The sequence below is a fragment of the Caulobacter sp. GW821-FHT10E02 genome (assembly GCF_059415225.1).
In genome coordinates this window covers 941,380-995,712 of the sequence record NZ_JBWKMV010000002.1, presented here as the reverse complement: position 1 = coordinate 995,712, position 54,333 = coordinate 941,380, and the positions used below count along the sequence as shown (strand labels likewise).

Below are 54,333 nucleotides of genomic sequence, written 5' to 3'. Positions count from 1 at the left end.
GGGCAGGCCCATCAGGCGCGCGCCCTCGCGCGGGCTGACCAGGCGCGAGCGGACCTCGCCGTTCTCGATGACCAGCAGGGTCTGGCGGGAAGAGCCCCCGCGCGGGGTGCGAAGGCAACCCGCGAGACCGTCGAACCGCACCTCGGCCCGCTGCTCGCCGCCGCGCATCCGGCGGAACACCGCGCCGACCGAACGACCGCCGGCCTGGCGCCGCGTCTCGACCGCCTGGCGGTGGCTGTCGGCCATCAGGGCCAGCAGGGCCTCGGTGCGCTCGGGAGGATTCCAGGCCACGGCCGTGTCGGGCTCGAGCATGACGGCCAGATCGGTGTTGCGGGCTGGCGGCGACGGGACGCCCCACCAGATCCAGCTCGCTTGCAGGTCCTCGGGCAGCCGCGCGGCGGCCTCGCGCACGGCGCGGGTGTGGAAGGCGCTGGAGCCCTCCAGCTCGCCAGTCGGCAGGCGGGTGGCGACCACGAAAACGCGGGGCCGTGACTGCGGGACAAAGGCGCCGGCGTCGATCTCCAGCGCTCCGAAACGGTAGCCCTCTTCAGACAGCACGCCGCACAGGGCGGTGAAGTCGTCGCCGTGGTGCGAGGTCAGCAGGCCCACGACGTTCTCGATGACGATCACCGGCGGGGCGCGGCCTTGCGCCGACAGCGCCTTCATCAGGGTCCAGAAGCCGAAGAAGGCCGACGACTTGCCGCCCGCCAGGCCCGCGCGGGCCCCGGCCAGGCTGAAGTCCTGGCAGGGGCTGGACGCCCAGGCCAGGTCCGCGCTCGGCAGGGCGTCGGCGGCCAGCTCGAAGACATCGCCCGTGTGGAAGTGATCCTCGGCGTCGCCCGGGAAGTTGGCGCGATAGGTCGCCGCCTTCACCGCGTCGAAGTCGTTGGCGAATGCGCAGGACCAGCCTTCGCCCAGGCCGAGGCGCGCCATGCCGCCGCCGGCGAAGAATTCAAGGAAGGCGTGTTGGCCGGTGCGATTCATCGAAGCGGAGTCTAGCCTCACCGGGCCTAGCCGGGATAGCCAGAGACATGCGCACCGCCGTCCTGATCGCCGCTCTTTCCACAGTCCTGTTGGCCGCCTGCGACGCGCCGCTGGGCTCGAACGAGAGCGCCCCGCCGCCGGCCGACGCGCCGGTGACCGTGGGGCCCGACTACAGCGGCGACTTCGACGCGGTCGGGACCGAGCCGTTCTGGACCCTCAAGATCCGCGCCGCCAGCATGACCCTGGCCCGTCCAGACCACGCCGAGGTCGCCACCGCCAATCCCGGCGTGCGGGCCGACGGAGACCAGGGCGTATGGGACGGCACGGTGGACAAGCAGCGGCTCGTGCTGCGCCTGACGCCCGGCGACTGCTCGGACGGCATGTCCGACCGCCGTTACGGCTATTCGGCCGAGGTCTGGATCGACGGCGAAACCCTGCGGGGCTGCGCCTCGAAGACCCAGGACCTGGCCGCTCAGCCCAAGCCCTAGTCGCCCTTCGGACCCAGATAGTTCGGTCCATAGACCGCCGCGCGGAAGTCGCGATGCAGCGTGCCTTCGAACGGGAAGGTCTGGACGAAGAACACCGCCGTCAGCTTGTTGGCCGGATCGACCCAGAACAGCGTGGTCTCGCGGCCGTCCCAGAAGAACTCGCCGGTGGCGCCGCGGTTTTCCTCGGCCGTCTTGGGCTGGCTCTTGCGGACCGCGAAGTCGAAGCCGAAGCCGACCGAGCCCTTGCTGGGCAGCCACCACTTCTCGGTGACCCGGGCGTCGAGATGATCCGTGCTCATCAGCCGAATGGTCGAGGGCTTGAGGATCCGCACGCCGTCCAGCTCGCCGCCGTTCAGCAGCATCCGCGAGAAGCGGGCGTAGTCGTCGATCGGCGCGACCAGGCCCGCCCCGCCCATGGTCAGGCGACGGCTGGGGTCGAAGTTCAGCTTGCGGGTCTCGGCGTCGTCCTGGCGGGCCAGCTTGCCGTCCGCGCCCTTGTTGTAGGTGGCGGCCAGGCGCGCGAAGGCGGCTTCGGGCTGGGTCCAGCCGGTCTGCTTCATGCCCAGCGGATCGAGGATGTGGGCCTTGGCGTAGGCCTCATACGGCTGGCCGCTCAACACCTCGACCAGGCGGGCCTGGACGTCGACGGCGGCGCTGTAGCTCCACTGCTCGCCGGGCTGGTAGAGCAACGGCACGGTGGCCAGGCGGCGGCTGAATTCGGCGAGATCGTTCTTCAGGTTCAGCGGGTCGACGGTGGCGAACACCTTGTCGGCCGGCAGGCCGCGCCCGCCGTACGAGAAGCCGGCCGTGTGGCGCAGGACGTCGCGGATCAGGATCGGACGGTTGGCCGGCACGACTTTGCCTTGCGCGTCCATCACCTTCATCTCGGCGAATTCGGGCAGGTAGCGCGACAGTGGGTCGTCCAGACCGAACTTGCCCTGTTCCCACAGCTGCATCAGCGCCACGCCGGTGACCGGCTTGGTCATCGAGAAGATCTGCACCAGCGTGTCGCGGCGCATCGGCTTGCCGGCCTCGCGGTCGGCCATGCCGGCGGTCCCGAAATAGCGCTCCTGGCCGTCCTGCCAGACCAGGGCCGAGACGCCGACGGCGCGGCCGCTGTCGACCATGGCCTTCAGGGCCGCGTCGATCCGGGCCTTGTCGATCTTGACGGGAGCAACGGTTTCAGCCGTCGGAGCGGGACGCGCCAAGGCCGGCGCGGCCGGAACGGCCAGCAGCGTCGCCGCGATCGCGGCGAGGATGATCTTCTTGGACACGTGGCCTTCCCCGAACGCTTCTTATGACTGCGCGGGACTGTCGCTGACGTTGGGGCGGTTTTCCAGCGTGTCGTAGTCGTAGATCAGCCTGGGATCAGGTGAGATCGCGTTCCTGGGTGGCGACCAGCTTCAGATAGGCGCCGTAGGGCGACTTGGCCAAGTCGTGGGCCAGGCCCATCAGCTGCTCGGTCGAGATCCAGCCGTTCTGGTAGGCCACTTCCTCGACGCAGCCGATCTTCAGGCCCTGGCGGTGCTCCAGGGTGCGCACGAACTCCGAGGCCTCCAGCAGGCTGTCGTGGGTGCCGGTGTCCAGCCAGGCGAAGCCGCGGCCCATGCGCTCGACCGACAGGTCCCCGGCCTCGAGATAGAGGCGGTTGATGTCGGTGATCTCCAGCTCGCCCCGCGCCGACGGCTTCAGGTCGCGGGCGAAATCGACGACGCGATGGTCGTACATATAGAGGCCGGTCACCGCCCAGTTCGAGCGCGGCTTTTCCGGCTTCTCCTCGATCGACACCGCCTTGCCGGCGGTGTCGAACTCGACGACGCCATAGCGCTGCGGGTCGTTGACGAAATAGGCGAAGACGCTGGCCCCGGTCTTGGAGCGCTCCTTGGCGCCCTGCAGGATGCGGCCCAGGCCCGCGCCGTAGAACAGGTTGTCACCGAGAACGAGCACGGACGGCTCGTTGCCGACGAAGTCCGCGCCGATGCGATAGGCCTCGGCCAGGCCGTTCGGGCTCGCCTGCTCGGCATAGGTGATGTTGATCCCCCACTTGGCGCCGTCGCCCAGCAGGCCCTCGAACAGCGGCAGGTCGCGCGGGGTCGAGATGATCAGGACATCGCGCACGCCGGCCATCATCAGCACCGACAGCGGATAGTAGATCATGGGTTTGTCGAAGACCGGCAGCAGCTGCTTGCTGATCGCCATGGTCACGGGATGGAGGCGCGTGCCCGACCCGCCCGCGAGGATGATACCCTTCATTACGTCTTCTTCTTCAATCCTGACGGTCGAAACCTAGAGCGGAATTCACGGCGACGTGAGCCCTTAGTTTCAGGGGTTGTGTCTTCAACGCGATGATTCTGGAGATTTCTGGGCCGATTGGGGCTCAAACATGCCCCTTGGTCCCGAGATAGCGGTCGAGCGCCGTCGACCAGTCCGGCATCGGACGACCGATCGCGGCGACCAACTTGGCGTTCGACAGAACGCTGTAGGGCGGCCGGCGGGCGGGGGTCGGGAACTGGCGGGTCGGGATCGGGACGACCTCGGCGGCGACGCCGGCCTTGGCGATGATCGCTTCCGCGAATTCGCACCAGCTGGCCACGCCCGAATTGACGACGTGATAGTCGCCCGCCGGGGCCTTGGCGGCGATCAGGTCGAGGATGGCCTCGCCGGCGTCCAGGCTGGCGGTCGGCGACATCACCTGGTCGGCGACGACGGTCAGGCGGCCGCGCTCCTTGCCGAACTTCAGCATGGTCTCGACGAAGTTGCCGCCCTTACCGCTGGCCCCGGCCACGCCGAACAGCGAGGCGACGCGAGCGACGATGACGTCGTCATGCTCAAGCTTCGCCAGGTCCTCGCCCAGGGCCTTGGTCGCGCCATAGACATTGACCGGCGCGCGGCCGACGGCCTCGGTCAGGGGCTCACGCTGGGCCTGGCCGCCATAGACATAGTCGGTCGAGACCTGCACCAACCGCGCGCCCTTGGCGGCGCAGGCCCTGGCCAGGCGGCCGGCGAAGTGGGCGTTGATGGCCACGGCGGGCGCCGGATCGGTCTCGCAGGCGTCGACCTTGGTGACGGCCACGCAGTTGATGGCGACGTCGAAGTCCAGGCTTTCGAAGCCCGCCGCCGGATCGGCCGCGTCCACCTGGGCGCGGGTCACGGCTGTCAGGTCCAGGCCGCGCTGGGCGGCGAGCACGACGAGGTCCGACCCCAGCTGGCCGTTGGCGCCGAAGAGGGCGATACGCATCAGGCGGTCTTCAGTCCCAGACGCTGGCCGGCATAGCGCTCGCGCAGCGGGGCCCACCAGGCCTCGTTGTCGAGGTACCACTGGATGGTCTTGCGCAGGCCGGTGTCGAAGGTTTCTTGCGCCTGCCAGCCCAGCTCGGTCTCCAGCTTGGTGGCGTCGATGGCGTAGCGGGCGTCGTGACCCGGGCGGTCGGCGACGAAGGTGATCAGGTCGCGGCGGCGCTGGCCGGCGATCGGGCGCAGTTCGTCCAGCACGTCGCAGATCGTCTCGACGACCTGGAGATTGGTCCGCTCGTTGCGGCCGCCCACATTGTAGCTCTCGCCGGGGACGCCCTTGGTGGCGATCAGGTGCAGGGCGCGGGCATGGTCCTCGACGTGCAGCCAGTCGCGGACATTGTCGCCCTTGCCGTAGACCGGCAGCGGCTTGCCTTCGAGGGCGTTCAGCGTGACCAGCGGGATCAGCTTCTCGGGGAAGTGATAGGGCCCGTAGTTGTTCGAGCAGTTGGAGACCACCACCGGCAGGCCGTAGGTGTGATGCCAGGCGCGGGCCAGGTGATCGGACGAGGCCTTCGAGGCCGAATAGGGCGAGCGCGGATCGTAGGGCGTGGTCTCGCTGAACAGCCCTTCGGCGCCCAGGCTGCCGAACACCTCGTCGGTCGAGATGTGGTGGAAGCGGAAAGCCTCCTTCTCGGCGCCTTCGAAGCCCTGCCAGTGCTCCAGCGCGGCTTGCAGCATCACATACGTGCCGACGATGTTGGTCTGGACGAAGTCGCCGGGGCCGGTGATCGAACGGTCGACGTGGCTCTCGGCGGCCAGGTGCATGACCACGTTGGGGCGGAACGCCTTGATTGTGGCCGAGACCGCCGCGGCATCGGCCACGTCGCCCTGCACGAACTGGTAGTCGGCCTTGCCCTCCAGCATGGCCAGGCTGGCCGGCGAGGCGGCGTAGGTCAGCTTGTCATAGTTGAGGATCGCGACGTCGTTCTGGCCGGCCAGATGGCGGCACACGGCCGAGCCGATGAAGCCCGACCCGCCGGTCACCATCACGCGAAGATTCTGCTGCGACATACGCTGAAAAGCTCTCGGACGTCGGGGAAGAGCCCCCTACTCCAGTTTTTAGTGTACGCGCAACAGCCAGGGTCGAAACCTGGGTACGTGACCCTTAATCCGTGAAGACCACGGTCTTGCGACCATTGAGCAGCACCCGGTCCTCCAGGCGGTAGCGCAGGGCGCGCGCCAGGACGCGGCGCTCGATGTCGCGGCCCTTGCGGACCAGGTCTTCCGGCGTGTCGCGGTGGCTGATGCGCTCGACGTCCTGCTCGATGATCGGACCTTCGTCGAGGTCGCCGGTCACATAGTGGGCCGAGGCGCCGATCAGCTTCACGCCGCGCGCATGGGCCTGGTGGTAGGGCTTGGCGCCCTTGAAGCCCGGCAGGAACGAGTGGTGGATGTTGATGCAGCGGCCTTGCAGCTTGGCCGACAGGCCGTCCGACAGCACCTGCATGTAGCGGGCGAGGACGACGATGTCGGTCTTGCTCTCCTGGATCAGCTTCCAGAGCTCGGCTTCCTGCTCGAACTTGGTCTCCTTGGTCACCGGCATGTGGTGGAAGGCCAGGCCCGACAGGTCGATATGCTCGTAGGTTTGCGCCGGGTGATTGGAGACCACCCCGACGATGTCCATCGGCAGCTCGCCGATCCTCCAGCGATAGACGAGGTCGGCCAGGCAGTGGTCGAACTTGCTGGCCAGCAGCAGCACGCGATAGCGCTCGGCGCGGTCGCGTAGCGTCCACTTCATCTTGAAGGCGTTGGCCAAGGTCGCGAACGCCTCGCGCAGCTCGGCGCGATCCGCGCCATCGGCGTCGAACACCACGCGCATGAAGAACTGACCGGTCTCCTGGTCGTCGAACTGCTGGGCGTCGAGGATGTTGCAGCCGCGCTCGAAGAGGAAGGCGGACACCTTGGCGACGATGCCGCGCTGGTCGGGGCAGGAGAGGGTCAGGATCATGGTCAGCTCCCTCTAGAGAACTGTATCGCCGAAGAAAAGCGGCTGAACGCGTCAGGCGAGGCTGATTTTCCTCGGGCGACGGGAGTTTTCCTAAACCTGCGGCACGGCCATGCCCCGCTGGACGGCCGGACGGTCGCCCACCGCCTTCAGCCAGGCCTCGACCGCCGGGACGCCCGGTTCGCGGTCCGGCTCGGCCTTGGCCATCCCCTCCAGGATCGACTTGGTCCAGGCGTAGCTGGCGATGTCGGCGATCGAGAAGTGCTCGCCGGCTAGCCAAGGGTGGTCGTTCAGCCGCCGGTCCATCACGCCCAGCAGGCGCGTGACCTCGTCGCCGAAGCGGTCGATGGCGGCCGGTACCTTCTCCTTGGCCCGCAAGGCGAAATAGCCGTACTGGCCGCCCATGGGACCCAGCCCACCGACCTGCCAGAAGGTCCATTCCAGCGCCGCCCAGCGCTCGGGACCGCTCGGGACCAGCAACTTGCCGGTCTTCTCGGCCAGATACATCAGGATCGCGCCGCTCTCGAACACCGTCTGCGGGCCACCCGGCGCGTCGTGATCGACGATGGCCGGGATCTTGTTGTTGGGCGAGATGGCCAGGAACTTCGGGTCGAACTGCTCGTCCTTGCCGATGTTCACCGGGTGGACCCGGTACGGCAGGCCGATCTCCTCCAGCATGATCGAGGCCTTGCGGCCGTTGGGCGTGGTCCAGGTGTAGAGGTCGATCATGGTGGCGTTCCCTGCTCGCTTTTGGGATCAACAACGCGCGGCCTGGCGATCTTGCTGCGCGCGGGTAGGCGGCGACCGGAGAAGCGGTCTAGGCTCTGATCATGGTTTCCTCATCCGAAGTCTTGTCTGAACTCGCCGTCGACATCCTGGCCAAGCTGGTGGCGTTCGACACCACCTCGCGCCGCTCGAACCTGGAGCTGATCCAGTGGGTCGAGGCCTATCTGGCCGACCTCCAGGTGCCGACCCGCCGGGTGCCCAACGCCGACGGGACCAAGTCGAACCTGATGGCCACCATCGGCCCGGCGGTCGAGGGCGGGGTCGTGCTGTCGGGCCATACCGACGTGGTGCCGGTCGACGGCCAGCCTTGGTCCAGCGATCCGTGGGTGCTGACCGAGCGGGATGGCCGGCTCTACGGTCGCGGGACCTGCGACATGAAGGGCTTCCTGGCGTTGGCCCTGGCCGCCGCGCCTGACCTGGCCAAGGCGACGCTGAACAAGCCGGTGCACCTGGCCTTCTCCTATGACGAGGAGGTCGGCTGCCTGGGCGCGCCCGACATGATCGCGGTCATCGCCACCGAGCTGCCCCGCCCGGCCCTCGTGGTGGTCGGTGAGCCCACCGACATGGTCGCCGTGCGCGGCCACAAGGGCATCGCCACCTTCACGGTCACGGTCACCGGCCGCGAGGCCCATTCCAGCCTCACCCACCTGGGCGTCTCGGCCAATACGGTCGCGATCAAGCTGATGGCGATGCTGGTCGCGCTGTCGGAAAAGCTGGAGCGCGAGGCCGACCCCGCCTCACCGTTCACGCCCAAGGGCGCGACCCTGACGGTCGGCATGGTCCATGGCGGCACGGCCGGCAACATCCTGGCTCGCGAGTGCAAGTTCCTGTTCGATCTGCGCACGCCGGCCGGCCAGGATCCGATGACGATCTTGGCCGAGTTCTTCGCCGCCGCCGAGGCGATGGACGCCGAGATCAAGGCCAAGGCCCCCGAAGGCGGCGTCAAGGTCGAGCGCCGCTCGCTGACCCCTGCCTTCGCGCCGGAAGAGGACGGCGTCGCCGAGACCTTCGCCCGCAAGTTGGCCGGCGACAACGGTCCCGCGCGGGTGGTGCCCTATGCGGCCGAGGCCGGACAGTTCCAGGGCGCGGGCTTCTCGACCGTGATCTGCGGCCCAGGCTCGATCGACCAGGCGCACCAGCCAGATGAGTATGTCGAGGTCAGCCAGATGCAGCGCGGGGCCGCGTTCATGCGCCGGCTGATCGAGGACCTTTCCAGCGCCGGATAACGAACCGGCGGCCGACGAACGCCGCCGGGTCGATGGACATCACCCGCAGGATCGCGGCCGGCGAGGCCTTGCGCTTGGCCTGGATCGCACGGCGGTCGGCGAACACCTGGTCCAGGTCCTCGCGCTTCAACGCCGCCTTGATGCCTCGGATCGCCGGCGCGACGTCGCCACGTCGCCAATGCAGCAGCAAAAGCCCAGCCGTCACCGCCACATGCAACGGCAGGGTCACCGGGAACAGCCAGCCCGGCGTGTTCTTGACGAAGGTCCAGATGCGGTTGCGCGAGCCATGGAAGATCGAGAAGTCCGACCGCACGCCGGTGCTGGCCGAGCCGACGTGAGCGACCTTGGCCTTGGGCAACAGCAGGGTCGGATAGTCGTAGAGCCGCAGGCGGTAGCCCAGATCGACGTCCTCGCAGTAGCAGAAGTACCGCTCGTCGAAGCCGCCGACCTCCAGGAACAGCTCCCGGTCGACCAGCATGGCCGCGCCGCAGGCCGAGAACACCTCGCCCTCGGGTAGGACCGCCGGTTCGCGGCGGCCATACCCGCCTCGGAATGGTATGCCGGCGCTGGTGACGTTGTCGCCGGCCCCGTCCAGCAGGCCCGGCCGGTCGGCCGACAGCTGCAAGGACGCGAAGCTCTTCACCGTCGAGTGGCGAAGGGCGCCGGCCATCAGTTCGGCCAGCCACTCGGGCTCGGCATAGGCGTCGGGATTGAGCAAAACCAGCCAGCGGCCCTTGGCCCGCCGGGCCGCGAAGTTGTTGCCGGCCGCGAAGCCCAGATTGGCGCCCGCCTCGACGAAATCGACCCACGGATGGGCCTTGGCCGCCGCCTGCGGCGCGCCGTCTGTCGAGGCGTTGTCGATCAGGATCGTCTCGAAGTCGCGGAAGGTCTGGGCCGCCAGCCTTTCCAGGCAGGGCTCCAGGGTCGGACCGCTCTGATACGAGACGATGATTACCGTGACAGCCGGCGCGGGGTTGTTTTCGGAGGCTTCAGGCGGCATCGGTGGCCGGTTCGTTTCTCAAGGCAAATCACGCGTCATGAAGATCACGCCGCTGGCGATCCCCGAAGTGCTGCTTATCACGCCCGCGCGCCATGGCGATGAGCGTGGCTGGTTTTCCGAGACCTTCCGCCAGTCGGCGCTGGAGGAAGCTGGATTTAAGGCCGCGTTCGTCCAGGACAACCATGTCCGCTCCACGACGCGCGGCATCCAGCGCGGCCTACACTACCAGAAGCCGCCCCACGCCCAGGACAAGCTGCTGCGCTGCGTGGTCGGGGCGATCTTCGACGTCGCGGTCGATATCCGCAAAGGCTCGCCGACCTACGGCCAGTGGGTCGGGGCCGAGCTGTCGGCCGAGAACCGCCAGCAACTGCTAGTGCCCAAGGGCTTCGCCCACGGCTACGTCACCCTGACCGACGCCTGCGAAGTGCTCTACAAGGTCACCGGCTACTACGCCCCGGCCGCCGAGGGCGCGGTGCGCTGGAGCGACCCGGCCATCGGCATCGACTGGCCGGTGCCGGTCTCGGAGATCACCGCCAACGACCGCGACAACGCAGCCCCGCTACTGAGCGAGATCGAGTCGCCCTTCACGTACGAGGCCTGACCCAATGAGCTTCACCGACTTCTTCTGGACCTCGCACGAAGGCTTGCCGCTGCACGCCCGCGACTACGCCCCCGTCGGTGAAGCCACGAAGCTGCCGGTGATCTGCATCCACGGCCTGACCCGCAACGCCCGTGACTTCGAGGACTTGGCCCCGAAGATCGCCGCAACAGGCCGCCGCGTGCTGGCGGTCGACGTGCGCGGCCGAGGTCTGTCGGCGCGCGATCCGAACCCGATGAACTACCATCCGGGGACCTACGCCGCCGATGTCGTCTCGCTGCTCCAGGCCGCCCGGATCGACAAGGCGGTGTTCGTCGGCACCAGCATGGGCGGGCTGATCACCCTGGTGCTGACCTCGATCATGCCCCAGGCGATCGCGGCGGCGGTGTTGAACGATGTCGGCCCCGAGCTGTCGCCCGTCGGCCTGGCCCGCATAGCCGGCTATACCGGTATGGCCAGCCGGTTCGAGACCTGGGACGCCGCCGTCGCCTACGCCAAGGCGATCAACGAGGCCGCCTTCCCAAGCTACGGCCCCGAGGACTGGGACGCCTTCGCCCGCCGCCTGTTCGATGGGGCCGACGGCGCGTTCGTCCTGGCCTACGACCCCGACATCGCCGCCCCGATCAAGGCCGCCGCCGAAGCCGCCGCTAAATCCCAGGCCGAAGGCGGCGCCGCGCTGGCCCCGCCCGACATGTACCCGCTGTTCCGGGCCCTGGCGAAGGACCGCCCGCTGCTGCTGGTGCGCGGTGGGATCTCCGACCTGATCGACCCCGCCATCGCCGAGCGCATGCAGGCCGCCGCGCCTCACATGGCCTATGCCGAGGTCCCCGGCGTCGGCCACGCCCCGATGCTGACCGAACCGGAAGCCTGGGCGGCGATAGAAAACCTGCTGGAGGTCGCGCCCTAAAGGGGTGTGCCCGGACGGTGCGGCCGTGTTAGAGCCCCGGCGAGTTCTCGTGCTGGAGCACCTATGACCCTCGACCTCGCCGCCATCCAAGCCGCCGCCGGCCGCCTGAAGGGTCAGATCGAGCGCACGCCGTGCCGCCACTCCAAGACGCTGTCGAAGATTACCGGCGCCGAGGTGTGGGTGAAGTTCGAGAACCTGCAGTTCACCGCCGCCTACAAGGAGCGCGGCGCGCTCAACAAGCTGATGCTGCTCTCGGACGCCGAGAAGGCCAAGGGCGTCATCGCCGCCAGCGCCGGCAACCACGCCCAGGGCCTCGCCTACCACGCCGCCCGCCTGGGCGTGCCGGTCACCATCGTCATGCCCAAGACCACGCCCTTCGTGAAGGTGCAGCACACTCGCGACTTCGGCGCGACCGTGGTCATCGAGGGTGAGACCTATGACGACGCCAACGCCCACGCCCGCAAGCTGCGCGAAGAGCAGGGCCTGACCTTCGTCCATCCGTTCGACGACTACGACATCATGGCCGGCCAGGGCACGATCGCCCTGGAAATGCTGGAAGACGTGCCGGACCTGGAAGTGCTGCCCGTGCCGATCGGCGGCGGCGGCCTGATCAGCGGCGTGGCCACCGCGGCCAAGGCGATCAAACCCGACATTCACATCATCGGCTGCGAGCCGGCGATGTATCCGTCGTTCACCGCCAAGATGCGCGGCATCACCGCCCATTGCGGCGGCCAGACGATCGCCGAAGGCGTGGCGGTCAAGACAGTCGGCGAGCTGACCTATGGCGTCGCCCGCCCGCTGATCGACGATGTGCTGCTGCTGGAAGAGCCGCACATCGAACAGGCCGTGGCGCTGTACTGCAATGTCGAGAAGACCATTGCCGAGGGCGCGGGCGCGGCCTCGCTGGCGGCGCTGCTGGCCTATCCGGAACGCTTCCGGGGCAAGAAGTGCGGCCTGATCCTGTGCGGCGGCAATATCGACACCCGCCTGCTGGCCTCGGTGCTGACCCGCGAACTGGTCCGCGCCCAGCGCCTGATCAGCCTGCGGATCATCGGCGACGACCGTCCGGGCCTGCTGTCGACCGTGGCCCACGAGATCGGCGCGATGGGCGCCAACATCATCGAGGTCAACCACAACCGCCTGGCCCTGGACGTCCCCGCCAAGGGCGCGGAGTTCGACATCACCATCGAGACCCGCGACGCCCAGCACACGCAAGACGTCATGAACGCCCTGCGCGATAAGGGTTACCCGCCGCGGGTCGTCTAAAGCGGGTTATTCCTTAGGCTTGCCCGGGCCCAGGCGGTTCACGCCCAGGAGTTCGATGCGGAAGATCATCACGCTGTTGGCCGGGATCGGGCCCTTGTCCTGCGCGCCATAGCCCAGGGCCGGCGGCACGTAGAGCATCCACTCGTCGCCGGCCTTCATGCGCTGCAGGGCGATGACCCAGGCCGGCACCAGGCCGTCCAGCGGGAACACCGCCGGCACGCCGCGCTCGTAGCTCGAGTCGAACACCGTGCCGTCCAGCAGCTTGCCTTCGTAGTGGACCTTGACCTCGTCGGCCTTGGTCGGATGCATGCCGCCGTTCGCCCCCTCGCGCACCACCTTGTACTGCAGGCCTTCCGGCAGGGTGACGACGCCGGGCTCCTTGGCGTTCTTGGCCATGAAGTCGTCGGCGACGGTCAGGTTCTCCTGCGCCTTCTTGCTGGGTCCACAGGCGGCCAGGACGAGACCGGCGGCGGCGAGGGTGGCGAAGACAGCGCGGCGATGCATGGGAAGAACCTCGAACGATCAGGTCACCCAGCTAACACGGACCGCCCGGAAATCCATCTCCGTACCCGCATCATCAAGACTTGGCCGAGATTTCACGGAACAGTGGTGGCTTTCGCCCGCTGCCCCTCCTAGAAACAGCCTCCCAAACACCAGACGAGTTGCTCATGAAACCCGTTCGTAAAGCCGTCCTTCCCGTCGCCGGCTTTGGCACCCGCGTGCTGCCCGGCACCAAGACCACCCCGAAGGAACTGCTGAACGTCGTCGACCGGCCGATCCTGTCCTACATCATCGCCGAAGGCCGCGCGGCGGGCATCGAGCACTTCGTCTTCGTGACCGGCCGCAACAAGGGCGCGATCGAGGACTATTTCGACCACCAGGTCGAGCTGGAAGCCGCCTTGGCCGCCAAGGGCAAGACCGCCCTGCTCGACGAGCTGCTGGCCGAACTGCCCAAGCCGGGCGAGATGAGCTTCGTGCGCCAGATGGCCCCCCTGGGCCTGGGTCACGCGGTGTGGTGCGCCCGCGACATCATCGGCGACGAGCCCTTCGCCGTCATGCTGCCCGACATGGTCATGCACGCCCAGAAGTCCGCCCTTGCCCAGGCTATCGAGGCCTATGACCAGGTCGGCGGCAACATCGTCGTGGTCGAGCCCTGCCCCGAGGGCCAGGCCCACCAGTACGGCATCGTCGCCTTGGACGGCCAGGACGGCCGCCTGAACCGCATGACCGGCATGGTCGAGAAGCCGCCGAAGGGCACCGAGCCGTCGAACCTGTTCATCAGCGGCCGCTACATCCTGCAGCCCGAGATCTTCGACCTGCTGGCCAGCCAGGAAAAGGGCGCCGGCAACGAGATCCAGCTGACGGACTCGATGCTGAAGCTGCTGACCAGCCAGGACTTCCACGCCCTGGAATACGAAGGCGTCACCTACGACTGCGGCGACAAGATCGGCCTGCTGCGGGCCAATGTCGCCCTGGCCCTGGCCAATCCGGAGCTGGGCGTCGCCGCCCGCGCCGCCATCGAAGACCTGCTGAAGTAGGCCTCTAGGCCCACTCGGCCAGCACCTCGGGATCGTCCTCGGCGCGCTTCAGCGCCGAGGCGCCCTCCCCCAGCAGACGTCGCGCGGCCCATGCGGCCGCGCCGCGCACGACGGGCGCGGGGTCGGCCAGTAGCGGCTCGACCACCGCCATCAGCGCCGCATCGCCGCTGTTGCCGATCGCGTAGAGCACGTTGCGCACGAAGCGATCGCGGCCGATCCGCTTGATCGGGTTCTTCGAGAACAAAGCCCGGAATTCGGCGTCATCCAGCACCGCCAGTTCGGCCAGGGTCGGCTGGCGCAGCTCCTGGCGCGCCTGCAGCTTGGCCTCACTCGATAGCGACGCGAACTTGTTCCACGGGCAGACCGCCAGGCAGTCGTCGCAGCCATAGATCCGGTTGCCCAGCGCCGGCCGGAACTCGGCCGGGATCGGACCGGCCAGTTCGATCGTCAGGTACGAAATGCACCGCCGCGCATCCAGCTGGCGCGGAGCCGGGAAGGCCTTCGTCGGGCAGATGTCCAGGCAGGCGCTGCACCGGCCGCAGTGATCGACCTCGGCCTCGTCGGGCGGCAAGTCCAGAGTGGTCAGCACGCTGCCCAGGAACAGCCACGAGCCGAACTGGCGCGAAACCAGGTTGGTGTGCTTGCCCTGCCAGCCAAGACCCGCGCGCTGCGCCAGCGGCTTCTCCATCAGCGGCGCGGTGTCGACGAACACCTTCACGTCCTCGCCGAACCGGCGGTGCATCCAGCCGGCCAGCAGCTTCAGGCGCTTCTTGATGACGTCGTGATAGTCGTCGCCCTGGGCGTAGACCGAGATGGCCGCGTGGTCGCCGCGCGCCAGTTGCTCCAGCGGATCGATGTCGGGGCCGTAGTTGACGCCCAGCACCACCGCCGACTTGGCGTCGGTCCACATGGCGGTGGGGTGGGAACGCCGTTCCAGCGTCTCTTCCATCCAGCCCATGTCGCCGTGGCGCTCGGCCTCGACGAAGGCTTTCAGCCACTCGCCATTGGGCCAGGCTGCCGCCGCGTCGGCGAAGCCGCAGGTCGAGAACCCTAGCTTCAGGGCCTCGGCGCGGATCTCGTCCTTGATGCCTTGAGGCGTCAGCTCAGAAGTCGAGGTCGTCATAGTGCGCGGCCGGCGCGAGGCCGGGCCAGCGGTCGGCCAGGATCGGACGGAAGGCCGGCCTCGACTTCAGCTTCATGTACCAGGTCTTGGCGGTCTGGAAGTCCTTCCAGGGCACGTCGCCGAAATAGTCGATCACCGACAGGTGCGCGGCGGCGGCGAAGTCGGCGAGACTCATGCGGCGACCGGCCAGCCAGTCGCGGGTCTGCAAGAGGCCGTCGATATAGCCGAGGTGCATCTTCAAGGCCTCGCGGCCCTGGCGCAGGGCAGCCAGGTCCGGCGCGCCCATCCGCAGCAGCCGCTTCTCCATCTTCTCGTGCAGGAGGAAGCCGTTGACCTCGTTGTCGAACTTGCGGTCGAACCACTGCAGCAGGCGGCGGGCCTCGGCGCGTTCGCTGGCGTCTCGGCCCAGCAGGGCCGGCTCGCTCTCGGTCTCTTCGATATGCTCGAGGATGGCCCGGGTCTCGCAGACGACGAGGTTGCGCTGATGGCGGGTCTCGACCAGCACCGGCGGCATGCCCGACGGGTTCAGCGAGGTGAACTCCTGCGGCATTTCCCAGTAGCGGACCTGCACCTCGAGGAACGGCAGCCGCTTCTCGCCCAGCGCCAGACGCACCTGTCGCGAGGCGGGATCAAGCGGGAAATGGTGAAGGGTGCGTTCGACGCTCATGCCCAGGTGCGCTCAGGCTGCATCGAAAGAGCGATGCGCCGCTTTGCTTAACAAGAGATTGCCGAACGGGGTTTACCCAAGAAAAGCAGGCCTTTGTGCGGCGCTTTTGTTGGGGATCAGCTGTTCATGCGAGCAATCAGGTTCGTGGTGCTCTGGCCTTGCTTAAGCTCCGCCAGGACGACCTTGCCGCCATAGCCCAGCACGATGTCCGACCCGACCACCGTCTCGATCGTGTAGTCGGCGCCCTTGACCAGCACGTCGGGGTGGAAGGCCTTGATCAACTCCAGCGGCGTCTCTTCGCCAAACAGCACCACCAGGTCGACCGACGACAGCGAAGCCAGCACCGTGGCGCGGCCGCTTTCCTTCTGCACCGGACGGGTCGGCCCCTTCAGCTTGGAGACCGAGGCGTCGGTGTTGAGGCCGACGATCAGCCGGTCGCAGGCGGCCTTGGCCTGGCTGAGCAGCGAGACATGGCCGGGGTGGAGGAGGTCGAAGCAGCCGTTGGTGAAGCCGACCTTCAGGCCGCGCGCCCGCCAGCCCTCGACGATCGCCTTGGCCTGCTCGCGGTCGGCGATCTTGATCTCGCCCGGCTCGCCCTGGGCCGAGACCGCGACAGCGGTCAGTTCGGCGGCGGTGACGACGTCGGTGCCCAGCTTGGCCACCACCAGGCCGCCGGCCAGGTTGGCCAGATGCGCGGCGTCGGCGAGGCTCGCGCCCGCCGCCACGGCCAGGGCCAGGGTCGCGGCCACGGTGTCGCCGGCGCCGGAGACGTCGAACACCTCGATGGCCGTGGCGGGCAGGTGAACGTGGGGCTGGCCGCGCACCGACAGGGTCATGCCGGCCCCGCCGCGGGTGATCAGGGCCGCGTCCAGGCCCGGGGCCATGGCCAGGATCGCCGCGCCGGCGTCCTCGGAGGCTTCGTCGGTATTGTCGGTGACGCCCGTGGCCTCGGCGGCCTCCTTGCGGTTGGGCTTGATCAGGGTCGCGCCGTCATAGCGGGCGAAGTCGCGGCTCTTGGGGTCGACGATCACCGGCTTGCCGGCGGCGCGGGCGGCGTCGATCGCGCCGCGCACGACCTCGACCGTCAGCACGCCCTTGGCGTAGTCCGACAGCACCACGACATCGGCGGCGGCCAGATGCGTCTTGAAGGCGGCCAGCAGCGTGGCGGCGTCGCCGGGACCCCGGTCCTCGCGATCGACGCGCAGCATCTGGTGCGAGCCGGAGATGTAGCGGACCTTTTCTGTGGTGCGGCGCTGGGGATCGGCGACCAGCTCGGCCTCCAGGCCCGGCTCGGCGTCGATCATGCCGCGCAGGGCCGCGCCGGCGTCGTCCTTGCCGACCAAGCCGATCAGCACCGCCTTGGCGCCGAGGGCGGCGACGTTGCGGGCGACATTGCCCGCCCCACCCAGCATGGCGGTCTCCTTCTCGACCGCGATCACCGGCACCGGCGCCTCGGGCGAGATGCGATCGACCGCGCCATAGATGAAGCGGTCCAGCATCACGTCGCCGAGGACCAGCACGGTCTTGCCGGCGAAGGCGCGGGGGAGATGGGAGAGGGCGTCGTCCATAAGGCTTCCGTACTCTCACACGCTCTGGGAACTCAACCCTCGACGGATTGGGCGAACAGGCCGCCGTGCGGTTCGGCCTTACCGCGCGGGTCCGGGTGGATCAGGATATCGGCCGCCGGGAAGGCTTCCAGCAGGCGGTTCTCGGCCTCGACCATGATGGTGTGGGCCTCGGCCAGCGAGATTTCGGCGGCCAGGTCCGCGTGCATCTGCATGTGGATGTAGGGACCGGACGCCCGTGTCCGCAGCTGGTGGACGCCCAGGATGCGCGGGTCGGCGGTCGCCAGGGTCAGGATCTTGGCGCGGTCCTCCTCAGGCAGCTCGTGGTCCAGCAGCTGGTTCGAGGCGTCGCGGAACACGCCGATCGCCCCCCAGATCAGCCACAGCGCCACGACCAGGCCCGCCGCCGCGTCGACCCAGGACAGGCCCAGCCACGACGCCGCCGCCACCCCGACCAGCGCCACGGCGTTGGAGCCCAGGTCGGCGGCGTAATGCGCGCGGTCGCCGGCGATGGCGATCGAGCCGCTGGCCTTCAGCACCCGGCTCTGGGCAGTGATCAGGGCCAGGGTCAGGACGATCGAGACGATCATCACGATCACCCCGGCCAAGCCATGCTCGACCGGACGCGGATGGAGGAAGGCGTTGAACGCCTCGCGACCGATCAGCGCCCCGGAGGCGAAGACCAGACCACCCTGCATCAGGCTGGAAAAGGCCTCGGCCTTGCCGTGCCCGAAGCGGTGCTCGGCGTCCGGCGGCTCGGCGGCGTAGCGGACGGCGAACAGGGTGATCAGCGAGGCGACCAGGTCCAGCGCCGAGTCCGACAGCGAAGCCAGGATGGCCACGCTGTCGCTGGCCCGCCAAGCGATCGCCTTGACGATGATCAGCACGGTGGCCGTCGCCACGGACAGCAGCGCGACGTTGCGGGTGGCCTTCGGATCGGCGGCGGCGGACAGGGACATGTCCCTATCTACCGCAAGACTAAGCCGCCGCGCGAGCCTCCGGTCCGACATAGACCGACTGCGGCCGGATCAGGCGCCCGCCGGCCAGCTGCTCGCGGGCGTGGGCCAGCCAGCCGGACACGCGGCCCATGGCGAAGACGCAGGTGAAGCTGGACGGCGGCAGGCCCAGGGCCTCCAGCAGCAGCGCCGTGTAGAACTCGACATTGGTGTCCAGCGGCCGGTCGGGCTTGTGCTCGCGCAGGATCTCCAGCGCCGCCTGCTCGACGGCCTCGGCGAAGGCGACGCGGCCGGGCAGGCTCGGCGAAGCGCCGGCTAGCTTGCGCACGGCCGCCTTCAGGGCGTCGGCGCGCGGGTCGCGAACGCGGTAGATGCGGTGGCCGAAGCCCATCAGCCGGTCGCCGCGCGCCAAGGCCTTCTCCAGCCAGGGCCGAGCGTTTTCCGGCGTGCCGATCTCGTCCAGCATCTCGATCACCGGCCCCGGCGCACCGCCGTGCAGCGGGCCTTTCAGGGCCGACAGCCCGGCCAGCACCGCCGAAGTCAAGCCCGCGCGGGTCGAGGCCACCACGCGAGCGGCGAAGGTCGAGGCGTTGAGGCCGTGGTCGCAGACCGTGACCAGATAGGCGTCCAGCGCAGCGGCTTCGGCGTCGGTAGCGGGCGTCCCGCGCGTCATCCGCAGGATGTCGGCGGCGTGCGACAGGGCGGGATCAGGCGCGACCGGGCTCTCGCCCTTGGCCACGCGCAGCACGGCGGGGGTGAAGACGGCCGGGGCGGCGATCAACAGCAGGGCGGTCGGCAGATCGTCACCGTCCGGCAGGCGGGCCAGCAAGGCGCGCATGGCCTCGACCGGATCGCGGCGGGCCAGGCCCTCATCCAGGGCGGCGACCTCGGTGAAGGCGCGGACCCGGGCTTCGCCCAGGGCCGGGGCGAGGTCGGACGGCGCGTCCTCGAAAAAGCCGTCGAACAGCAGGTGCGCGGCCTCCTCGTAGCGGGTGCGGCCCGATAGGTCCTCGACGGCGTAGCCCCGGATCACCAGGCGGCCCCTGGCCCCGTCGACATCGGACAGAACGGTGCGGGCGGCGATGACGCCCTCAAGACCATCGGACATGTGCGGTCTCCTTTCGTGATGTCGAAAAGCGCTCGCAATGCTTGATCGTCAATCTTGATCAATATAATCAATCTATATGGCCGATTGGTTGGACGCGGATCAGGTTCTGGAACGGCTGGGGATCCGGCCGCAGACTCTCTACGCCTATGTCAGCCGGGGTCGGATCGAGGCCGCCGCCCATCCGCACGACCCGCGCCGCAGCCTCTACCGCGCCTCCGACGTCGCCGCCCTGGCCCAGAAGAAGGCGCGCGGCCGCCGCGCCGCCGACGTCGCCGCCGAGGCCATCGCCTGGGGCGAACCTGTGCTGCCCTCGGCCATCACCACCGTCGCAGGCGGCCGCCTCTGGTATCGCGGCCGCGACGCCGTCGAACTGGCCGAGCAGGGCCTGACCTTGGAAAACGTCGGCCGGCTGCTGCGCGGCGGCCATGGCGCGGCGCTGAAGTCGTCCCGCCGTCCGGAGCCACCGGTCGCCGACAGCGCGCGGGCGAGACTGTTCCAGACGCTGGCGGCCCGCGCTGGGCGTGAACCACCGGCCCGGGGCCGCGCGCCGCTCGCGCTCGCCATGGAAGCAGCCTACCTGCTAGAGGCCGTGGTCGACGCCGCCACCGGCCAGGCCGGCGAAGGCCCGGCCCATGCCCGTTTCGCCGCCGCCTGGGGCCTGGACGCGGCCGGGGCCGACCTTGTCCGCCGGACCCTGGCGCTGCTGGCCGACCACGAGCTGAACGCCTCGACCTTCGCTGCGCGAGTGGCGGCCTCGACCGGGGCGTCGCTATCGGCAGCTTGCCTGGCGGGGCTCTCGGCGCTGTCGGGGCCCCTGCACGGCGGCATGGCCGCGCGAGTCGAAGCCTTCGTCGAAGAGGCCGAGCGCCGCGACGCCGCCCACGCAGTGTCGGCGCGGCTGGCACGGGGCGCATCGATGCCCGGCTTCGACCATCCGCTCTATCCCGACGGCGACCCGCGCGCGGCGGCGCTGTTGGCGGCCTTCGAGGCCCCTCCCCTGCTGGCCGACCTCCGCACGACGACGGAGACTGCTACGGGGCTGTTGCCGAACATAGACTTCGCGCTGGTGACCCTGGCGCGGACGCTGAAACTACCCGCCGACGCGGCATTCATCCTGTTCGCCACCGCGAGGAGCGCCGGCTGGGCGGCGCATGCGATCGAGCAACTGCAGACGGGCCGGCTGATCCGACCCAGAGCGCGCTATGTCGGCGTCGCGCCGGAAGGCTACTCGCCCTCCTCCTCGTCATAGCCGACCAGCCGCAGCGCGCGCGCTGGCAAGCCTTCCAGCTCGCACCAGCGTTCCAGGGCCTCCTCGCGGCCGTGGGTGATCCAGACCTCGCCAGGGCGGAGCTCGCTCAACGTCCCCGTCAACTCATCCCAGTCAGCGTGATCGGACAAGATCAGCGGCAGCTCCACGCCCCGCTGCCTCGCCCTAGCCCGCACCCGCATCCACCCGGAAGCGAAGCAGTCGACCGGATCGGGGAACCGCCGCGACCAGCTGTTGGCGATGGCGCTAGGCGGGGCAATGATGATCTGGCCGGCGAAGGCCGCCTTTGGGCCGGACGACGTCGCCGGGGCCAGTGGGCCGAGCTCGACGCCATGGGCTTCGTACAGAGCGTTCAGCCGCTCCAGCGCCCCATGGACGAAAATCGGCTTGTCCCAGCCACCCTCGCGCAGCAGCTTGATCACCCGCTGCGCCTTGCCCAGCGCATAGGCCCCGACGATGTGGCAACGCTCGGGGAACTGCTCGACCGAGGCCAGCAGGCTCCTGATCTCGCCGGCGTCGTCGGGATGGCGGAAGACCGGCAGGCCGAAGGTCGCCTCGGTGATGAAGACGTCGCACGGCACGGGCTCGAACCGGGCGCAGGTCGGGTCGCGGCGGCGCTTGTAGTCGCCGGAGACCACCATGGTCAGGCCCTTCCAGCGCACCACCGCCTGGGCCGAGCCCAGCACGTGGCCGGCCGGGACCAGGGTCACTTCGACGCCATTGTGGGCGATCGTTTCGCCGTACGGGACGGCCTGGCGACGCTCGGTGAAGTCCTCGCCATAGCGGGTCGCCATGATCGCCAGGGTCTCGGGCGTGGCGGCTACCGTCCCGTGCCCGGCGCGAGCGTGATCGGCATGGCCATGGGTGATCACGGCCCGGTCCACAGGGCGGACGGGGTCGATATAGAAGTCTCCCGGCGGGCAGTAGAGGCCGTCCGGCCGGGGACAGAGAAGGTCTTCGGGCTTGATCACGTCTGGATATGACAACGCCTCAGGCGCTAAGCCTATCCACATGAGCGATCACGAGCAGACGAAACTCATCGCCACGGCGATGAACGAGGGCAGCCCGCAGGCCAAGGCGCTGGGCTTCACCACCCTGGAGATCGGCGACTCCGTCGCGATCCTCAAGGTCCCCTACCGGCCCGAGATCGTCGGCGATCCGGAGACCGGGGTCATCGCCGGAGGGGTGGTCACCACCCTGCTGGACCACGCCAGCGGCCAGGCCGTGCACGCGGCCATGGAGACCTTCACCTCGATCGCCACGCTCGATCTGCGCATCGACTACATGCGCGCCGCCGAGCCGGGGCTGGACGTCCTGGCCCGCGCCCACTGCTACAAGCTGACCCGCTCGATCGCCTTCGTCCGCGCAGTGGCGTACGACCGCGATCCGGAGGACCCCGTCGCCACCGCCCAGGCGACCTTCATGCTCGACAGCAGCGCCGGCAAGAAGCCGGGCGCCAACCTCAGGCCGCCGCGCGAGACGCGGGCCAAGACCGGGAGCGCCGGCCAATGAGCGAAGTCGACACCCGTCTGGTCTCGATGCTGGACTCCATCCCCTATGCCCGCTTCCTGGGGATCAAGGCCGAGCTGGCCGGCGACGAGATGACCGCCATCCTGCCCTTCGCCCATCACATCGTCGGCAATCCGATGCTGCCCGCCATCCACGGCGGCGTGCTGGGGGCGTTCATGGAGATGACGGCCTTGGCCCAACTGTCGGTGGCCGCGCCGATGAAGCGCCAGCCGCGCACCATCGACGTCTCGATCGAGTACCTCCGCTCGGGCCGGCCGCTGACCACCTATGCCCGCGCCAGCATCAAGAAGCTGGGCCGCCGCATCGCCAACGTCCACGTCGAGGCCTGGCAGGAGACACGATCCGCCCCCATCGCGACGATGCGGGGACTGTTCCTCGTCGCGCCTAGTGATGATTAATCGTCAGGGACCAGAACGATGGCCTCAGAGGATAATGTTTCCCGCGAAACTAAATTCCGCGACCACATTAATCCTCTGTAATGCCGATTAGGTGCGACAAAGTTTCTTAAATCGGCGTCATGAAGCATGAGTAACGTGCATTAACGAGAGTCAGCGCCTACATCTCTGGTCATCGGACGCCGCAACGGCGCCGAGACACAAAAACAGGGATCAAGACCATGACCATGAAGACCAACGCCGTCGCCGGTTTCGCCTCGCTCGTTCTGGCCGTTCTGCCGCTCGTCGTCATCGCCGGTTCGCTCGTCACGAGCTTCTAAGTGATCGCCGCGTAGACTCCGTCGGGCCGCCCGCAAGGGCCGCCTCGACGGAGATGGCGACAGACACAGCGACTAAGCTACCGAAGAATAAAGAGATTTCGCCGTCCGATGCAGGATGGCGTGGCGAGCCGCCAGACGATCGATATCCGCGTCATAGCCGCCGCCGATGACCCCGACCACGGGGATCTCAAGAGAAAGACAAGCGCCCAGGACATAGGCTTCCCGTCGCCCCAGACCGTCATCGGTCAGCGACAGGCGGCCCAGCTTGTCGTCCGCGTGCGGATCGACTCCCGCATTGAAGAAGACGATGTCCGGCCGGACGCTGCGCAGCAGCGCCGGCAGGATCTCCCCCAGCTTTTCCAGATACGCCTCGTCCCCGGTCCCGTCGGCCAGTTCGACGTCGAGATCACTGACGGCCTTGCGATGCGGGAAGTTCTTCTCTGCATGCATCGACAGCGTGAAGACGCTGGCATCGCCCTCGAAAATGCGCGCCGTGCCGTCGCCCTGGTGGACGTCGAGATCAACGACCAGGGCCTGGCCGATCGCGCCCTCCGCCAGCAGCCGCTTGGCCGCCACCGCCACGTCGTTGAACACGCAGAACCCCGCGCCACTCTCGGCCGAGGCGTGATGGCTGCCGCCCGCCGTGTTGCAGGCGATGCCGTGCTCCAAGGCCAAGCGCGCCGCCAGCAGGGTCCCGCCGGTCGCCGCCCTCGCCCGCGTGGCGACGCTGTCGGTATTGGGCATGCCGATCCGCCGGACCACCTCGGCGGGTAGCGACAGCTCGATCACGCCGCGCACATAGTCCTCGGTATGGGCCAGCCGCAGGGTCTCGACGTCGATGAACTCGGGCTTGGCAAAGCCATCCGGCCCCGGAACGCCCTCGGCCTCCAGCACCGAGGCCAGGCGCGAGAACTTGTCCATCGGGAAGCGGTGCCCGGCCGGCATCTCGGCGCGGAAGGCGGGGTGGTGGATGACGGGCGGGCTGCGGCGCATCGTCCCACGATGGGGACCCGGTTCGCCTGACGCAAGGTGACGTCTTGCGATGCAGCAAAACGAGGCTTATCGCACTGCGCCATGCAGACGACCGAGAACCTCGCCGACATCCTCGACCTCGAACCGATCGAGGTGAACCTGTTCAGGGGCGTCAGCCCGAACGACGGCTTCCCGCGCATCTTCGGCGGCCTGGTCATCGCCCAGGCCCTGCTGGCGGCCTACAAGACCGTGCCGGACCGGATCTGCCACTCGCTGCACGCCTATTTCATCCGCCCGGGCGACGTGAACGCGCCGGTGCTCTACGAGGTCGAGCGGGCCCGCGACGGCGGCACCTTCACGACCCGCCGCGTCGCCGCCATCCAGCACGGCGAGCAGATCTTCAACCTGGCCGCCTCGTTCCAGACGCCGGAAGACGGTTTCGAGCACCAGTCGGACATGCCCGACGCGCCCGATCCCGAGAGCCTGCCGACCGAGACCGAGTTCCTGAAGAGCCTGGGCGACCAGATCCATCCGAAGATGCTGGCCATTTCCGAGCGCCCGCGCCCCGTCGATGTGCGCTGGGTCGACATGCAGAACCCGGTCGCGCCGGTGAAGAAGTCGGGCACCAAGAACGTCTGGCTGCGCGCCAAGGCTCCGCTGGGCGACGATGTCCGGATGCAACAGGCCGCCCTCGCCTACGCCTCGGACATGGCGTTCATGGAAAGCGCCCTGCGCCCGCACGGCCTGATCTGGACGACGCCGGGCCTGCAGGCCGCCAGCCTGGACCACGCCATGTGGTTCCACCACCCGTTCAACTTCAACGACTGGACCCTGTTCGCCCAGGACAGCCCCAGCGCCTCGCAAGGTCGTGGCCTGGTGCGCGGCCAGATGTTCAGCCACGACGGCAAGCTGGTCGCCTCGGTCGCCCAGGAATGCCTGATGCGAGTTCGTAAGTAGCTCTAGGCGAGTTCGATCCGCGCCACGCCGGCGGCCGCCAGGCCCCGCAGCAGGGCGCTGGTCTGCATGCCGACGGTGAGCTCACCGGCCAGGGCCATGCGGATGGCCTCGGCCGCCGACACCCAGAGGGTCTCGATGCGTTCGCCGGGATCGTCCTTCGGCGCGGCCACGCGGACCACGTCTCGCACCAGGACGATGTGGGTGCGGTTGGTGTGGGTGCCGGCATTAGGCCGGCTCTCGCCGACCAGGCTGAGGGTCCCGGCGCAGCCCGTCTCTTCCAGCAGTTCACGCCCAGCCGCGGCGACCGGGTCGGTCTCGCCCGGATCCATGCCGCCGGCCGGCAGTTCGGTGGAGATGTCGCCCAGGCCGTGGCGATACTGGCGGACCAGCAGGACGTTATTGTCGGCGTCGAGCGCGACGATCTCGACCCAGTCGGGATATTCCAGGACGTAGTAAGGCGCGACCACCGCGCCCTCGTCGGTCACGCAGTCGTCGGCGCGCAGGCTGATCCAGCGGTCCTTGTGAATGTGGCGCGAGGCGGTGACCCGCCATTTTCCGTCCGACATCACCAAGGTCCTTTCGGAAATCAGTCCCGGTCGCCCAGCTCTTCGTCTTCGCCCTGGTTATCTTTTTCCGGCCCTTCCGGCTCGCCCACCAACGCGGGCGGGTCGGCCAGGATCAGGCCTTCGCCGATCTTGACCTCGGGCACGGCCGCCCGCGTGAACGGCAGGTACCAGGTCGGACCGCCCAGGTCGGGCGTGATCTCGAGGATGTCGCCGGCCCCGAAGTTCTGGACGCTCTTCACGCGGCCCAGCAGCACGTCGGTGGCGATGTGGCGGACCGACAGGCCCACCAGGTCGGTCAGGTAGAACTCGTCCTCGTCCGGGGTCGGCAGGGCCGAGCGGGGGACGTAGAGACGCAGGCCGCGCAGAGCGTCGGCGGCTTCCTTGGTCTCGACACCGGGACAGCGGCAGACGACGCCGTCCTTGGTCTTGCGGGCCGAGGCGATGGTCAGGGCGGGCGAGCCGTCCTGCCGTTTCAGCGCCTTGAAGGCCGCGATGCTCAGCGGGTCTTCGGTATAGGTCGCGATCCGCACCTCGCCGCGCACGCCGAAGCCGCCGGCCACGCGGCCGACCAGGATCAACGGATCATCGGGGGATACAGCCATCGCGCAGACAGAGTCGCGCCGCCGCCTCGGGAAGAGACGACGGCGCTGGAACCCTGATTAGCCTTCCGAGGCTTCTTCAGCCGGAGCTTCTTCGACGGCCGGAGCGGCAGCGGCGGCAGCGGCGGCTTCAGCGGCGGCGACCTTGGCGGCTTCGGCGGCTTCAGCGGCAGCGGCCTTGGCGTCGGCTTCGGCCTGGATGCGCTCTTCTTCGCGCTGGGCGCGCTCGGCGGTGCGTTCCTTGGCCTTCTTGCCCGGCTCGCCCTTTTGCGGGTTGTTGCCGTGGGTCCAGGCGACCAGGCCTTGGGCGGCCAGGAAGCGCGCGACGCGGTCGGTCGGCTGAGCGCCCTTCTTGAGCCACTCCTGGATCGACTCGACCTTCAGGGTGACGCGGTTGGCGTCGTCCTTCTTGAGGAGCGGGTTGTAGGTGCCGACCTTCTCGATGAAGCGGCCATCGCGCGGCGAGTGGCTGTCGGCGATGACGATCGAGTAGTACGGACGCTTCTTGGCGCCGCCACGGGCGAGACGGATCTTCAGCATATCGGTAGTCCTTGGTCTAAAGTTCTATTTCTTGAACGGGTTGAAGCCGGGCAGGCCCAGGCCGGAGAGAGGGTTGGGCTTGGCGTCGCCGCCGCCCCCGAGGCCCGGCAGACCGGGCAGCCCCGAGAGGCCTTGGCCCCCCGCTGCGTTGGGATCGGGCTGGGGCATCTTGCCGCCGCCCATGTTCTTCATGCGGGCCATATCACCGCCGCCCATCATGGCGGCCATGCGAGCCATGCCCTTGCCGCCGTCCTTGGACATGGCCTTGAACATGTCGGCCATCTGGCGGTGCTGCTTCAGCAGGCGGTTGACCTCGGCCACGTCGACGCCCGAACCAGCGGCGATGCGGCGCTTGCGCGAGGCCGCGAGAATGTCGGGCTTCTTGCGCTCTTCCTTGGTCATCGAGCCGATGATCGCCTGCTGGCGACGGAAGATGCTGTCGTCCACGCCGCTCTCGGCGATCTGCTTCTTGACCTTCTGGACACCGGGCAGCAGGCCCATGATGCCTTCCATGCCGCCCAGCTTCTGCATCTGACGCAGTTGAGCGGCGAGGTCGTCCAGGTCGAACTTGCCCTTGGCCAGCTTCTTGGCCATGCGCTCGGCTTCGGCCACGTCCAGGTCGGCGGCGGCCTTCTCGACCAGGGCGACGACGTCGCCCTGACCCAGGATGCGGCCGGCGACGCGGCGGGCGTCGAACACGTCCAGCTGGTCGATCTTCTCGCCGGCGCCGAGGAACTTGATCGGCAGGCCGGTGACGTGGCGCATCGACAGCGCCGCGCCGCCACGACCGTCGCCGTCCGCGCGGGTCAGGATCAGGCCCGTCAGCGGCAGGCGCTCGTGGAACGCCTTGGCGGTGCGCACGGCGTCCTGACCGGTCAGGCTGTCGGCGACCAGGATGGTCTCGGACGGCTGAGCGATGCGGGCGATTTCCGCCGCCTCGGTCATCATCGCCTCGTCCAGCGTGGTGCGGCCGGCGGTGTCGAGGATCAGGACGTCGTAGCCGCCCAGCTTTGCCGCCGTCATGGCCCGCTTGGCGATGTCCGTGGCGCTCTGGCCCGGGACGATCGGCAGGCTCTCGACCTCGACTTGCTTGGCCAGGGTCGCCAGCTGTTCCATGGCGGCCGGACGACGGGTGTCCAGCGAGGCGACCAGCACCTTCTTGCGCTCGGTCTTGGACAGACGCAGGGCCAGCTTGCCGGTGGTGGTGGTCTTGCCCGAGCCCTGCAGGCCGGCCATCAGGATGATCGACGGCGGGTTCAGCGCCAGGTTCAGGCCCGTCGGGACCTCGCCGCCCAGCATGTCGACCAGACCGTCATAGACGATCTTGACCACCTGGTCGGCCGGCTTGACCGAGCGGATGACGGCTTCGCCGGCGGCCAGTTCCTTGGCCTTGCTGATGAAGTCCTTGACGACCGGCAGGGCGACGTCGGCCTCGAGCAGGGCCACGCGGACTTCGCGCAGCGCCTCGTCGATGTCCTTCTCGGACAGCACGCCGCGACCGCCAAGACGTTCGAAGACGTCGGAAAGTCGCTCTGTAAGGCCGTCGAACATGTCGAACCCTGTTGAATACCCTGGAACGTGACGCGTCACGTTCCGACTCTTTGTCTTGCTTCGGTCTGTTCGAAGAACAGACCGGGGTCCAAACGCAATCAGCCCCCATGGACGATCACGTCGATGGGGGTCCTCGCCGTCCTCGTCCGGATGGATCCTGCGCTAACAGGCCGGGGTCGTGACGGTGGAGGCGCTGCTGATAAAGCGCCGGAAGCCGGGGCTTATGCACAGAAAAGGGCGAGGAGTCAAAGGGGGCGGCCTCCAGGGCCGCCCCGGGGGTATGGGTCAGGCCGTGCCCAGGAAGTCGCGCTTGCCGACCTCGACGCCGTTGTGGCGCAGGATCGCGTAGGCCGTGGTGATGTGGAAGAAGAAGTTCGGCATCGCCTGGCCCTGCAGATAGTCCAGGCCCTTGAAGGTGTAGGTCTCGCCGCGACGGACCAGTTGGACGTCACGGTCGTGGCCGCCTTCGAACGCGGCGACATCCAGGCCTTCGACATAGGCGATGGCGCGATCGACGCGGGCGATCAGCTCGGCGAACGAGGTCTCGACGTCGTCCCAGGCCGGAACCTCCTGCGCGGCCAGGCGCGCGGCGCCGCCCTTGGCGAAGTCGGTGGCGATCTGCACCTGGCGGATCAGCGGGAACATGTCCGGGTAGAGACGCGCCTTCAGCAGGCCTTCGGGGTCCCACTTCTTGGCCTCGACGAGGTCGGCGGCCTTGGACAGGACGCCCTTCAGACCCTTCAGGCCCTGGATGAACACGGGCACGCTGGCCTGGTGGATCGAGATCGACATGGGAAGCTCCGGGAAGACGAAGCGCCTAGATAGGCGTGTCGCGTGACGACCGAAAGCGGAACGGTTAGGCCAAGCTGTGGGTTTTACAGCCTCAGAATTCCAACCGATGAGGTTCCGCCATGAAAGTCAGTGACGCCATGACCAGCCAGGTCTCCGTCGCCCGTCCCACCGACAGCATCCGCCAGGTCGCCGAGACCATGGCCAAGGTCGATAGCGGCGTGGTGCCGATCGTCGAGAACGGCAAGGTGCTCGGCCTGGTCACCGACCGCGACATCGTCCTGCGCGTGGTCGCCGAAGGCCGCAGCTTCGACAGCGCCATCTCGGACGTGATGTCCGACGGCGATGTGCTGAGCGTAAAGGAAGACGACATCCTGGCCGACGCCACCGCCAAGATGGCCAACAACCAGGTCCGCCGCCTCGTCGTGCTCAACGACTCCGGCAACCTGACCGGCATCCTCTCGTTGGGCGACGTGGCCAAGGACTACGGCGCCAAGCAGGTCGGCAAGACCCTGGAAGAGATCTCCCAGGAGCCTGGCGACGCCGCCCACTGAAACCGTGGGTTTTATCGATTTTGATAACAATAATAAGTTGTGATATCTCTAGGTTCGCGCCATCCGAGCGCGAACCAAAAGGGAGGTATCCATGTCCAAGCTTTCCAACCTGGCCGGCGTCGCCGCGACCGTCATCGCCGGCCTCGGCTCCACCGTGGTCCTGACAGCCGCGGCTCCGGCCATGGCCGCCAGCGGCTTCCAGAACACATGCTCGAACATCTCGTTCGCCTATGATGCGTCCAGCACCGCGACGATCACGGCTATGTGCCTGAAGGCCGACGGTTCGGCGAACGGCAGCCGTCTGGTCCTGCTGGGCATCTCCAACCAGAACGGCAAGCTGGTCCTGGGCAGCGGCCCCAGCAGCTTCCAGAAGAGCTGCGGCAGCATCACGATCAACACCAGCGCCAGCGGCGCGACCTTGTCGGCCCTGTGCCGCAACTCGGGCGGCGCCGTCAGCTCCAGCAGCGTGCCGCTGAACATCGGCAACAACAACGGTAATCTCACCTACTGAGACGGCCCTGGTCGGTTCACAAAGCTTGCGACAAGAAAAGAAAAAGGGCGGCCCCGCGAGGAGCCGCCCTTCGTCATTCTAGGATCGAGGTTCGCTTAGACCAGCGAGCTGTCGATGGCCTTGCAGGCTTCCATCAGGCCCTGGACCGACGCGACCGAGGCGGCGAACATCGCCTTTTCGGCTTCGTTGGTTTCGAACTCGACGATCTTCTCGGCGCCGCCGGCGCCGATGACCACCGGCACGCCGACATACAGGCCGTCCAGGCCGTATTGGCCGGTCAGGAAGGTGGCGCACGGCAGGACGCGCTTCTTGTCCTTCAGGTACGACGTCGCCATGGCGATCGCCGATTCCGCCGGGGCGTAGAAGGCCGAGCCGGTCTTCAGCAGGGCGACGATCTCGCCGCCGCCCTTGCGGGTGCGCTCGACGATGGCGTCCAGCTTCTCTTGCGTCAGCCAGCCTTGCTTGACCAGTTCCGGCAGCGGCAGGCCGCCGACCGTCGAGTGACGGACCATCGGGACCATGTCGTCGCCGTGACCGCCCAGGGTCCAGGCGTGGATGTCTTCGACCGACACGCCGGTGGCTTCCGACAGGAAGTAGGCGAAGCGGGCCGAGTCGAGGACGCCGGCCATGCCGATGACCTTTTCCTTCGGCAGGCCCGAGAACTGCTGCAGCGCCCAGACCATCGCGTCGAGCGGGTTGGTGATGCAGATAACGAAGGCGTTCGGGGCGTGGGCCTTGATGCCTTCGCCGACGGCCTTCATGACCTTCAGGTTGATGCCCAGCAGGTCGTCGCGGCTCATGCCCGGCTTGCGCGGCACGCCGGCGGTGACGATGCAGACATCGGCGCCGGCGATGTCGGCGTAGTCGTTGGCGCCCTTCAGGGCCACGTCCTTGCCGAACACGGCCGAGGCTTCGGCGATGTCGAGCGCCTTACCCTGCGGGGTGCCTTCGGCGATGTCGAACAGGATCACGTCGCCCAGCTCTTCGCGAGCGGCGATGTGGGCCAGGGTGCCGCCGATCATGCCGGCGCCGATAAGGGCGATCTTCGCGCGAGCCATGGGGTCTCCATCAAGGCTGTGGACAGTGGAATGTCGGGGCGCGGTCTAGACCCGTCGCGGCTCAGTCTCAAGCCCTCTTTCCGGTTTCGCTGCACTGCGGCAAAGTTGTCCGGATAACGATAAGAGGAACCGGGGATGAGCAAGACCGATCCGGGCCATTTCTTCGAGGACTTCCGCCTCGGCCAGAGACTGGTCCACGCCACGCCCCGGACGGTCACGGCCGGCGACGTCGCGCTGTACACGGCGCTTTATGGACCCCGCTTTTCGCTGTTCTCATCTGACGAATTCGCCCGTAGCTGTGGCCTTTCCGCCGCGCCGGTCGATCCGCTGATCGCCTTCCATGTGGTGTTCGGCAAGACCGTGCCGGACATCAGCCTGAACGCCGTCGCCAATCTGGGCTACGCCGAGGGTCGCTTCCTGGCGCCGGTGTTCCCCGGCGACACGTTGAGCGCCGTCTCGGACGTGATCGGTCTGAAGGAAAATTCCAACCGCAAGACCGGCGTCGTCTATGTCCGCACGACCGGAACGAACCAGCGCGGCGAGGCGGTGCTGAGCTATGTGCGCTGGGTGATGGTGCGCAAACGCGATCCGGAGGCGCAGATCGCCGAGCAGGCGGCCCCGACCCTGTCGGCGGCCGTGGCCCCGGCCGACCTCACGGTCCCTGAGGGTCTAAACTTCAGCGGCTATGACTGGGACCTGGCCGGCGCGCCGCACGCCTTCGAGGACTATGCGGTCGGCGAGACCATCGATCACGTGGACGGCATGGCGGTCGAAGAGGCTGAGCACCAGATGGCCACACGCCTCTGGCAGAACACGGCCAAGGTCCATTTCAACGCCTTCGAGCGAAGCAAGGACCCGTCCGGCAAGCGCCTGATCTATGGCGGCGTGGTGATCTCGACGGCCAAGGCGCTGTCATTCAACGGCCTGCAGAACGCCGGGCTGATCCTGGCGATCAACGGCGGGCGGCACGTGGCGCCGTTCTTCGCCGGCGGCACGGTGTTCGCGTGGAGCCAGGTGCTGGACAAGGCCGACCTCGGCTCGGTCGGCGCCCTGCGCCTGCGGCTGGTGGCGACCAGGGATCGGCCCTGCGACGACTTCCCGGACAAGGATGGCGACGGCGCGTACAATCCGGCCGTCATTCTCGACTTCGACTATTGGGCGGCGGTTCCGAAACGTGGCTGATTTCAACCTGGACCCGGCCTTCGTCGCCACCTCGCACAAGGTCGCCGACCTGCCGCTGTGCGAAGTGCGCCTGCATGACGACGCCCGCTATCCGTGGCTGGTGCTCATTCCCCGCCAGCCGGACCTGCGCGAGATCGAGGAGCTGGACACCGCCCATCGCATCCAGCTGATGGAGGAGATCGTCCTGGCCGGGACCGCCGTGCGCGCCATCGGGGCGGCGCTAGGGCTGTCGATCGACAAGCTGAACGTCGGGGCGCTGGGCAATGTCACCGCCCAGCTGCACGTCCATGTCGTGGGCCGCCGCAAGGACGATCCGGTCTGGCCGGGTCCGGTCTGGGGCCACAGCCCGGCCGTCGCTTACGCGGACCTCGCGGCCCCGATCGCGGCGGCGCGCCAGGCCCTCAAGCCCTAGCGCTTCTTCTTTTTCGCCGAGCTCTTCTTCGCGGCAGACGCCTTGCCCTTCTTGCGGGCGACCGCCTTGGCCTTGCCGCTCTTGCCCTTCTTCAGGGCCGAGGCCTTGCCGCCCTTGCGGGCCGCGGCGGCGCACTTGGCCTTGGCGGCCTTCAGCGCCTTGCCCTTCTTGCCCTTGGTCGAGCAGGCCGGCGCCGAAGCGACCGGCGCAGCCGGACGGGCGACCACGCGCGGCGGCCAGACATAGGGGCCACGGCCCTGCGACTCGTAGCCGGGCGGGGCCTGCGGAAGGATGTGCTCGGCGCTGACCGCCTGGGTGACACCGTTCTCGACCAGCTCGCCCGACCAGCGCTCATAGCCGGCCGGCCGCAGGGTCAGCACCGAGGACTGGCCGCCCTTGGGGCTGAAGCGCACGACGACGTCGCTGCCATCGCGGCGCAGGTCGTCGATCAGGCCCGTCGAGCCCACGGTCCCGGGGCGACGGACGTCCCGCCAGGCGCCTTCCAGCTCGCCATAGCCGCCGGCCTTGTCGACGATCTGCAACGCATAGAGCTGGCCGCCCGTGGTCGAAGCCACGTTCCAGCCGCCGTCCAGAGGGCCTTGCAGGTTCTGGGCGGCCGCGATCGAGCCCTTGACCCGCAGCTCATAGACCTGGGCCTTGGTCAGCTCGCCGCCGGCGGGCGCCTCGGGCTCGGGCGGCGGGATCGGCAGGATGGTGGCGCGGTGCTTGGGCGCGGGCTTGTTGGCGGTCTCGGCCGTCTCCTCGTCGACGGCCTGACCGCTCTGCGAGATCAGGTCGGCCATCGGGTCGAGGGCCTGAGGGATCTGCGAGGAATCCAGGGCCGGCGCGGCCTCGGACGCCGTGGCCTGCGGCGCATCGGCGGCTGGCGCGGGGACGGTCGGCGGCGCGGCCTGGGTCCCGAAGGTCGGCACATAACCGGCGGGCGGCGCGGGCGCCGGAGTCTGCTGCGCCAGCGCGGGACTGGCCATCAAGACGACGGAAAGAACGATAGCCCGCATAGAAACCTTCGACTGCCCCTTAAGCCTCGGCCGCTCGTGCCGAAATGGCCTCCGCCACCGCGACAAGACGCTGTGCCTGCGACAGATGCAAGCGTTCGGCCATCTTGCCGTCGACCCGCAAGGCTCCCTTGCCAGCATTTTCGGGCGCGTTGAAGGCGGCGATCACCGCCTGGCTCCAGGCGATTTCCTCGGGCGAGGGCGAGAACACCCGGTTGCAGATCTCCAGGTGCTTGGGATGGATCAGCGTCTTGCCGTCGAAGCCGAAATCCACGCCCTGGACGCAGACGGCTTCCAGCGCCGCCAGGTCCTCGATGTCGTTATGCACCCCGTCCAGGATGGTCAGGCCGTGGGCCCGCGCCGCCGCCACCGACAGGGTCAGCAGCGGCAGGAACGGCGCGCGGTCCGGCGTCTGGCGGGCCCGCATCTCCTTGGCGAAGTCGTTGACGCCCATCACCCAGGTCGACAGCCGCGTGCCGTGCGTGGCGCCGGCGATCTGCCACAGATGGAAGGCGGCCTTGGCGGTCTCGATCATGGTCCACAGCCGCGTATGGGGTGGCGCGGAATTCAGGCGCTGGTCGTAGAGGCGCACGTCGTCGGCGTCGTTGATCTTGGGCACCAGCACCGCGTCCGGCCCGGCCTGGGCGGCGGCGTGCAGGTCATCCGCGCCCCAGGGCGTGTCGAGGCCATTGACCCGGATCACCACCTCACGCGCCCCGAAGCCGCCAGCCTTGACCGCCGCCACGGCCGCCTCGCGCGCCGCCGGCTTCATCTCCGGCGCCACGGCGTCCTCAAGGTCGAGGATGATCACGTCGGCGTCCAGGGCGCGGGCCTTCTCCACGGCCTTGGCGTTGGAGGCCGGCATGTAGAGGGCGCTACGACGGGGGCGAATAGCGGTGTCGGTCACTGGAAGTCCCTGCTCTTCTCGCTTCGGCCGCGACCCTAGTCTAGGATCGCCGCATGAGCACCACCCGGTACGACAAGAGCGCCAAGAACGTCATGGGCGGCGAGCTCTCGCCCTGCTCCATGGACCCGGTCACCGGCTTCTACCGCAACGGCTGCTGCGAGACGGGTCCGCACGACCTTGGCCTGCACACCGTCTGCGCGGTGATGACCGACGACTTCCTGGCGTTCTCCAAGGCCCAGGGCAACGACCTCTCCACGCCGCGTCCGGAGCTGGCCTTCCCGGGCCTGAAGGCCGGCGACCGCTGGTGCCTGTGCGCCGGCCGCTGGAAGGAAGCCCTCGACGCCGGCATGGCCCCCCAGGTGGTGCTGGACGCCACCCACGAGGAGATGCTGGCGGTGGTGACCCTGGGCGTGCTGAAGGACCACGCGGTGGCCTAGCCGAACCGCGCCTTGGAGAGCGCCACCGCATCCGCGCCACCCGGGAAGTGCAACCGCCCCTTGGTGTCGGCGATGGCGTCCCAGACGGCTTCGGCGACGTCGATCTCGCGGGTGGTCATCGACGGCTTGGCGAAGCCCTGGAAGATCGGGCCGGCGAAGTCGGCATAGGCCGGCGGGATCAGGTCCTCGACCTTGACGTCGGTGTTCTGGGCGAAGCGGGTCGTGGGGCCGTAGCCGGGCTCGACCAGCTTCACGCGGACACCGAAATGGCCCAGCTCGTGGGCCAGGGAGCCGGTGAAGCCCTCAATGGCCTGCTTGCTGGCGGTGTAGGCGGCGGCCAGGGGCATGGCGGCCAGCGTGACCGACGAGGTGACGTTGACGATCACCCCGGCGCGACGTTCGCGCATCCGCGGGATCACCGCCTGGCACATGGCCATGACGCCGAAGGTGTTGGTGTCGAACACCTTGCGGATGTGGGCCATCGGCGTGGCCTCGAACGCGCCGACGACGCCGATGCCGGCATTGTTGACCAGGGCGTCGATCGGCCCGGCGGCGTCGAGCGCCGCGGCGATGCTGTCGGGCTGGGTGACGTCCAGGGCCAAGAACCGCAGATGCGGCGACGCCGGCAGGACACTGGGGTCGGGCCGGCGCATGGTGGCGATGACGTTCCAGCCGTTGGCCAGGAAGTAGCGGGCGGTCTCGAGGCCGTAGCCGGAAGACGCGCCGGTGATCAGGATGGTTTGCATGGGGACCTCCAAGGGATTGGACGGTCTCCTCAATAGGCGCGGTAAGTCGGACGATCGATATTCAGAAGTCCGAGATTTGTTTCAGGTCGTCCAGATTACGCCGCGAGGCTCCGCGCGAACCGGCCCGGCGAGCAGCCCTGGCGCTTGCGGAAGGCGGTGCTGAAAGCGCTGGCGGACTCGTAGCCGATCTCGCCGGCGATGGTGTCGAGGGTCTTGGCTCCCCCGATCAGGGCGTTCTTGGCCAGCGCCATGCGCCAACGCCCCAGATACTCGATCGGCCCGCAGCCCAGCACTTCGCCGAAACGGGCAGCGAAGGCCGAGCGCGACAGCCCCGCGATCCTGGCTAGGTCCGCGACCGTCCAGTGAGCCCGCACGTCGGCATGGAGGGCGCGCAGGACCCGGGCCAGGGCCGGGTCGCGTAGGCCGTTCAGCAAGCCGGCCTGCGCGTCGTCGCGGGCCACGCCCTGCCAACGAAGAGCCTCGACCAGCAGCACCTCCAGCATCCGCTGCAGGATCATGTCCTTGCCCGGCTCGTCGCGGGCGCACTCGTCCATGATCAGGCTGATGACGCGACCCAACCGGTCGGCGGGTCCCTCGGAGGCGGGGATGTGGATCATGCGCGGCAGCAGGGCCAGCAGCAGCGGGGCGTTGACCCGCTCGATGCCGAACGCGCCGCCCAGGGACTGAAAGTCCGCCTCGCCCTCCTGCTCGCCATGGCGGACGGGGATGCTCGACGGCTCACGCAGCTCACCTGTGCCGCCAGGGTGGCTGCTCAGGGTGAAGGCCGGGGTCGAGGGCAGCAGCAGGAAGTCGCCCTGGTCCATCCGGAACGCCGGCTGGTCCTCGAAGGCGATCCAGCATTCGCCCTTCAGCACGATGGTGAAGCCCGGCGCGTCATGGGCGGCGTAGCGCACGCCCCAGGTCCCGCGCCCGGTGATCGGCTTGGAGATGACCGAGTTCGGCCGAAGCAGGGCGATGACGTCGCTGAGCGGATCCATCTGGACGATCGAGACTGAAACCAGCTCCGATCATCATCGATCATCTCGGAGACGTCTACTCCTCCCGCAGCTCCAGCGCCGTGAACGGGGCCTGGCCGCGTTCGATGCGGATCAGGTCCAGCACCCCGACGATCTGGCGCGAGCGCCAGTGGCTGAGGAAATAGCCGAGCGGGCCCAGGGTGATCATCGCGCCGATCTGGATCGCGGCCGTGGTGTGCTCGCGCAGAAGACCCATGACGCTGTCGCCGGCCAGGTCGGCCGCCAGGGCCGTGATGGTCAGCGGCAGGGTCAGGTAGCCGATGACCACCGCTCGCAGCAGCTGCTCCTGGCGGCGGGCGTTGAGGTTGGCCAGGGCCGACAGGGCGTCGAAGCGGGCGTCGTCGACGTCCTTCAGCAACTCGAAGGTCTTCAGGGTCGAGGGGTTCCTGCGGAAGCCGCTGACGAAGTCGACGCCGACATAGCCCCAGGCGCCCGGCGTGTAGAAGGCTTCCGGCAGAAGGCTCCAGCTCGGGAACAGACGCTTGAGCTTATCCCACAGCACCCAGACGTCGTTCGTCGTCGCGCTTCCCGATGTGTCGCTCGCCATGCCTGCCCCAGACTCAACCTATGGGAAGGTCTAAGCAGCCGGCCTTGGGATGTCGATCCCGCTCAGGACTTCGACGACAGGTCCGGGCGCGAGGCGAGGAACGCCGCCTTCTCTTCGGGCGTCAGCACCTTGGCGGTCTTGCGGCGCACCACCTTCGGGGTGGGGCGGGCATAGGCGCCGGCGGTCACCGCGGGCTTGAGGTCGGCCAGGCTCTTGATGGGCGGCTTCATGTCGTTCCCCCGGTTGCGGATAGAGTCTAGGCGGCGATCCGTGACGGCGGCAAGACAGCCTTACCGCGCCACGCTGGCCCGCGCCCGTTTCAGGCCCGGACGGGCGGCTGGGGCCGTGGCCTCGTTCTGCTCCAGGGCCGCCAGCAGGTCGGCCTTCACGGCGTTGACCTTGCGGGTCTCGGTCAGCTTCCCGCCCTCCGGCGTCTGGACGTAGAAGGCGTCGACCGCCCGCTCGCCATAGCCGTCGATATGGGCCGACTGGATGGAGAGGCCGTTGTCGGCCAGGGTCTTGGCCAGGGCGTGCAGCAGACCGGGACGATCCCGGCCCGAGGCCTCGACCACGGTGGCGTCGTTGGAGGCCTCGTTGTCGATGGTCACGGTCGGGGCGATGGCGAAGGCGGCGGCGCGGGACAGTTCCGAGCCCCGGCGCGGCTCGACGCCCAGCGGCTCGCCCTTGCCGGCGGCCTCCAGCGCGTCGGCCAGGCGGCGGAGAGCCCGGGGGTTCTCACAGCCGAACGGCGCGCCGGTGACGTCCTGGACATAGAACACGTCCAGCGCCTGGCCCTGGCGGGAGGTGAAGACCCGCGCCCCGACGACATTGCCGCCCAGGGCCGAGATGGCCATGGCGAGATCGGCGAACAGACCGCGACGGTCCTTGGCGGCGACCACGATCTCGGCGGCATTCTGGCCCGACTGCACACGCCCCTCGGCGGCGGCCCCGCCCTGGATGGCGGCGCGGCGGGCCAGGGCGGCGTGCTCGAACAGCTCCTCCTGCGGGAAGGCGCTGAAATAGGCGTTTTCCATCGCCGACACCCAGCCCTTGGCGGCCGGATCGATCTCCAGCAGCGTGGCGCGGGCGTTCTCGGCCAGGCTCTCCTGGTGGCGCAGGACATTGGCGGCGGCGTCGCTGCCGCGCCCGCCCCGGAAGACCGCCTCGGTGGCGTTGTAGAGTTCGCGCAGCAGCTGGCCCTTCCAGCCGTTCCACACACCCGGGCCCACGGCGCGGATGTCGGCGACGGTGATGACCAGCAGCAGGCGCAGGCGCTCAGGGTTCTCGACGATGCGGGCGAAGGCGGCGACGGTGCCGGGGTCGGAGACGTCGCGCTTCTGGGCGAAGTCGCTCATCACCAAGTGATGCTCGACCAGCCAGGCGACCAGCTCGACCTTGGCGCGGTCCACGCCCAGCCGCTCGCAGGCGCTGCGGGCGGCGCGGGCCCCGGCCTTCTCCTGGCCGCCCACCCCGCCCTTGCCCGTGTCGTGCAGCAGCATGGCCAGGAACAGGGCTTCGCGGTCCTCGATCAGCGGCATGATGGAGACGGACAGCGGATGGTCCTCGACCAGTCGGCCGGCGGCCATGTCTCCGATCACGCCGACGGCCCGCAGGGTGTGCTCGTCCACCGTGTACGAGTGGTACATGTTGAACTGCATCTGGGCGACGACGCGGCCGAATTCCGGGATGAAGCGGCCCAGCACGCCGGCGTCGTTCATCAGGGTCAGGGTGCGGTAGCTGCGCTTGCCCCGCGCCAGCAGGTCCAGGAACGCCCGGCAGGCCTCCGGCGCGCGACGCACCTTCGAGGTGATCAGGCTCAGCGAGCGGGTCACGGCCGTGAAGGCGTCGGGGTGGAGATCGAGGTCCCGCTCGTCGGCGATCTTGAACAGCCGGATCAGGTTGACCGGATCGGCCTCGAACACCTTGGGCCCGTCGATATTGAGGCGGCCGTTGTCCTCGAAGAACCCCTCGACATCCAGCGCCTTGCGCTTGGGCCGACCGCCCGGCAGGAACCGCGAAATGCCCTTGGGTTCGTTCTTGAAGTGCTCGGCTTCCAGCTTGGCCGAGAAGGCGCGGGTCAGGGCCCCGACCTCCTTGGCGATCAGGAAGTAGCGGCGCATGAAGCGCTCGACCGCTGGCGCATCGCCCCGGTCGCCATAGCCCATGCGGCGGGCGATCTCGGGCTGCAGGTCGAAGGTCAGGCGCTCTTCGGGCCGGCCCGTCGTGAAGTGCAGGTGGGCCCGCACGGCGTGCAGGAAGTCGAAAGCGCGGATGAAGGCCTTGGTCTCGCGGCCCGAGAACACCTCCATCTTGAAGACGTCCTCGGGACGATCCACCGGATGCAGATATTCGGCGATCCACATCAGGGTGTGGAGGTCGCGCAGGCCGCCCTTCCCTTCCTTGACGTTGGGCTCGACCATGTAGCGGCTGGTCCCGGCCCGCGCCTGGCGGTCGTCGCGCTCCTTCAGCTTGGCGGCGACGAACTGGGCGCCGGTGCCCTTCATGACGTCGTCGCGGTAGCGCTTCTTCAGGTCGGCGGCCAGGCGCTCGTCGCCGGTCAGGCGGCGAGCCTCCAGGATCGAGGTGCGGATCGTGAAGTCTTCCTTCGAGAGGCGCACGCACTCCTCGATGGTCCGCGAGGCGTGGCCGACCTTGAAGCCCAGGTCCCACAGCGCATACAGCATGAACTCGATCACGCTCTCGGCGTGCGGCGTCTGCTTGTAGGGCCGGAGGAACAGGAGATCGATGTCGCTGAACGGCGCCAGGGTGCCCCGGCCATAGCCGCCGACGGCCAGCAGGCACAGGCGCTCGCCCTCGGTCGGGTTGCGGGCCCGGAACACGTGGACCGTCGTGAAGTCGTAGAGGGCGGTGATCACCTCGTCGGTGACGCCGCTGATCAGGCGGGCGGTCTCGACGCCGCTGGCGCCGTTCTCCAGCCGCTCCTTGGCGATCATCCGGCCGCGGAACAGCGCCTGCTTGAGGATCTCGATGGCCCGCGAGCGCTGCTCGGCCTCGTTGCCGATGGAATCGAGGGCGGCGGCCGACAGTCGGGCCCGCAGGGCGTGTCCGTCGACGACGTGTTCCAGGCGGGTGGGGCGAAGGCGACGGGGCATGATGGAGATATGGTTACTCTCTAGGCCCTGAGCAGACCCTTAAGACGATAGAGCGCCTCCAGGGCCTCGCGGGGGCTCATGCCGTCAACGTCGAGATCGCTCAGCGTATCCTCGACGGCGCTCGGCGCCGCTTTGACGAGCACGGGCGCGGCGGCCTGACTCACCGCGAACAGCGGCAGGTCGTCCAGCTTGGCCGGCGACTGGTCCTTGCTCTCCAGGCGGTCCAGCACCTCGCGGGCGCGGAGCACGACAGGGTTGGGCACCCCGGCCAACTTGGCCACCTGCACGCCGTAAGAGCGGTCGGCCGGACCCGGCGCGGCCTCGTGCAGGAAGACCAGATCGCCGTTCCACTCCTTGGCCCGCAAGGACAGGTTGGAGACGAAGCTCAGCCGCTCCTCCAGCGTCGCCAGCTCGTGATAGTGCGTGGCGAACAGGGCGCGGCTCTTGTTGGTGTCGTGCAGGGCCTCGGCGCAGGCCCAGGCGATGGCCAGACCGTCATAGGTCGCCGTGCCCCGGCCGATCTCGTCCAGAATCACCAGGCTGCGCGGACCCGCTTGCGTGAGGATGGCGGCGGTCTCGACCATCTCCATCATGAAGGTCGAGCGGCCCCGAGCCAGGTCGTCGCCGGCCCCGACGCGGCTGAACAGGCGATCGACGACGCCCAGGCGGAAGCTGGCGGCGGGTACGTAGCAGCCCGACTGGGCCAGGATGGCCAGCAGGGCGTTCTGGCGCAGGAAGGTCGACTTACCGGCCATGTTCGGGCCGGTGACGATCGACAGCCGCGCACCGGTCTCGCCCGAGGCGTCCAGGCAGCAGTCGTTGGGGGTGTAGGGGTCGCCGGCCCGCTTGACGGCGGCCTCAACCACCGGGTGACGGGCGCCCTTGGCGTCGAAGGCATAGGACGTGTCGACCTGCGGCCGCACCGCACCGGAATCTTCCGCCCACTCCGCAAGCGCGGAGGCGACGTCCAGGCGCGCCAGGGCCTCGGCGGCGATCTGGATGGCGTCGGCCTGGGTGCGGGCCAGCTCGCGCCAGTCCTCGAAGGCGGCCACCTCCATGGCCAGGGCGCGCTCGGCGGCCTGGGCGATACGGGCGTCCAGATCGGCCAGCTCCACCGTGGTGAAGCGCACCTGGTTGGCCAGGGTCTGGCGGTGGATGAAGGTGGCGTTCAGCGGCGGCTGGAACAGCGGGTCGGCCTTGCCGGCCGTGGCCTCGACGAAATAGCCCAGCACGCCGTTGTGACGGATCTTCAGCGGCACGCCGCTCTCGGCCATCAGCTGGGCCTCGAGGGCGATGATCACCTTGCGGCTATCGTCACGCAGGCCGCGCGCCTGGTCCAGTTCCGGCCGGATGCCGGCGGCGACGAAGCCGCCGTCGCGGGCCAGGGCCGGCAGGTCGGGGCCGAGGCCCTGCTCCAGCACGGTCAGGAACTGCGACAGGCCCTCGTGCAGCGACGGGGTCAGGGCCTTGAAGGCGTGCTCCAGCTCGAACGGCGGGGGCGACAGCGGATCGGGCGAACCACCGGCCATGCCGGCCAGGCGCTCGCCAACCTTCAGGGTGTCACGGAGACAGCCGAGATCGCGCGGACCGCCTCGGCCCAGGGCCAGGCGCGACAGGGCGCGGGCCATGTCGCCGGAGCCCTTCAGCACCTCGCGCAGGCGCTGGCGCAGTTGACGGTGCTCGACGAACCACTCGACGGCGTCCAGGCGCTGGTCGATGGCGGCGACGTCCAGCAGCGGCCGGGCCAGGCGCGAGGCCAGCATCCGCGCGCCGCCGGCCGAAACCGTGCGGTCGATACAGGCCAGCAGCGAGCCATTGCGGTCGCCGGTCTGGGTGCGGTCGACCTCCAGGCTGCCGCGCGTGGCCGGGTCGATGGCCATCACGTCGGCGTCGGCGGCGCGACGCGGCGCACGTAGGGCCGGCAGCTTGCCGGCCTGGGTCATTTCCAGATGGGCGGCGATCAGGCCCAGGGCGCCGATCTCGGCCGGCGTCAGGCCGCCGAAGCCGTCCAGGGTGTCGACGCCGTAGAGGCGCTTCACGCGGGCTTCCGAGGCCTGCGGCTCCGACAGCGCCGAGGGCATCGGCTGCACCAGGCCGCCGCAGATCTTCAGGGTCTGGGACAGGCTGTCGTCCGACAACAGCCTGTCGGCGACCAGGGTCTCTGACGGGGCCAACGCCGCCAGGATCGCGGCGACGGCCTCCTTGGCCACGGCGAAGACCTCGACCTCGCCGGTCGACAGCTCGACCGAGGCCACGGCGGCTTGCCCCGCGCGGATGGCGACGGCCGCCAAGCGGTTGGCGCCGCGGGCGTCCAGCAGGCCGTCCTCGGTCAGGGTGCCCGGCGTCACGACGCGGACGATGTCGCGGCGAACCACCGACTTGGAGCCGCGCTTCTTGGCCTCGGCGGGGTCTTCCATCTGCTCGCAGACGGCGACCTTGAAGCCCATGCGGATCAGCTTGGACAGATAGGCCTCGGCCGCGTGCTGCGGCACGCCCGCCATCGGGATCGGCTGGCCGCCATGCGTGCCCCGGAACGTCTGGCTGATGCCCAGAGCGGCGGCGGCCTTGTAGGCGTCGTCGAAGAACAGCTCGTAGAAATCGCCCATGCGGAAGAAGATCAACGCATCGGGCTGCCGCGCCTTCATCTCGAAGAACTGCTGCATCACCGGCGTCGCGCCGGTGGGGTCGAGAAGGTGCGCAGGGGTCGGCGTGGCGTGGGCGTTCATGACGCCCGAAACTACAGAGCGTCGCGACTCCCGTTAAGGGGCGGCGTTAAGGAAATGCGGGGATGAAACGCCCTAAATCGGGCGCGGCGACGAGGAAAGGTTAATTCCCCGTGACCTCTTCCCAGAAGCGCTTGGCCTTGCCGACGAAGTTGGCCGACTTGGGGTTCTGCTTTTCGCCACACAGGCCGGCCAGTTCGCGCATCAGTTCCTTCTGACGGGCGGACAGGTGGGTCGGGGTTTCGACGAAGAGTTCGACCACCAGGTCGCCGCGCTGGCGGCTGCGCAGGGACGGCATGCCCTTGCCCTTGAGGCGGACGGTCTTGCCGGTCTGGGCGCCTTCGGGGACGGCGACGGTGATGCGGCATTCGCCGTCACAGGTCTCGCCGCCCAGCAGGCACGGAGCTTCGATCTCGCCGCCGAGGGCGGCCGTGGTCATCGGCACCGGCACGGTGCAGAGCAGGTCGAGACCGTCGCGCTCGAAGAGCTCGTGCGGGGTCACCGACAGGAAGATGTAGAGGTCGCCGCGCGGACCGCCGCGCGCGCCCGCGTCGCCTTCACCCGCCAGGCGGATGCGGGCGCCGTCATCGACGCCGGCCGGGATACGGACCGACAGGATGCGCTCGCGGCGCACCTGGCCATGGCCGTGGCAGTTGGTGCAGGGGTCGAGGACCAGACGGCCCGAGCCGCCGCAGCGCGGGCAGCCGCGCTCGACCGCGAAGAAACCTTGGGTGGCGCGGACCCGGCCGGCGCCGCCGCAGGTGCCGCAGACGGTGGGGTTGGTGCCAGGCTTGGCGCCCGAGCCCTCGCAGACCTCGCAGGTCATCGCGGCGGGCACCTTGATCTCGACCTCGGCGCCGGCATAGGCCTGCTCCAGGGAGATCTCCAGGTCGTAGCGCAGATCCTGGCCGCGCTGGGGACCGTTCGACTGGCGGCGACCGCCGCCGAACATTTCACCGAAGACGTCGCCGAAGACGTCATTGAAGATGTCGCTGGTGTCGAAGCCCTGGCCGCCGAAGCCGCCCGCGCCGCCGCCTTGCTGACCGTTGACCCCGGCATGGCCGAAGCGGTCATAGGCCGCGCGCTTCTGCGGATCGGAGAGGACCGAATAGGCCTCGTTGATCTCTTTGAACCGACCGGTGGCGTTCTCGCAGCCGCCGTTGCGGTCCGGGTGATGTTCCATCGCCAGTTTGCGGAACGCGGACTTCAGACCAGCGTCATCGATGGTCCGGGTCACGCCGAGGATTTCGTAATAGTCGCGCATCGTCAGCGTCTGGCGCCCAAAAGGCCCACGAAAGTGGCGTTGATGAAGGAAGAGGTGGGATAGCACGCGGCCCGGCGCAAGGCGTCCTCGGGCGAAGCGGCAAGAGGTCGCGGCCGCGGAACAGGTCTGTCGAGCATGTTCCGCGGCGCGCGCATGGCGATTAGTTCGCCGGCTTGTTGTCGTCGACTTCTTCGAACTCGGCGTCGACGACGCCATCGTCCGCGGCCTCGGCGCCGTCAGCGCCTTCGTCCGAACCCGACTGGGCGGCGTACATGGCCTCACCCAGCTTCATCGACGCCTGGATCAGCGCCTGGGTCTTGGCCTGGATGGCCTCGACGTCTTCGCCTTCCAGAGCCGTCTTCAGCTCGGTGAGGCCGGTCTCGATCGCGGTCTTTTCAGCCGCGCCGACCTTGTCGCCGTGCTCGGCCAGGGCCTTCTCGGTCGAGTGCAGGATCGCCTCGCCCTGGTTCTTGGCCTCGACCAGCTTCTTCTTGGTCTCGTCCGCGGCCTTGTTGGCCTCGGCTTCCTTGACCATGCGCTCGATGTCCGCGTCCGACAGGCCGCCATTGGCCTGGATGCGGATCGAGTGCTCCTTGTTGGTCGCCTTGTCCTTGGCGTGGACCTGCACGATGCCGTTGGCGTCGATGTCGAAGGTGACTTCGATCTGCGGGATGCCACGCGGCGCCGGCGGGATGCCGACCAGGTCGAACTGACCCAGGACCTTGTTGTCGACGGCCATCGGGCGTTCGCCCTGGAACACGCGGATCGTCACGGCCGACTGGTTGTCGTCGGCGGTCGAGAAGGTCTGCGAGCGCTTGGTCGGGATGGTGGTGTTGCGTTCGATCAGCGGGGTGAACACACCGCCCAGGGTCTCGATGCCCAGGGTCAGCGGGGTCACGTCCAGCAACAGCACGTCCTTGACGTCGCCTTGCAGCACGCCGGCCTGCACCGCGGCGCCCAGCGCCACGACTTCGTCCGGGTTCACGCCCTTGTGCGGCTCACGGCCGAAGAAGTCCTGCACCGCCTGCTGGACCTTGGGCATGCGGCTCATGCCGCCGACCAGGATCACTTCGTCGATGTCGCTCTTCTTCAGGCCGGCGTCCTTGAGGGCCTGTTCGCACGGACCGATGGTGCGGGCGATCAGGTCGTCGACCAGGGCTTCCAGCTTGGCGCGCGACAGCTTGATGTTCAGGTGCAGCGGGCCCGAAGCGTTCATGCTGATGAACGGCAGGTTGACCTCGTACTGAGCCGTCGACGACAGCTCCTTCTTGGCCTTTTCCGCCTCTTCGCGCAGACGCTGGAGGGCCAGCTTGTCCTTGCGCAGGTCGACGCCCTGCTCCTTCTTGAACTCGTCGGCCAGGTAGTCGACGATCCGCAGGTCGAAGTCTTCACCGCCCAGGAAGGTGTCGCCGTTGGTCGACTTCACTTCGAAGACGCCGTCGCCGATTTCCAGGATCGAGACGTCGAACGTGCCGCCGCCCAGGTCGTAGACGGCGATCTTCTTGCCGTCGTTCTTGTCCAGGCCGTAGGCCAGGGCCGCCGCGGTCGGCTCGTTGATGATGCGCAGGACTTCCAGGCCGGCGATCTTGCCGGCGTCCTTGGTCGCCTGACGCTGGGCGTCGTTGAAATAGGCCGGGACGGTGATGACCGCCTTGGTCACGGTCTCACCCAGGTGGGCTTCCGCGGCTTCCTTCATCTTCTGCAGGATGAAGGCCGACACTTCCTGCGGGCTGTAGTCCTTGCCTTGGGCTTTCACCCAGGCGTCGCCGGTCGGGCCCTTGACGATCTCGTAGGGCACCATGCCCTTGTCCTTCTCGACCACCGGGTCGTTCGCGTTGCGGCCAATCAGGCGCTTGATCGCGAAGAGGGTGTTGGTCGGGTTGGTCACCGCCTGGCGCTTGGCCGGCTGACCGATCAGGCGCTCGCCGTCTTCCTGGAAAGCGACCACGGAGGGGGTCGTGCGAGCGCCTTCGGCGTTCTCGATCACCTTCGGGTTCTTGCCGTCCATGATGGCCACGCACGAATTCGTGGTGCCCAGGTCGATGCCGATAATCTTGCTCATTTTGGTACCTGTTCGCTCCTTAAGGCGGACGGTGGACTAGGGCCTTCTCGGAAGCGCCCCGGTTTTTCTCGTTCCCGTCCCCGATGGGTTCGTACGTTTACGGTTGGGTCCACATCCTGTTCCGTCGGCGAAAACCGAGCGGGCAAAATGCGTTGTGCGAAGTTGACGAGCCCGTCAACCCCGCTTCGAAGCCGGATATGGGGGATAGGGTACAGGGCGCAAGGCCATAACCCCATCCCGCGAGGGGGATTCTGGCTTCTAGACAAAGAAAAATGGCCGCACCCTTTCGAGCGCGGCCATGAAAAATATCGTGTTATCCAGGATTTAGCCGTTCTTGGCGACCCAGGCCGTGATCGCGGGCAAGCGCTGTTCACGGATCTTGGCGCGGTTCAGCACCGAGACGGCCGCCTTGTCGCCTTCCTTGCGCGAACCCTCGGCCAGATTGGCCGCGGCCCAGGCCTTGATCTTCTCGGCCGTGGCCGGGTTCGACGAGCCAGCCCCCAGGCCCGGGATGAACCGGGTCCGCGACGTGGAGTCGACCTTCTCGTTGACCTTGTCCTTGTTGGCCACGGCCCAGTCGAAGGTCATGTCCGGGTGCGAGCCGGCCACGCGGCTGATCATCGAGCTGGACATGGTCTCGCCCGGCTCCGACGTCAGGGCCAGTTCGAGCGCCTTCTTGGCCAGGGTCTCGTCCTCGGCCGAGGCCAGCAGCGAGAAGAGCTGGGCGCGGATCAGCGGGGTCTTCTCGGCCAAGGCCTGGGCGTGGATGTTGTCCCAGGTGGCGGCGTCGGCCTTGCGGGCCACGACGCTGAGGATGGTCTTGCGCAGGGCGCCGGGGATGGCCGACGGGTCGGTCTTGTCGGCGTTGAAGCGGCGGGTGGCCTCGGCCACGACGTCCGGATCACCCAGGCCGCCCAGCGTGCCGATCAGCTCGCCGCGCAGGATGGCGATGCGGTCGGCCTCGCCGGCTTGCGCGCTCCAGCCGACCTTGGCCAGCAGCGGGCGCAGCTTGGCGATGGCCAGCTTGCGGAACGCGGCGCGCTCGGCGGGCATGCCCTGGTAGTAGCTGTCGATGGCCGAATAGACGCCGGCGATCTTGGAGAACACCTGCGGATCGGCGTTGTCGGGCGTGGCCTTGGCCAGGTCGAGGAAGTCGGTGGCGGGCTGGTAGCCGGCCAGGCCCATCGACCAGGCGTCGCTCATCACGCCCAGCTGGTCGATCGCCGGCAGCTTGGCGAAGTTCTGGACGATGCCGGTGAAGCGCTCGGGACCGTACTGGGTGCGGAAGTAGCCGGCCTGGCCGGCGTTCACGACCACCGGGCCGCAGCCATCGACCGTGACCGAGCCCTTGCCGCCGGTGACCAGGGTCTTGGCCTCGCCACCGCCGACGGCCTGGACGGTGACGGGCACGCGCCACAGCAGCGGCTTCTTGCCCGGCATGTCCTTGCTGAACTCGGACTGGGTCAGGGTCAGGGTCGTCTGGCCGGCCGCGCAGGTCGCCGCGTCGACGGTGATCAGCGGCACGCCAGGCTGCAGGGTGAAGTCGTGGGCGATGGCCAGGATCGGCTTCTTGGCCGCGCCCTCGACCGACGACCACAGGTCGTCGCTGACCGTGTTGCCGTGGGCGTGCTTCTTCATGTAAACGCGCACGCCGTCGCGCCAGGCGTCATGGCCCACATAGCTTTCCAGCATGCGGATGACGGCCTCGCCCTTCTGGTAGGTGATGGCGTCGAAGGCCTGGCTGGCCTGCTCGACGGTGGTCACGTGCTGCACCACCGGGTGGGTGGTCGACAGGGCGTCCAGACCCATGGCGTATTCACGGCCGCCCACGGCGTTCAGGGTCGCGTTCCATTCGGGGTGGAAGTGCTCGGTCGCGCGGCCTTCCATCCACGAGGCGAAGCCCTCGTTCAGCCACAGGTCGTCCCACCAGGCCATGGTGACCAGGTCGCCGAACCACTGGTGGGCCATCTCGTGGGCCACGGTGGTGAAGACGTCCTGTTTGTCGGACTCCGTCGAGATCTTCGGGTCCAGGTTCATGGCGTATTCGAAGTAGAAGATCGCCCCCCAGTTCTCCATGGCGCTGAAGAACTGGCTGCGGCCCGGGGCGGCGATGTTGTCCAGCACCGGCAGCGGGTACGGGGTGCCGAAATAGTCGTTGTACCAGGGCAGGATGTCGGCGGCCGACTTCAGCGCGAACGCGGCCTTGGGCGTGTCGCCCTTCTTGGTGACCACGCCGACATCGACGCCGGCCGACTTGACCGAGGCGCGATCGAACTCGCCCAGGCCGAAGAACAGCAGGTAGGTCGACATCTTCGGCGAGGTGGCGAACTTCACCAGGGTCTTGCCGTTGCCCAGGTCCTTGGACGAGGCGATCGGCATGTTGTTCAGGGCCATCTGGCCGGTCGGGATCGTGGCCTCGACGCTGTAGGTGGCCTTGTAGAACGGCTCGTCCCACGAGGGGATGAAGCGCCGGGCGTCGCTGTTCTCGAACTGGGTGTAGATCGCGCGCTTCTTGCCGGTCTCGGTCTCGTAGTCGAGCGCGAACAGGCCGGCGGCCTGGGTGTAGATCTTGCCCGTATAGTCGAGGGCCAGGACGTACTTGCCCTTCGGAAGGGCCTTGGCGAACGTGAAGCTGGCGGTCTGGGCCTCGTCGTCGACCTTGACCTTGGCGGCGCCGACGCCGGCGATCTCGGCCTTGGAGAAGGCCAGGTCAGCGGCCTGGAGGGTGACGGTGGTGGTGGGCTCGACGACCTCGATGGCGATCTTCACGCTGGCGCTGAAGGCCATCTTGTCGGCGTCGGGCGTGAACGACAGGTCGTAGTGCGAGGGCCGGACGTTGCGCGGCAGTTGGGTCGTCACGGAGGCGAACGTCGCGCCCTTCGAGCCAGCCTGGGCGGCGACGGCCGCCGGCTTGGCCTTGGCGGCGGTCGCGGCGGAAACATTCCCAGCGGCGAACAAAATCACGGCGACGGCCGCGGAGGACATAAGACGGCGCATGTACGGTCCTGATATGGAAAAATAGTCCGGCCCCCTCGCCGGAAGCGCAAACCAACACCTTCCGTCCCTATGGCGCGTCTTAAATTTCAGTAATGTTTCAACCCCTCTCCGTCGTTCCGGGTTTCGACCTCTGGCCTGGCTTGCTGGACCCTTCGGCCCAGGCCGCGCTGGTCGACGCCGTCATGGCGGCGGCGCAGGTCGCGCCGTTCGCGCACTACGGCACGGCCTATGGCAAGGCGATGAGCGTGGGCATGACCGCCTTCGGGCCGCTGGGCTGGACCAGCGACGCCAGCGGATACCGCTACGCCGAACGCCATCCGGGCACGGACCAGCCCTGGCCGGCCATGCCGACCGCCCTGCTCGATCTCTGGAAGACGCTGGGTGATCCGGACACCCCGCCGGACTCGTGCCTGATCAACCTCTATCGCGGCGACGCCCGCATGGGCCTGCACCAGGATCGCGACGAGGCCGACCCGGCCTTTCCGGTGCTGTCGATCTCGCTGGGCGATACGGCGGTGTTCCGGATCGGTGGCACGAGCCGCAAGGACCCGACGCGGAGCCTGAAGCTCGCCTCGGGCGACGTCTGCCGGCTGTCGGGGCCCGCAAGGCTGGCCTTCCACGGCGTCGACCGCATCCTGGCGGGCTCGTCGAGCCTGGTCCCCGGCGGCGGCCGGATCAATCTCACGCTCCGCAGAGCGCGCTAGGCGTCCTCGTCCTCCAGCGCCTCGCGCATGGCCTTAAGCGCGGCCTGCAGCCGTCCCTGCGGCGGGCCGCCGACGCTGGAGATCAGCACCTCGACCCCCGGGGCCACCTGATAGCGGTGCACCGGCTGGGGCACGTTCCAGCGCGCGTGGAAGCGCTCGGCGATCTCCAGCCGCTCGGTGCGGCCGCTCCAGACGGCCAGGGCGCTCTCGAAGCCGGCCGGGCGTCCCGCCAGCTCGACCTCCAGCTCGCGCAGATAGTCGCGGATGGTGTCTAGGTCGTTGCCGGCCTGCTGCATGGCCCGGATCAGCCGCAGCCGCGTCAGGTGACTGTCGTCGAAATTGGCCCCGCGCCCCCGCGCGGCCGGCGGCGGCAACAGGCCCTCGGCCACATAGTAGCGGACGGTGCGCTCGGAGACGTCGCACAGGGCGGCCAGATCCCGGGCCGTGTAGCGGGGCGGATCGTCGGACATGGCGATATACTGACACCATAGTGTCGAATTTCAACTGTCTCTTTTCAAAACGAACGACGCGTAGTCTCTTGGCCGCATGGCCCACGTCCTGATCCCCCTGCCCGCCTTGGACTTCGACCCGACCGAGGCTGCGGTCAGCTGGTCCGTGCTGAAGGCGGCGGGCCACCGCATCACCTTCGCGACGCCGGACGGCACGCCCGCCCAGGCCGATCCGATCATGGTGTCGGGCCGGGGCCTGGATCCCTGGAGCCCGATCCCGATCCTTGGCCAACTGAAGCTGTTCGGCCTGCTGCTGCGCGCCAACGCCGACGCCCGCCGGGCCTATGCGGCGATGTTGGCTGACGCGGCTTATCAAGCGCCGAAGACCTGGGCAGGACTGAGCATCGACGACTTCGACGGCCTGCTGCTGCCCGGCGGTCACCGGGCGCGCGGGATGCAGCCGTATCTGGAGAGCCCGGACCTTCAGCGCCTGGTCGCCCAGGCCTTCGCCGCCGACAAGCTCGTCGGCGCCATCTGCCACGGCGTGCTCCTGGCCGCCCGCAGCCAGGCCGCTAACGACCGCTCGGTCCTCCACGGCCGCAAGACCACCGCCCTGACCTGGAAACAGGAGAAGGCCGCTAGCGCCATCGCCCATCTGGGCCGCTTCTGGGACCCGGACTACTATCGGACCTATGTGGAGCAGCCGGGCGAACCGGAGGGCCACATGTCCGTCCAGCACGAGGTCACCCGCAACCTCGCCTCGCCCGCCGACTTCCTGGACGTGCCGGCCGATGATCCGCAATTCGGCAAGAAGACCAACGGCCTGGCGCGGGACACCGCGACCGACGCCAGCCCGGCTTTCGTCGTCCGCGATGGCAACTACGTCTCGGCCCGCTGGCCGGGCGACACCCACACCTTCGCGCGGACGTTTGCCGAGTTGCTCCCCCAATGAAAAAGGCCGCCCCTTTCGGAGCGGCCTTTCCAATTCAAACCTCTGAACCCCTAGAGATCAGCCGCGCAGCTTGCGGGTGATCACTTCCAGGTCGTGGTTCAGGGCGCTGTCCTCGGCGCGCAGGGCCTCGATGCGGCGCACGGCGTGCAGGACGGTGGTGTGGTCGCGACCGCCGAAGCGACGGCCGATGTCCGGCAGCGAGCGCGTGGTCAGCTGCTTGGCCAGCCACATGGCGGCCTGGCGCGGACGGGCCACGGCGCGGTTGCGGCGCTCGCTGAGCAGGTCGGCCTGCTTCATGCCGTAGTGCTCGGACGTCGCCTTCTGGATGTCGTCGATGGTGATGCGCTTCTCGCCCGACCGCAGGTGCGGACGCAGGATCGCCTGCACCTCGTCCAGGGTCATGCGCGACAGGCCTTCGCCAGCGCGAGCCGACAGGGTGTTCAGCGCGCCTTCCAGCTCGCGGACGCTGTCGGTGAAGCGGTCGGCCAGGAACTGCAGCACGTCCGGACGCATGGTCGGCTCGAAGCCGTGGGCCACGGCCAGGGTCTGGATCTTGCGCTCCAGGATGCCCAGGCGCAGCGAACGGTCGGCCGGTTCCAGGCCGCAGACCAGGCCCGCCGACAGGTGCGAGCGCAGGTGGGCGTCCATCTCGGTCATGGCCGACGGCGGACGGTCCGACGAGAACACGACGCGGCGGCCTTCCTCGACCAGGGCGGTGAGCGTGTGGAACAGCTCTTCCTGGGTCGACTGCTTGCCGGCGATGAAGTGGACGTCGTCGATGATCAGCAGGTCGGCCGCGCGCAGCTCTTCCTTGAAGGCCGCCGTCTGGCGATCCATCAGGGCGCGCACGAAGGTCGACAGGAAGCGCTCGGCGGTGAGATAGACCACGCGCTTTTCCGGCGCGTTGCGCATGGCTTCCCAGGCCAGGGCGTTCAGCAGGTGGGTCTTGCCGAAGCCGTAGGGGCCGTGGAACAGCACGGGATTGAAGTGGCCGTCGGCCCAGTTGGCGATCCGGCGCGCCACGGCGTGGGCGAACTCGTTGGCCGGACCCGGGACGAAGGTCTCGAAGGTGAAGCGTTCCTGCAGGCCTTGGGTGCGCGGCGACTTGGCGCTCGGCGCCATGGCGGCCGGCGTGTCGCTGGACACGGGCAGGACGATCTCGATGGGTTCGGCGGCCTTCGGAGCGGCTTCGACATAGGCGACGCCCGAACCGACTTGCGCGGCCTCGAACTCCAGGCGCGACTTCAGGTCGATACGGCGACCGGTCGCGTCGTTCGCGGCCCACAGTTCACCGATACGACGCCAGGCGCTGCGACGGATCCAGTCGCGGGCGATGCCCGTCGACGTGACCAGAACGACATCACCGGTCGAGGCCTCGCGCAACATCGCCGGAGCGATCCACGACCCAAAGGCCGCATCGCCAAGCTCGCGCTTCAGGGCCACGCACACTTTCGACCAGACGCTCGTCGCCGGCTCGCAAGCCGCCGTCGAAATCGCCGCCGAGAAGTCCTGGCTGGCCACCCCGCCCTTCATCGTCATTCGTCCACCGCCTCGCACAAAAACAACCGCCGCTACCATTCCTGCCGCCCGCCCCCCAAAGGCGTACGGCCGGTTCACTCAACGCACACAGGTTCTTACCCGGCGAACGCAATGGGTCCGCCGCCGCCTTGTTTTTTTCAAGACTGGAGAAGCGCTGAGACGCTTAAACTAGCCACCGGCCCCCGCCGGTCAAACGGAAAACTTGCGTCCGAGCCCGGATATTTCTGTTGACTCGCGAGAGCCCCTCGCCCGGCAAGGGAATAGCTAAGCCAGCTACTCAGATCACAGATTGCAACGGCAGGAATAGCGCCTTGGATTCAAAGCAAAAGCCGACCAGGCGGACCTGATCGGCTTCTGTAAATACTTGTAATCGTTGGACGAACGGCGTTCGTCCAGAATCTGGACTAGGCCGCGGCCTTATCCAGCTTCTTCAGACGGGCAGCCAGACGCGACACTTTGCGCGAGCCCGTATTGGGGTGAACCACGCCCTTCGAAACCGCGCGCATCAGCTCCGATTGAGCCTCCACGAAAGCGGCCTTGGCGACGGCCACATCGCCCTTGGCGATGGCGTCTTCGAACTTGCGCAGGAAGGTGCGCACGCGCGAGCGACGGGCGGTGTTGACTTCGGTGCGGCGGGCGATCTTGCGGATCGCTTTCTTGGCGCCGGGATTATTGGCCATTAGGTCGGACCTTCAAACGGACAGCCACGCGGCGACCGCGAAGCAGGGAAAACAGAGCGCGCGGATATACGGGAAGCGCTGGCCGGGGTCAACGGTCCACAGGCAGGAATCCTGCGGGCCATTTTGGCGCAATCGATTACTCGCCTTTGAATGCCGGCTTACGCTTCTCGACGAACGCCGACATGCCTTCCTTCTGGTCCTCGAACGCGAACAGCGAGTGGAACAGCCGCCGCTCCAGCGCCACGCCCGTCGTCAGGGTCGTCTCATAGGCGGCCTCGACCAGTTCCTTGTTCATGGCCACGGCCAGCGGCGACTGGCCCGCGATCTTGGCGGCGATGGCCAGAACCTCGTCGATCAGCGTGTCGGCCGGGAAGATCCGCGACACCAGGCCCGAGCGCTCGGCTTCTTCCGCGCCCATCATCCGGCCGGTCAGGATCATGTCCATGGCCTTGGACTTGCCGACGAAGCGGGTCAGGCGCTGGGTGCCGCCGATGCCGGGCGCGACG

The 54,333-nt window shown here is 68.4% G+C and carries 55 protein-coding genes (2 of these 55 cut by a window edge); 18 read left to right on the top strand and 37 right to left on the bottom strand.

Features of this window, described 5'->3' with window-relative positions; translation table 11 throughout:
- Positions 1–984, bottom strand: the 5' portion of a protein-coding gene (locus AC07NI_RS14580) for a DNA cytosine methyltransferase (RefSeq protein ID WP_494620248.1). The gene continues 144 nt to the left of window position 1, outside the view; only the first 984 of its 1,128 coding nucleotides appear in the window; the start codon lies at positions 982–984; the stop codon falls past the left edge of the window.
- Positions 985–1,031: 47 nt separating this feature from the next.
- Between AC07NI_RS14580 and AC07NI_RS14575 the strand changes: the two genes are divergently transcribed.
- Positions 1,032–1,472: a COG3650 family protein gene (locus AC07NI_RS14575; protein ID WP_494620246.1), complete on the top strand. Its 441-nt coding sequence runs from the start codon at positions 1,032–1,034 to the stop codon at positions 1,470–1,472.
- On the opposite strand, the gene AC07NI_RS14570 is transcribed toward AC07NI_RS14575, so the two are convergent.
- The 6 genes from AC07NI_RS14570 to AC07NI_RS14545 all read right to left on the bottom strand — a co-directional run bounded on the left by AC07NI_RS14570 (position 1,469) and on the right by AC07NI_RS14545 (position 7,440).
- Positions 1,469–2,746, bottom strand: a complete 1,278-nt coding sequence (locus tag AC07NI_RS14570) for a serine hydrolase domain-containing protein (protein ID WP_494620244.1) — start codon at positions 2,744–2,746, stop codon at positions 1,469–1,471. The two genes, AC07NI_RS14575 and AC07NI_RS14570, sit on opposite strands and share 4 nt — an antisense overlap.
- Before the next feature lie 94 nt (positions 2,747–2,840).
- A complete protein-coding gene (rfbA, locus tag AC07NI_RS14565) occupies positions 2,841–3,725 on the bottom strand; it encodes a glucose-1-phosphate thymidylyltransferase RfbA (RefSeq protein ID WP_494620242.1) in 885 nt (294 codons plus the stop codon).
- A gap of 124 nt (positions 3,726–3,849) precedes the next feature.
- On the bottom strand, positions 3,850–4,710 hold the full coding sequence (gene rfbD, locus AC07NI_RS14560) for a dTDP-4-dehydrorhamnose reductase (RefSeq protein WP_494620240.1): 861 nt from the start codon (positions 4,708–4,710) through the stop codon (positions 3,850–3,852).
- Positions 4,710–5,777, bottom strand: coding sequence for a dTDP-glucose 4,6-dehydratase (gene rfbB / locus AC07NI_RS14555; protein ID WP_494620238.1), 1,068 nt, complete (start codon positions 5,775–5,777; stop codon positions 4,710–4,712). The genes rfbD and rfbB overlap by 1 nt, the downstream gene beginning before the upstream one ends.
- A gap of 94 nt (positions 5,778–5,871) precedes the next feature.
- Positions 5,872–6,714: a formyltetrahydrofolate deformylase gene (gene purU / locus AC07NI_RS14550; protein ID WP_494620236.1), complete on the bottom strand. Its 843-nt coding sequence runs from the start codon at positions 6,712–6,714 to the stop codon at positions 5,872–5,874.
- Between the two features lie 90 nt (positions 6,715–6,804).
- Positions 6,805–7,440, bottom strand: a complete 636-nt coding sequence (locus AC07NI_RS14545) for a glutathione S-transferase family protein (RefSeq protein ID WP_494620234.1) — start codon at positions 7,438–7,440, stop codon at positions 6,805–6,807.
- Positions 7,441–7,541: 101 nt separating this feature from the next.
- Here AC07NI_RS14545 and argE point away from each other — a divergent pair, with 101 nt between their 5' ends.
- Positions 7,542–8,723: an acetylornithine deacetylase gene (gene argE / locus AC07NI_RS14540; RefSeq protein WP_494620232.1), complete on the top strand. Its 1,182-nt coding sequence runs from the start codon at positions 7,542–7,544 to the stop codon at positions 8,721–8,723.
- Here argE and AC07NI_RS14535 read toward each other — a convergent pair.
- Positions 8,683–9,723, bottom strand: coding sequence for a glycosyltransferase family 2 protein (locus AC07NI_RS14535; protein ID WP_494620230.1), 1,041 nt, complete (start codon positions 9,721–9,723; stop codon positions 8,683–8,685). The genes argE and AC07NI_RS14535 overlap by 41 nt on opposite strands.
- A gap of 37 nt (positions 9,724–9,760) precedes the next feature.
- Between AC07NI_RS14535 and rfbC the strand changes: the two genes are divergently transcribed.
- The 3 genes from rfbC to AC07NI_RS14520 all read left to right on the top strand — a co-directional run bounded on the left by rfbC (position 9,761) and on the right by AC07NI_RS14520 (position 12,494).
- A complete protein-coding gene (gene rfbC / locus AC07NI_RS14530; RefSeq protein WP_494620228.1) occupies positions 9,761–10,324 on the top strand; it encodes a dTDP-4-dehydrorhamnose 3,5-epimerase in 564 nt (187 codons plus the stop codon).
- A gap of 4 nt (positions 10,325–10,328) precedes the next feature.
- A complete protein-coding gene (locus AC07NI_RS14525; RefSeq protein WP_494620226.1) occupies positions 10,329–11,228 on the top strand; it encodes an alpha/beta fold hydrolase in 900 nt (299 codons plus the stop codon).
- 63 nt (positions 11,229–11,291) lie between these two features.
- Positions 11,292–12,494, top strand: coding sequence for a threonine ammonia-lyase (locus AC07NI_RS14520; protein ID WP_494620224.1), 1,203 nt, complete (start codon positions 11,292–11,294; stop codon positions 12,492–12,494).
- 6 nt (positions 12,495–12,500) lie between these two features.
- On the opposite strand, the gene bamJ is transcribed toward AC07NI_RS14520, so the two are convergent.
- Positions 12,501–12,998: a BamJ family beta-barrel-assembly machinery protein gene (gene bamJ, locus AC07NI_RS14515; protein ID WP_494620222.1), complete on the bottom strand. Its 498-nt coding sequence runs from the start codon at positions 12,996–12,998 to the stop codon at positions 12,501–12,503.
- A 164-nt stretch (positions 12,999–13,162) separates the two neighbouring features.
- Between bamJ and AC07NI_RS14510 the strand changes: the two genes are divergently transcribed.
- Positions 13,163–14,032, top strand: coding sequence for a UTP--glucose-1-phosphate uridylyltransferase (locus tag AC07NI_RS14510; RefSeq protein WP_494620220.1), 870 nt, complete (start codon positions 13,163–13,165; stop codon positions 14,030–14,032).
- A gap of 4 nt (positions 14,033–14,036) precedes the next feature.
- Here the strand turns inward: AC07NI_RS14510 and queG are convergent, their stop codons facing one another.
- The 5 genes from queG to AC07NI_RS14485 all read right to left on the bottom strand — a co-directional run bounded on the left by queG (position 14,037) and on the right by AC07NI_RS14485 (position 19,451).
- Positions 14,037–15,155, bottom strand: a complete 1,119-nt coding sequence (gene queG, locus AC07NI_RS14505) for a tRNA epoxyqueuosine(34) reductase QueG (RefSeq protein ID WP_494620218.1) — start codon at positions 15,153–15,155, stop codon at positions 14,037–14,039.
- On the bottom strand, positions 15,136–15,822 hold the full coding sequence (gene fzlA / locus AC07NI_RS14500) for an FtsZ-binding protein FzlA (protein WP_494620216.1): 687 nt from the start codon (positions 15,820–15,822) through the stop codon (positions 15,136–15,138). The genes queG and fzlA overlap by 20 nt, the downstream gene beginning before the upstream one ends.
- A gap of 116 nt (positions 15,823–15,938) precedes the next feature.
- The gene (rfaE1, locus tag AC07NI_RS14495) at positions 15,939–17,390 is read right to left on the bottom strand and encodes a D-glycero-beta-D-manno-heptose-7-phosphate kinase (RefSeq protein WP_494620214.1); all 1,452 of its coding nucleotides are present in this window, start codon (positions 17,388–17,390) and stop codon (positions 15,939–15,941) included.
- Between the two features lie 32 nt (positions 17,391–17,422).
- The gene (locus AC07NI_RS14490) at positions 17,423–18,346 is read right to left on the bottom strand and encodes a cation diffusion facilitator family transporter (RefSeq protein WP_494620212.1); all 924 of its coding nucleotides are present in this window, start codon (positions 18,344–18,346) and stop codon (positions 17,423–17,425) included.
- 19 nt (positions 18,347–18,365) lie between these two features.
- The gene (locus AC07NI_RS14485; protein ID WP_494620210.1) at positions 18,366–19,451 is read right to left on the bottom strand and encodes a citrate synthase/methylcitrate synthase; all 1,086 of its coding nucleotides are present in this window, start codon (positions 19,449–19,451) and stop codon (positions 18,366–18,368) included.
- Positions 19,452–19,527: 76 nt separating this feature from the next.
- Here AC07NI_RS14485 and AC07NI_RS14480 point away from each other — a divergent pair, with 76 nt between their 5' ends.
- Complete coding sequence (locus tag AC07NI_RS14480; protein ID WP_494620208.1) at positions 19,528–20,700, top strand: citrate/2-methylcitrate synthase; 1,173 nt, start codon at positions 19,528–19,530, stop codon at positions 20,698–20,700.
- Here AC07NI_RS14480 and AC07NI_RS14475 read toward each other — a convergent pair.
- The gene (locus tag AC07NI_RS14475; RefSeq protein ID WP_494620206.1) at positions 20,676–21,704 is read right to left on the bottom strand and encodes a ligase-associated DNA damage response exonuclease; all 1,029 of its coding nucleotides are present in this window, start codon (positions 21,702–21,704) and stop codon (positions 20,676–20,678) included. The genes AC07NI_RS14480 and AC07NI_RS14475 overlap by 25 nt on opposite strands.
- 25 nt (positions 21,705–21,729) lie before the next feature.
- On the opposite strand from AC07NI_RS14475, the gene AC07NI_RS14470 reads away from it, so the two are divergent.
- The 3 genes from AC07NI_RS14470 to AC07NI_RS14460 all read left to right on the top strand — a co-directional run bounded on the left by AC07NI_RS14470 (position 21,730) and on the right by AC07NI_RS14460 (position 22,963).
- Complete coding sequence (locus AC07NI_RS14470) at positions 21,730–22,230, top strand: PaaI family thioesterase (protein ID WP_494620204.1); 501 nt, start codon at positions 21,730–21,732, stop codon at positions 22,228–22,230.
- Positions 22,227–22,646 (top strand): PaaI family thioesterase, encoded by a 420-nt coding sequence (locus AC07NI_RS14465; RefSeq protein WP_494620202.1) that lies wholly within the window; start codon positions 22,227–22,229, stop codon positions 22,644–22,646. The genes AC07NI_RS14470 and AC07NI_RS14465 overlap by 4 nt, the downstream gene beginning before the upstream one ends.
- A 218-nt stretch (positions 22,647–22,864) precedes the next feature.
- Positions 22,865–22,963, top strand: coding sequence for a hypothetical protein (locus AC07NI_RS14460; protein WP_494620200.1), 99 nt, complete (start codon positions 22,865–22,867; stop codon positions 22,961–22,963).
- A 72-nt stretch (positions 22,964–23,035) separates the two neighbouring features.
- Here the strand turns inward: AC07NI_RS14460 and AC07NI_RS14455 are convergent, their stop codons facing one another.
- Entirely contained in the window at positions 23,036–23,956 is a 921-nt protein-coding gene (locus tag AC07NI_RS14455; protein ID WP_494620198.1) for a histone deacetylase family protein, read from the bottom strand.
- Positions 23,957–24,037: 81 nt separating this feature from the next.
- Here AC07NI_RS14455 and AC07NI_RS14450 point away from each other — a divergent pair, with 81 nt between their 5' ends.
- Positions 24,038–24,892: an acyl-CoA thioesterase gene (locus AC07NI_RS14450; protein ID WP_494620196.1), complete on the top strand. Its 855-nt coding sequence runs from the start codon at positions 24,038–24,040 to the stop codon at positions 24,890–24,892.
- Between the two features lie 2 nt (positions 24,893–24,894).
- On the opposite strand, the gene AC07NI_RS14445 is transcribed toward AC07NI_RS14450, so the two are convergent.
- The 5 genes from AC07NI_RS14445 to AC07NI_RS14425 all read right to left on the bottom strand — a co-directional run bounded on the left by AC07NI_RS14445 (position 24,895) and on the right by AC07NI_RS14425 (position 28,940).
- Positions 24,895–25,458 carry an NUDIX hydrolase gene (locus AC07NI_RS14445; RefSeq protein WP_494620194.1) on the bottom strand — a complete coding sequence of 188 codons (564 nt, stop codon included), beginning with the start codon at positions 25,456–25,458 and terminating at the stop codon, positions 24,895–24,897.
- A gap of 20 nt (positions 25,459–25,478) precedes the next feature.
- Positions 25,479–26,060 carry a ribosome maturation factor RimM gene (gene rimM / locus AC07NI_RS14440; protein WP_494620192.1) on the bottom strand — a complete coding sequence of 194 codons (582 nt, stop codon included), beginning with the start codon at positions 26,058–26,060 and terminating at the stop codon, positions 25,479–25,481.
- A 57-nt stretch (positions 26,061–26,117) separates the two neighbouring features.
- A complete protein-coding gene (rpsP, locus tag AC07NI_RS14435) occupies positions 26,118–26,597 on the bottom strand; it encodes a 30S ribosomal protein S16 (protein ID WP_494620190.1) in 480 nt (159 codons plus the stop codon).
- Between the two features lie 24 nt (positions 26,598–26,621).
- Positions 26,622–28,148 carry a signal recognition particle protein gene (gene ffh / locus AC07NI_RS14430; RefSeq protein WP_494620188.1) on the bottom strand — a complete coding sequence of 509 codons (1,527 nt, stop codon included), beginning with the start codon at positions 28,146–28,148 and terminating at the stop codon, positions 26,622–26,624.
- 285 nt (positions 28,149–28,433) lie between these two features.
- Positions 28,434–28,940, bottom strand: a complete 507-nt coding sequence (locus tag AC07NI_RS14425; RefSeq protein WP_494620186.1) for a DUF1993 domain-containing protein — start codon at positions 28,938–28,940, stop codon at positions 28,434–28,436.
- Between the two features lie 119 nt (positions 28,941–29,059).
- On the opposite strand from AC07NI_RS14425, the gene AC07NI_RS14420 reads away from it, so the two are divergent.
- Complete coding sequence (locus AC07NI_RS14420; RefSeq protein ID WP_494620184.1) at positions 29,060–29,491, top strand: CBS domain-containing protein; 432 nt, start codon at positions 29,060–29,062, stop codon at positions 29,489–29,491.
- A gap of 91 nt (positions 29,492–29,582) precedes the next feature.
- Complete coding sequence (locus AC07NI_RS14415) at positions 29,583–30,002, top strand: CVNH domain-containing protein (RefSeq protein ID WP_494620182.1); 420 nt, start codon at positions 29,583–29,585, stop codon at positions 30,000–30,002.
- 95 nt (positions 30,003–30,097) lie between these two features.
- On the opposite strand, the gene mdh is transcribed toward AC07NI_RS14415, so the two are convergent.
- Positions 30,098–31,060: a malate dehydrogenase gene (gene mdh / locus AC07NI_RS14410; protein ID WP_494620180.1), complete on the bottom strand. Its 963-nt coding sequence runs from the start codon at positions 31,058–31,060 to the stop codon at positions 30,098–30,100.
- Between the two features lie 135 nt (positions 31,061–31,195).
- Between mdh and AC07NI_RS14405 the strand changes: the two genes are divergently transcribed.
- Both AC07NI_RS14405 and AC07NI_RS14400 read left to right on the top strand, forming a co-directional pair.
- Positions 31,196–32,242, top strand: a complete 1,047-nt coding sequence (locus AC07NI_RS14405; RefSeq protein ID WP_494620178.1) for a MaoC family dehydratase — start codon at positions 31,196–31,198, stop codon at positions 32,240–32,242.
- Positions 32,235–32,654, top strand: a complete 420-nt coding sequence (locus AC07NI_RS14400) for an HIT domain-containing protein (protein ID WP_494620176.1) — start codon at positions 32,235–32,237, stop codon at positions 32,652–32,654. Before AC07NI_RS14405 ends, AC07NI_RS14400 begins: the two co-directional genes overlap by 8 nt.
- On the opposite strand, the gene AC07NI_RS14395 is transcribed toward AC07NI_RS14400, so the two are convergent.
- Both AC07NI_RS14395 and AC07NI_RS14390 read right to left on the bottom strand, forming a co-directional pair.
- The gene (locus AC07NI_RS14395) at positions 32,651–33,673 is read right to left on the bottom strand and encodes a hypothetical protein (RefSeq protein WP_494620174.1); all 1,023 of its coding nucleotides are present in this window, start codon (positions 33,671–33,673) and stop codon (positions 32,651–32,653) included. The two genes, AC07NI_RS14400 and AC07NI_RS14395, sit on opposite strands and share 4 nt — an antisense overlap.
- A gap of 19 nt (positions 33,674–33,692) precedes the next feature.
- Positions 33,693–34,577, bottom strand: a complete 885-nt coding sequence (locus AC07NI_RS14390; RefSeq protein ID WP_494620172.1) for an HpcH/HpaI aldolase/citrate lyase family protein — start codon at positions 34,575–34,577, stop codon at positions 33,693–33,695.
- Positions 34,578–34,630: 53 nt separating this feature from the next.
- Here AC07NI_RS14390 and AC07NI_RS14385 point away from each other — a divergent pair, with 53 nt between their 5' ends.
- Positions 34,631–35,014 carry a DUF2237 family protein gene (locus AC07NI_RS14385; RefSeq protein ID WP_494620170.1) on the top strand — a complete coding sequence of 128 codons (384 nt, stop codon included), beginning with the start codon at positions 34,631–34,633 and terminating at the stop codon, positions 35,012–35,014.
- On the opposite strand, the gene AC07NI_RS14380 is transcribed toward AC07NI_RS14385, so the two are convergent.
- From AC07NI_RS14380 to AC07NI_RS14340, 9 genes are all read right to left on the bottom strand, one after another.
- Entirely contained in the window at positions 35,011–35,760 is a 750-nt protein-coding gene (locus AC07NI_RS14380; RefSeq protein WP_494620168.1) for an SDR family oxidoreductase, read from the bottom strand. The genes AC07NI_RS14385 and AC07NI_RS14380 overlap by 4 nt on opposite strands.
- Before the next feature lie 95 nt (positions 35,761–35,855).
- Positions 35,856–36,758 carry an AraC family transcriptional regulator gene (locus AC07NI_RS14375; protein ID WP_494620165.1) on the bottom strand — a complete coding sequence of 301 codons (903 nt, stop codon included), beginning with the start codon at positions 36,756–36,758 and terminating at the stop codon, positions 35,856–35,858.
- A 55-nt stretch (positions 36,759–36,813) separates the two neighbouring features.
- Complete coding sequence (locus AC07NI_RS14370) at positions 36,814–37,344, bottom strand: hypothetical protein (protein WP_494620163.1); 531 nt, start codon at positions 37,342–37,344, stop codon at positions 36,814–36,816.
- Positions 37,345–37,406: 62 nt separating this feature from the next.
- Positions 37,407–37,574 carry a hypothetical protein gene (locus tag AC07NI_RS14365; protein ID WP_494620161.1) on the bottom strand — a complete coding sequence of 56 codons (168 nt, stop codon included), beginning with the start codon at positions 37,572–37,574 and terminating at the stop codon, positions 37,407–37,409.
- Between the two features lie 60 nt (positions 37,575–37,634).
- Positions 37,635–40,457: a [protein-PII] uridylyltransferase gene (locus tag AC07NI_RS14360; protein WP_494620158.1), complete on the bottom strand. Its 2,823-nt coding sequence runs from the start codon at positions 40,455–40,457 to the stop codon at positions 37,635–37,637.
- Positions 40,458–40,477: 20 nt separating this feature from the next.
- On the bottom strand, positions 40,478–43,183 hold the full coding sequence (gene mutS, locus AC07NI_RS14355; protein ID WP_494620155.1) for a DNA mismatch repair protein MutS: 2,706 nt from the start codon (positions 43,181–43,183) through the stop codon (positions 40,478–40,480).
- Between the two features lie 100 nt (positions 43,184–43,283).
- Positions 43,284–44,444, bottom strand: a complete 1,161-nt coding sequence (dnaJ, locus tag AC07NI_RS14350) for a molecular chaperone DnaJ (protein WP_494620152.1) — start codon at positions 44,442–44,444, stop codon at positions 43,284–43,286.
- A gap of 160 nt (positions 44,445–44,604) precedes the next feature.
- A complete protein-coding gene (gene dnaK, locus AC07NI_RS14345) occupies positions 44,605–46,506 on the bottom strand; it encodes a molecular chaperone DnaK (protein WP_494620148.1) in 1,902 nt (633 codons plus the stop codon).
- A 324-nt stretch (positions 46,507–46,830) separates the two neighbouring features.
- A complete protein-coding gene (locus AC07NI_RS14340) occupies positions 46,831–49,503 on the bottom strand; it encodes a M1 family metallopeptidase (protein ID WP_494620144.1) in 2,673 nt (890 codons plus the stop codon).
- A gap of 92 nt (positions 49,504–49,595) precedes the next feature.
- Between AC07NI_RS14340 and AC07NI_RS14335 the strand changes: the two genes are divergently transcribed.
- Positions 49,596–50,207, top strand: coding sequence for an alpha-ketoglutarate-dependent dioxygenase AlkB (locus AC07NI_RS14335; RefSeq protein WP_494620140.1), 612 nt, complete (start codon positions 49,596–49,598; stop codon positions 50,205–50,207).
- Here AC07NI_RS14335 and AC07NI_RS14330 read toward each other — a convergent pair.
- Positions 50,204–50,677, bottom strand: coding sequence for a helix-turn-helix domain-containing protein (locus tag AC07NI_RS14330; protein ID WP_494620138.1), 474 nt, complete (start codon positions 50,675–50,677; stop codon positions 50,204–50,206). The genes AC07NI_RS14335 and AC07NI_RS14330 overlap by 4 nt on opposite strands.
- A 76-nt stretch (positions 50,678–50,753) precedes the next feature.
- On the opposite strand from AC07NI_RS14330, the gene AC07NI_RS14325 reads away from it, so the two are divergent.
- On the top strand, positions 50,754–51,608 hold the full coding sequence (locus tag AC07NI_RS14325) for a type 1 glutamine amidotransferase domain-containing protein (protein ID WP_494620136.1): 855 nt from the start codon (positions 50,754–50,756) through the stop codon (positions 51,606–51,608).
- A 57-nt stretch (positions 51,609–51,665) separates the two neighbouring features.
- Here the strand turns inward: AC07NI_RS14325 and dnaA are convergent, their stop codons facing one another.
- From dnaA to AC07NI_RS14310, 3 genes are all read right to left on the bottom strand, one after another.
- On the bottom strand, positions 51,666–53,147 hold the full coding sequence (gene dnaA, locus AC07NI_RS14320; RefSeq protein ID WP_494620133.1) for a chromosomal replication initiator protein DnaA: 1,482 nt from the start codon (positions 53,145–53,147) through the stop codon (positions 51,666–51,668).
- Positions 53,148–53,551: 404 nt separating this feature from the next.
- Positions 53,552–53,827, bottom strand: coding sequence for a 30S ribosomal protein S20 (gene rpsT, locus AC07NI_RS14315; protein ID WP_004617408.1), 276 nt, complete (start codon positions 53,825–53,827; stop codon positions 53,552–53,554).
- A 136-nt stretch (positions 53,828–53,963) separates the two neighbouring features.
- Positions 53,964–54,333 carry the end of an enoyl-CoA hydratase gene (locus AC07NI_RS14310; RefSeq protein WP_494620130.1) on the bottom strand. It continues 419 nt past the right edge of the window, so the window shows 370 of its 789 coding nt (coding positions 420–789); the start codon falls outside the window, past its right edge; its stop codon occupies positions 53,964–53,966.

What these genes read in the sequence shown, in the direction of transcription:
- AC07NI_RS14575 (WP_494620246.1), top strand. Translation starts at nt 1,032, where the DNA reads ATGCGCACCGCCGTCCTGATCGCCGCTCTTTCCACAGTCCTGTTGGCC.
- rfbA (WP_494620242.1), bottom strand. Translation starts at nt 3,725, where the DNA reads ATGAAGGGTATCATCCTCGCGGGCGGGTCGGGCACGCGCCTCCATCCC.
- rfbD (WP_494620240.1), bottom strand. Translation starts at nt 4,710, where the DNA reads ATGCGTATCGCCCTCTTCGGCGCCAACGGCCAGCTGGGGTCGGACCTC.
- rfbB (WP_494620238.1), bottom strand. Translation starts at nt 5,777, where the DNA reads ATGTCGCAGCAGAATCTTCGCGTGATGGTGACCGGCGGGTCGGGCTTC.
- purU (WP_494620236.1), bottom strand. Translation starts at nt 6,714, where the DNA reads ATGATCCTGACCCTCTCCTGCCCCGACCAGCGCGGCATCGTCGCCAAG.
- AC07NI_RS14545 (WP_494620234.1), bottom strand. Translation starts at nt 7,440, where the DNA reads ATGATCGACCTCTACACCTGGACCACGCCCAACGGCCGCAAGGCCTCG.
- argE (WP_494620232.1), top strand. Translation starts at nt 7,542, where the DNA reads ATGGTTTCCTCATCCGAAGTCTTGTCTGAACTCGCCGTCGACATCCTG.
- AC07NI_RS14535 (WP_494620230.1), bottom strand. Translation starts at nt 9,723, where the DNA reads ATGCCGCCTGAAGCCTCCGAAAACAACCCCGCGCCGGCTGTCACGGTA.
- rfbC (WP_494620228.1), top strand. Translation starts at nt 9,761, where the DNA reads ATGAAGATCACGCCGCTGGCGATCCCCGAAGTGCTGCTTATCACGCCC.
- AC07NI_RS14525 (WP_494620226.1), top strand. Translation starts at nt 10,329, where the DNA reads ATGAGCTTCACCGACTTCTTCTGGACCTCGCACGAAGGCTTGCCGCTG.
- AC07NI_RS14520 (WP_494620224.1), top strand. Translation starts at nt 11,292, where the DNA reads ATGACCCTCGACCTCGCCGCCATCCAAGCCGCCGCCGGCCGCCTGAAG.
- bamJ (WP_494620222.1), bottom strand. Translation starts at nt 12,998, where the DNA reads ATGCATCGCCGCGCTGTCTTCGCCACCCTCGCCGCCGCCGGTCTCGTC.
- AC07NI_RS14510 (WP_494620220.1), top strand. Translation starts at nt 13,163, where the DNA reads ATGAAACCCGTTCGTAAAGCCGTCCTTCCCGTCGCCGGCTTTGGCACC.
- queG (WP_494620218.1), bottom strand. Translation starts at nt 15,155, where the DNA reads ATGACGACCTCGACTTCTGAGCTGACGCCTCAAGGCATCAAGGACGAG.
- fzlA (WP_494620216.1), bottom strand. Translation starts at nt 15,822, where the DNA reads ATGAGCGTCGAACGCACCCTTCACCATTTCCCGCTTGATCCCGCCTCG.
- rfaE1 (WP_494620214.1), bottom strand. Translation starts at nt 17,390, where the DNA reads ATGGACGACGCCCTCTCCCATCTCCCCCGCGCCTTCGCCGGCAAGACC.
- AC07NI_RS14490 (WP_494620212.1), bottom strand. Translation starts at nt 18,346, where the DNA reads ATGTCCCTGTCCGCCGCCGCCGATCCGAAGGCCACCCGCAACGTCGCG.
- AC07NI_RS14485 (WP_494620210.1), bottom strand. Translation starts at nt 19,451, where the DNA reads ATGTCCGATGGTCTTGAGGGCGTCATCGCCGCCCGCACCGTTCTGTCC.
- AC07NI_RS14480 (WP_494620208.1), top strand. Translation starts at nt 19,528, where the DNA reads ATGGCCGATTGGTTGGACGCGGATCAGGTTCTGGAACGGCTGGGGATC.
- AC07NI_RS14470 (WP_494620204.1), top strand. Translation starts at nt 21,730, where the DNA reads ATGAGCGATCACGAGCAGACGAAACTCATCGCCACGGCGATGAACGAG.
- AC07NI_RS14465 (WP_494620202.1), top strand. Translation starts at nt 22,227, where the DNA reads ATGAGCGAAGTCGACACCCGTCTGGTCTCGATGCTGGACTCCATCCCC.
- AC07NI_RS14460 (WP_494620200.1), top strand. Translation starts at nt 22,865, where the DNA reads ATGACCATGAAGACCAACGCCGTCGCCGGTTTCGCCTCGCTCGTTCTG.
- AC07NI_RS14455 (WP_494620198.1), bottom strand. Translation starts at nt 23,956, where the DNA reads ATGCGCCGCAGCCCGCCCGTCATCCACCACCCCGCCTTCCGCGCCGAG.
- AC07NI_RS14450 (WP_494620196.1), top strand. Translation starts at nt 24,038, where the DNA reads ATGCAGACGACCGAGAACCTCGCCGACATCCTCGACCTCGAACCGATC.
- AC07NI_RS14445 (WP_494620194.1), bottom strand. Translation starts at nt 25,458, where the DNA reads ATGTCGGACGGAAAATGGCGGGTCACCGCCTCGCGCCACATTCACAAG.
- rimM (WP_494620192.1), bottom strand. Translation starts at nt 26,060, where the DNA reads ATGGCTGTATCCCCCGATGATCCGTTGATCCTGGTCGGCCGCGTGGCC.
- rpsP (WP_494620190.1), bottom strand. Translation starts at nt 26,597, where the DNA reads ATGCTGAAGATCCGTCTCGCCCGTGGCGGCGCCAAGAAGCGTCCGTAC.
- ffh (WP_494620188.1), bottom strand. Translation starts at nt 28,148, where the DNA reads ATGTTCGACGGCCTTACAGAGCGACTTTCCGACGTCTTCGAACGTCTT.
- AC07NI_RS14425 (WP_494620186.1), bottom strand. Translation starts at nt 28,940, where the DNA reads ATGTCGATCTCGATCCACCAGGCCAGCGTGCCCGTGTTCATCCAGGGC.
- AC07NI_RS14420 (WP_494620184.1), top strand. Translation starts at nt 29,060, where the DNA reads ATGAAAGTCAGTGACGCCATGACCAGCCAGGTCTCCGTCGCCCGTCCC.
- AC07NI_RS14415 (WP_494620182.1), top strand. Translation starts at nt 29,583, where the DNA reads ATGTCCAAGCTTTCCAACCTGGCCGGCGTCGCCGCGACCGTCATCGCC.
- mdh (WP_494620180.1), bottom strand. Translation starts at nt 31,060, where the DNA reads ATGGCTCGCGCGAAGATCGCCCTTATCGGCGCCGGCATGATCGGCGGC.
- AC07NI_RS14405 (WP_494620178.1), top strand. Translation starts at nt 31,196, where the DNA reads ATGAGCAAGACCGATCCGGGCCATTTCTTCGAGGACTTCCGCCTCGGC.
- AC07NI_RS14395 (WP_494620174.1), bottom strand. Translation starts at nt 33,673, where the DNA reads ATGCGGGCTATCGTTCTTTCCGTCGTCTTGATGGCCAGTCCCGCGCTG.
- AC07NI_RS14385 (WP_494620170.1), top strand. Translation starts at nt 34,631, where the DNA reads ATGAGCACCACCCGGTACGACAAGAGCGCCAAGAACGTCATGGGCGGC.
- AC07NI_RS14380 (WP_494620168.1), bottom strand. Translation starts at nt 35,760, where the DNA reads ATGCAAACCATCCTGATCACCGGCGCGTCTTCCGGCTACGGCCTCGAG.
- AC07NI_RS14375 (WP_494620165.1), bottom strand. Translation starts at nt 36,758, where the DNA reads ATGGATCCGCTCAGCGACGTCATCGCCCTGCTTCGGCCGAACTCGGTC.
- AC07NI_RS14370 (WP_494620163.1), bottom strand. Translation starts at nt 37,344, where the DNA reads ATGGCGAGCGACACATCGGGAAGCGCGACGACGAACGACGTCTGGGTG.
- AC07NI_RS14365 (WP_494620161.1), bottom strand. Translation starts at nt 37,574, where the DNA reads ATGAAGCCGCCCATCAAGAGCCTGGCCGACCTCAAGCCCGCGGTGACC.
- AC07NI_RS14360 (WP_494620158.1), bottom strand. Translation starts at nt 40,457, where the DNA reads ATGCCCCGTCGCCTTCGCCCCACCCGCCTGGAACACGTCGTCGACGGA.
- mutS (WP_494620155.1), bottom strand. Translation starts at nt 43,183, where the DNA reads ATGAACGCCCACGCCACGCCGACCCCTGCGCACCTTCTCGACCCCACC.
- dnaJ (WP_494620152.1), bottom strand. Translation starts at nt 44,444, where the DNA reads ATGCGCGACTATTACGAAATCCTCGGCGTGACCCGGACCATCGATGAC.
- dnaK (WP_494620148.1), bottom strand. Translation starts at nt 46,506, where the DNA reads ATGAGCAAGATTATCGGCATCGACCTGGGCACCACGAATTCGTGCGTG.
- AC07NI_RS14340 (WP_494620144.1), bottom strand. Translation starts at nt 49,503, where the DNA reads ATGCGCCGTCTTATGTCCTCCGCGGCCGTCGCCGTGATTTTGTTCGCC.
- AC07NI_RS14335 (WP_494620140.1), top strand. Translation starts at nt 49,596, where the DNA reads ATGTTTCAACCCCTCTCCGTCGTTCCGGGTTTCGACCTCTGGCCTGGC.
- AC07NI_RS14330 (WP_494620138.1), bottom strand. Translation starts at nt 50,677, where the DNA reads ATGTCCGACGATCCGCCCCGCTACACGGCCCGGGATCTGGCCGCCCTG.
- AC07NI_RS14325 (WP_494620136.1), top strand. Translation starts at nt 50,754, where the DNA reads ATGGCCCACGTCCTGATCCCCCTGCCCGCCTTGGACTTCGACCCGACC.
- dnaA (WP_494620133.1), bottom strand. Translation starts at nt 53,147, where the DNA reads ATGACGATGAAGGGCGGGGTGGCCAGCCAGGACTTCTCGGCGGCGATT.
- rpsT (WP_004617408.1), bottom strand. Translation starts at nt 53,827, where the DNA reads ATGGCCAATAATCCCGGCGCCAAGAAAGCGATCCGCAAGATCGCCCGC.